The sequence below is a fragment of the Stenotrophomonas sp. CFBP8994 genome (assembly GCF_034044835.1).
GTDB lineage: Bacteria > Pseudomonadota > Gammaproteobacteria > Xanthomonadales > Xanthomonadaceae > Stenotrophomonas > Stenotrophomonas rhizophila_A.
Map to the genome: position 1 here is coordinate 114,555 of NZ_JAXCWT010000003.1, position 56,418 is coordinate 170,972.

51 protein-coding genes, 1 pseudogene and 1 riboswitch (2 of these 53 running past the window's edge) are annotated in these 56,418 nt (G+C 67.6%); of the genes and pseudogenes, 22 read left to right on the forward strand and 30 right to left on the reverse strand.

Annotated features, from left to right (window positions below):
- Positions 1-1,755, reverse strand: the 5' portion of a protein-coding gene (locus tag SOM39_RS08990; RefSeq protein WP_320458141.1) for a M14 family zinc carboxypeptidase. 810 nt of this gene lie to the left of the window's left edge; the window shows 1,755 of its 2,565 coding nt (coding positions 1-1,755); it begins with the start codon at positions 1,753-1,755; its stop codon lies beyond the left edge, outside the window.
- 30 nt (positions 1,756-1,785) lie between these two features.
- Positions 1,786-4,452, reverse strand: a complete 2,667-nt coding sequence (locus SOM39_RS08995; RefSeq protein WP_320458142.1) for a TonB-dependent receptor — start codon at positions 4,450-4,452, stop codon at positions 1,786-1,788.
- A 152-nt stretch (positions 4,453-4,604) separates the two neighbouring features.
- On the opposite strand from SOM39_RS08995, the gene queD reads away from it, so the two are divergent.
- Positions 4,605-4,958 (forward strand): 6-carboxytetrahydropterin synthase QueD, encoded by a 354-nt coding sequence (gene queD / locus SOM39_RS09000; RefSeq protein WP_068849013.1) that lies wholly within the window; start codon positions 4,605-4,607, stop codon positions 4,956-4,958.
- Positions 4,959-5,415: 457 nt separating this feature from the next.
- Here queD and SOM39_RS09005 read toward each other — a convergent pair whose 3' ends face one another.
- From SOM39_RS09005 to SOM39_RS09015, 3 genes are all read right to left on the reverse strand, one after another.
- Positions 5,416-6,504 (reverse strand): alpha/beta hydrolase, encoded by a 1,089-nt coding sequence (locus SOM39_RS09005; RefSeq protein ID WP_320458143.1) that lies wholly within the window; start codon positions 6,502-6,504, stop codon positions 5,416-5,418.
- 392 nt (positions 6,505-6,896) lie between these two features.
- The gene (locus SOM39_RS09010; protein WP_306989896.1) at positions 6,897-8,396 is read right to left on the reverse strand and encodes a sensor histidine kinase; all 1,500 of its coding nucleotides are present in this window, start codon (positions 8,394-8,396) and stop codon (positions 6,897-6,899) included.
- Entirely contained in the window at positions 8,393-9,115 is a 723-nt protein-coding gene (locus SOM39_RS09015; RefSeq protein WP_184124568.1) for a response regulator transcription factor, read from the reverse strand. Before SOM39_RS09015 ends, SOM39_RS09010 begins: the two co-directional genes overlap by 4 nt.
- A gap of 145 nt (positions 9,116-9,260) precedes the next feature.
- On the opposite strand from SOM39_RS09015, the gene msrB (SOM39_RS09020) reads away from it, so the two are divergent.
- From msrB (SOM39_RS09020) to SOM39_RS09035, 4 genes and pseudogenes are all read left to right on the forward strand, one after another.
- The gene (gene msrB, locus SOM39_RS09020) at positions 9,261-9,800 is read left to right on the forward strand and encodes a peptide-methionine (R)-S-oxide reductase MsrB (protein ID WP_068849006.1); all 540 of its coding nucleotides are present in this window, start codon (positions 9,261-9,263) and stop codon (positions 9,798-9,800) included.
- A 53-nt stretch (positions 9,801-9,853) separates the two neighbouring features.
- Positions 9,854-11,632 (forward strand): cytochrome c biogenesis protein DipZ, encoded by a 1,779-nt coding sequence (locus SOM39_RS09025; protein ID WP_320458144.1) that lies wholly within the window; start codon positions 9,854-9,856, stop codon positions 11,630-11,632.
- A 14-nt stretch (positions 11,633-11,646) separates the two neighbouring features.
- A complete protein-coding gene (msrA, locus tag SOM39_RS09030; protein ID WP_320458145.1) occupies positions 11,647-12,384 on the forward strand; it encodes a peptide-methionine (S)-S-oxide reductase MsrA in 738 nt (245 codons plus the stop codon).
- Positions 12,385-12,485: 101 nt separating this feature from the next.
- Positions 12,486-13,933, forward strand: a pseudogene (locus SOM39_RS09035) (PLP-dependent aminotransferase family protein).
- A 3-nt stretch (positions 13,934-13,936) separates the two neighbouring features.
- Here SOM39_RS09035 and bioD read toward each other — a convergent pair.
- Positions 13,937-14,620, reverse strand: coding sequence for a dethiobiotin synthase (gene bioD, locus SOM39_RS09040; RefSeq protein ID WP_320458146.1), 684 nt, complete (start codon positions 14,618-14,620; stop codon positions 13,937-13,939).
- Positions 14,621-14,706: 86 nt separating this feature from the next.
- Here bioD and SOM39_RS09045 point away from each other — a divergent pair, with 86 nt between their 5' ends.
- Positions 14,707-15,189: a GAF domain-containing protein gene (locus SOM39_RS09045; protein WP_093532903.1), complete on the forward strand. Its 483-nt coding sequence runs from the start codon at positions 14,707-14,709 to the stop codon at positions 15,187-15,189.
- A complete protein-coding gene (locus SOM39_RS09050) occupies positions 15,186-15,557 on the forward strand; it encodes a TfoX/Sxy family protein (protein WP_320458147.1) in 372 nt (123 codons plus the stop codon). Before SOM39_RS09045 ends, SOM39_RS09050 begins: the two co-directional genes overlap by 4 nt.
- On the opposite strand, the gene SOM39_RS09055 is transcribed toward SOM39_RS09050, so the two are convergent.
- Entirely contained in the window at positions 15,554-16,138 is a 585-nt protein-coding gene (locus tag SOM39_RS09055) for a histidine phosphatase family protein (protein WP_184124560.1), read from the reverse strand. The genes SOM39_RS09050 and SOM39_RS09055 overlap by 4 nt on opposite strands.
- A 94-nt stretch (positions 16,139-16,232) precedes the next feature.
- Positions 16,233-16,456: riboswitch (cobalamin riboswitch) on the forward strand.
- Positions 16,457-16,577: 121 nt separating this feature from the next.
- On the opposite strand from SOM39_RS09055, the gene btuB reads away from it, so the two are divergent.
- On the forward strand, positions 16,578-18,419 hold the full coding sequence (gene btuB, locus SOM39_RS09060) for a TonB-dependent vitamin B12 receptor (RefSeq protein ID WP_320458148.1): 1,842 nt from the start codon (positions 16,578-16,580) through the stop codon (positions 18,417-18,419).
- Positions 18,420-18,673: 254 nt separating this feature from the next.
- Here the strand turns inward: btuB and gph are convergent, their stop codons facing one another.
- On the reverse strand, positions 18,674-19,324 hold the full coding sequence (gene gph / locus SOM39_RS09065) for a phosphoglycolate phosphatase (RefSeq protein WP_320458149.1): 651 nt from the start codon (positions 19,322-19,324) through the stop codon (positions 18,674-18,676).
- 124 nt (positions 19,325-19,448) lie between these two features.
- Positions 19,449-20,351 (reverse strand): LysR family transcriptional regulator, encoded by a 903-nt coding sequence (locus SOM39_RS09070; RefSeq protein WP_320458150.1) that lies wholly within the window; start codon positions 20,349-20,351, stop codon positions 19,449-19,451.
- A gap of 97 nt (positions 20,352-20,448) precedes the next feature.
- Between SOM39_RS09070 and SOM39_RS09075 the strand changes: the two genes are divergently transcribed.
- The gene (locus tag SOM39_RS09075; RefSeq protein ID WP_320458151.1) at positions 20,449-21,087 is read left to right on the forward strand and encodes an NAD(P)-dependent oxidoreductase; all 639 of its coding nucleotides are present in this window, start codon (positions 20,449-20,451) and stop codon (positions 21,085-21,087) included.
- Between the two features lie 419 nt (positions 21,088-21,506).
- Here the strand turns inward: SOM39_RS09075 and dinB are convergent, their stop codons facing one another.
- A complete protein-coding gene (gene dinB / locus SOM39_RS09080) occupies positions 21,507-22,574 on the reverse strand; it encodes a DNA polymerase IV (protein ID WP_320458152.1) in 1,068 nt (355 codons plus the stop codon).
- A gap of 219 nt (positions 22,575-22,793) precedes the next feature.
- On the opposite strand from dinB, the gene fabA reads away from it, so the two are divergent.
- Together fabA and fabB are read left to right on the forward strand one after the other, a co-directional pair.
- Positions 22,794-23,309 (forward strand): 3-hydroxyacyl-[acyl-carrier-protein] dehydratase FabA, encoded by a 516-nt coding sequence (gene fabA / locus SOM39_RS09085; protein WP_068854535.1) that lies wholly within the window; start codon positions 22,794-22,796, stop codon positions 23,307-23,309.
- Positions 23,309-24,517: a beta-ketoacyl-ACP synthase I gene (gene fabB / locus SOM39_RS09090; RefSeq protein WP_068848982.1), complete on the forward strand. Its 1,209-nt coding sequence runs from the start codon at positions 23,309-23,311 to the stop codon at positions 24,515-24,517. Before fabA ends, fabB begins: the two co-directional genes overlap by 1 nt.
- Before the next feature lie 282 nt (positions 24,518-24,799).
- On the opposite strand, the gene SOM39_RS09095 is transcribed toward fabB, so the two are convergent.
- From SOM39_RS09095 to SOM39_RS09105, 3 genes are read right to left on the reverse strand one after another with little or no spacing between them, the layout of a single operon-like run.
- Complete coding sequence (locus tag SOM39_RS09095) at positions 24,800-25,537, reverse strand: HAD family phosphatase (RefSeq protein ID WP_320458153.1); 738 nt, start codon at positions 25,535-25,537, stop codon at positions 24,800-24,802.
- Positions 25,534-26,253 carry a pseudouridine synthase gene (locus SOM39_RS09100; protein WP_068854534.1) on the reverse strand — a complete coding sequence of 240 codons (720 nt, stop codon included), beginning with the start codon at positions 26,251-26,253 and terminating at the stop codon, positions 25,534-25,536. The genes SOM39_RS09095 and SOM39_RS09100 overlap by 4 nt, the downstream gene beginning before the upstream one ends.
- Positions 26,250-27,368, reverse strand: a complete 1,119-nt coding sequence (locus tag SOM39_RS09105; protein ID WP_320458154.1) for a class I SAM-dependent methyltransferase — start codon at positions 27,366-27,368, stop codon at positions 26,250-26,252. The genes SOM39_RS09100 and SOM39_RS09105 overlap by 4 nt, the downstream gene beginning before the upstream one ends.
- A gap of 150 nt (positions 27,369-27,518) precedes the next feature.
- Here SOM39_RS09105 and SOM39_RS09110 point away from each other — a divergent pair, with 150 nt between their 5' ends.
- Positions 27,519-27,782 (forward strand): hypothetical protein, encoded by a 264-nt coding sequence (locus SOM39_RS09110; RefSeq protein WP_068848976.1) that lies wholly within the window; start codon positions 27,519-27,521, stop codon positions 27,780-27,782.
- Positions 27,783-27,824: 42 nt separating this feature from the next.
- Here the strand turns inward: SOM39_RS09110 and SOM39_RS09115 are convergent, their stop codons facing one another.
- Positions 27,825-28,115: a DUF3247 family protein gene (locus tag SOM39_RS09115; protein ID WP_320458155.1), complete on the reverse strand. Its 291-nt coding sequence runs from the start codon at positions 28,113-28,115 to the stop codon at positions 27,825-27,827.
- 14 nt (positions 28,116-28,129) lie between these two features.
- A complete protein-coding gene (locus tag SOM39_RS09120) occupies positions 28,130-30,139 on the reverse strand; it encodes an ATP-binding protein (protein WP_414715872.1) in 2,010 nt (669 codons plus the stop codon).
- Between the two features lie 209 nt (positions 30,140-30,348).
- Between SOM39_RS09120 and SOM39_RS09125 the strand changes: the two genes are divergently transcribed.
- A complete protein-coding gene (locus SOM39_RS09125) occupies positions 30,349-30,909 on the forward strand; it encodes a DUF3016 domain-containing protein (RefSeq protein ID WP_217537925.1) in 561 nt (186 codons plus the stop codon).
- Here SOM39_RS09125 and alr read toward each other — a convergent pair.
- Positions 30,896-31,972 carry an alanine racemase gene (gene alr, locus SOM39_RS09130; protein ID WP_320458156.1) on the reverse strand — a complete coding sequence of 359 codons (1,077 nt, stop codon included), beginning with the start codon at positions 31,970-31,972 and terminating at the stop codon, positions 30,896-30,898. The genes SOM39_RS09125 and alr overlap by 14 nt on opposite strands.
- A complete protein-coding gene (locus SOM39_RS09135) occupies positions 31,951-33,264 on the reverse strand; it encodes a D-amino acid dehydrogenase (RefSeq protein ID WP_217537926.1) in 1,314 nt (437 codons plus the stop codon). Before SOM39_RS09135 ends, alr begins: the two co-directional genes overlap by 22 nt.
- A 148-nt stretch (positions 33,265-33,412) precedes the next feature.
- Between SOM39_RS09135 and SOM39_RS09140 the strand changes: the two genes are divergently transcribed.
- Complete coding sequence (locus SOM39_RS09140; RefSeq protein WP_070208992.1) at positions 33,413-33,892, forward strand: AsnC family transcriptional regulator; 480 nt, start codon at positions 33,413-33,415, stop codon at positions 33,890-33,892.
- Between the two features lie 79 nt (positions 33,893-33,971).
- On the opposite strand, the gene SOM39_RS09145 is transcribed toward SOM39_RS09140, so the two are convergent.
- Positions 33,972-34,136 carry a lana protein gene (locus SOM39_RS09145; protein WP_068848964.1) on the reverse strand — a complete coding sequence of 55 codons (165 nt, stop codon included), beginning with the start codon at positions 34,134-34,136 and terminating at the stop codon, positions 33,972-33,974.
- A gap of 144 nt (positions 34,137-34,280) precedes the next feature.
- Positions 34,281-34,688: a classical arabinogalactan protein 4 gene (locus SOM39_RS09150; protein ID WP_320458157.1), complete on the reverse strand. Its 408-nt coding sequence runs from the start codon at positions 34,686-34,688 to the stop codon at positions 34,281-34,283.
- 105 nt (positions 34,689-34,793) lie between these two features.
- Between SOM39_RS09150 and msrB (SOM39_RS09155) the strand changes: the two genes are divergently transcribed.
- From msrB (SOM39_RS09155) to SOM39_RS09175, 5 genes are all read left to right on the forward strand, one after another.
- Entirely contained in the window at positions 34,794-35,261 is a 468-nt protein-coding gene (msrB, locus tag SOM39_RS09155; protein ID WP_320458158.1) for a peptide-methionine (R)-S-oxide reductase MsrB, read from the forward strand.
- A 256-nt stretch (positions 35,262-35,517) separates the two neighbouring features.
- The gene (gene motA / locus SOM39_RS09160) at positions 35,518-36,372 is read left to right on the forward strand and encodes a flagellar motor stator protein MotA (protein WP_068848960.1); all 855 of its coding nucleotides are present in this window, start codon (positions 35,518-35,520) and stop codon (positions 36,370-36,372) included.
- Positions 36,373-36,381: 9 nt separating this feature from the next.
- Positions 36,382-37,359 (forward strand): flagellar motor protein MotB, encoded by a 978-nt coding sequence (gene motB / locus SOM39_RS09165; RefSeq protein WP_320458159.1) that lies wholly within the window; start codon positions 36,382-36,384, stop codon positions 37,357-37,359.
- Between the two features lie 130 nt (positions 37,360-37,489).
- On the forward strand, positions 37,490-37,996 hold the full coding sequence (locus tag SOM39_RS09170; RefSeq protein WP_093533052.1) for a hypothetical protein: 507 nt from the start codon (positions 37,490-37,492) through the stop codon (positions 37,994-37,996).
- A 14-nt stretch (positions 37,997-38,010) separates the two neighbouring features.
- Positions 38,011-38,286 carry a DUF4031 domain-containing protein gene (locus tag SOM39_RS09175; RefSeq protein WP_068848955.1) on the forward strand — a complete coding sequence of 92 codons (276 nt, stop codon included), beginning with the start codon at positions 38,011-38,013 and terminating at the stop codon, positions 38,284-38,286.
- 37 nt (positions 38,287-38,323) lie between these two features.
- On the opposite strand, the gene SOM39_RS09180 is transcribed toward SOM39_RS09175, so the two are convergent.
- On the reverse strand, positions 38,324-38,866 hold the full coding sequence (locus SOM39_RS09180) for a DUF6630 family protein (RefSeq protein WP_093533051.1): 543 nt from the start codon (positions 38,864-38,866) through the stop codon (positions 38,324-38,326).
- A 101-nt stretch (positions 38,867-38,967) separates the two neighbouring features.
- Here SOM39_RS09180 and SOM39_RS09185 point away from each other — a divergent pair, with 101 nt between their 5' ends.
- Complete coding sequence (locus tag SOM39_RS09185; protein WP_068854531.1) at positions 38,968-39,216, forward strand: DUF3297 family protein; 249 nt, start codon at positions 38,968-38,970, stop codon at positions 39,214-39,216.
- A gap of 51 nt (positions 39,217-39,267) precedes the next feature.
- Here SOM39_RS09185 and SOM39_RS09190 read toward each other — a convergent pair whose 3' ends face one another.
- The 3 genes from SOM39_RS09190 to SOM39_RS09200 all read right to left on the reverse strand — a co-directional run bounded on the left by SOM39_RS09190 (position 39,268) and on the right by SOM39_RS09200 (position 45,023).
- Entirely contained in the window at positions 39,268-40,911 is a 1,644-nt protein-coding gene (locus SOM39_RS09190) for a Na+/H+ antiporter (protein WP_068848952.1), read from the reverse strand.
- Positions 40,912-40,978: 67 nt separating this feature from the next.
- Positions 40,979-41,773: a class III extradiol ring-cleavage dioxygenase gene (locus SOM39_RS09195; protein ID WP_320458160.1), complete on the reverse strand. Its 795-nt coding sequence runs from the start codon at positions 41,771-41,773 to the stop codon at positions 40,979-40,981.
- Between the two features lie 301 nt (positions 41,774-42,074).
- Entirely contained in the window at positions 42,075-45,023 is a 2,949-nt protein-coding gene (locus SOM39_RS09200) for a bifunctional diguanylate cyclase/phosphodiesterase (RefSeq protein WP_320458161.1), read from the reverse strand.
- A gap of 294 nt (positions 45,024-45,317) precedes the next feature.
- Between SOM39_RS09200 and SOM39_RS09205 the strand changes: the two genes are divergently transcribed.
- A complete protein-coding gene (locus tag SOM39_RS09205; RefSeq protein WP_320458162.1) occupies positions 45,318-47,438 on the forward strand; it encodes a M13 family metallopeptidase in 2,121 nt (706 codons plus the stop codon).
- Between the two features lie 207 nt (positions 47,439-47,645).
- Here the strand turns inward: SOM39_RS09205 and SOM39_RS09210 are convergent, their stop codons facing one another.
- Positions 47,646-48,560, reverse strand: coding sequence for an oxygenase MpaB family protein (locus SOM39_RS09210; RefSeq protein WP_320458163.1), 915 nt, complete (start codon positions 48,558-48,560; stop codon positions 47,646-47,648).
- 322 nt (positions 48,561-48,882) lie between these two features.
- Here SOM39_RS09210 and SOM39_RS09215 point away from each other — a divergent pair, with 322 nt between their 5' ends.
- Positions 48,883-49,497, forward strand: a complete 615-nt coding sequence (locus tag SOM39_RS09215; protein ID WP_068854530.1) for a hypothetical protein — start codon at positions 48,883-48,885, stop codon at positions 49,495-49,497.
- Positions 49,498-49,557: 60 nt separating this feature from the next.
- On the opposite strand, the gene SOM39_RS09220 is transcribed toward SOM39_RS09215, so the two are convergent.
- From SOM39_RS09220 to SOM39_RS09245, 6 genes are all read right to left on the reverse strand, one after another.
- Positions 49,558-50,331: a LytR/AlgR family response regulator transcription factor gene (locus SOM39_RS09220; RefSeq protein WP_068848943.1), complete on the reverse strand. Its 774-nt coding sequence runs from the start codon at positions 50,329-50,331 to the stop codon at positions 49,558-49,560.
- Positions 50,321-51,580, reverse strand: a complete 1,260-nt coding sequence (locus SOM39_RS09225; RefSeq protein ID WP_306989915.1) for a sensor histidine kinase — start codon at positions 51,578-51,580, stop codon at positions 50,321-50,323. The genes SOM39_RS09220 and SOM39_RS09225 overlap by 11 nt, the downstream gene beginning before the upstream one ends.
- Before the next feature lie 234 nt (positions 51,581-51,814).
- Positions 51,815-53,464, reverse strand: a complete 1,650-nt coding sequence (locus tag SOM39_RS09230; protein WP_320458164.1) for a M28 family metallopeptidase — start codon at positions 53,462-53,464, stop codon at positions 51,815-51,817.
- Between the two features lie 152 nt (positions 53,465-53,616).
- Complete coding sequence (locus SOM39_RS09235; RefSeq protein WP_320458165.1) at positions 53,617-55,254, reverse strand: CsgG/HfaB family protein; 1,638 nt, start codon at positions 55,252-55,254, stop codon at positions 53,617-53,619.
- A gap of 18 nt (positions 55,255-55,272) precedes the next feature.
- The gene (locus tag SOM39_RS09240; protein WP_068848935.1) at positions 55,273-55,938 is read right to left on the reverse strand and encodes a hypothetical protein; all 666 of its coding nucleotides are present in this window, start codon (positions 55,936-55,938) and stop codon (positions 55,273-55,275) included.
- Positions 55,939-56,003: 65 nt separating this feature from the next.
- On the reverse strand, positions 56,004-56,418 hold the 3' end of the coding sequence (locus tag SOM39_RS09245) for a hypothetical protein (RefSeq protein WP_320458166.1). The gene runs 686 nt beyond the window's last position; only the last 415 of its 1,101 coding nucleotides appear in the window; its start codon lies off the right edge, out of view — the gene reads right to left on this strand; the stop codon is at positions 56,004-56,006.

Genomic DNA, 56,418 nt, shown 5'->3' on the forward strand with positions numbered 1-56,418 from the left:
GCCGCTGCTGCGCGCCGCTTCATCCACGGCAGCGAGCAGCGCGTCGCCCGCCAGCGTCTGCCCGGCCACCGGCACCACCACGCTGCCGCGCGCGAACGCCTGCTCACCCGACGCGGTGGCGGCGGTGAACGGCTGGAACGCGGCGCGGGTCAGCACGCCCTTGGCCTGCAGTGCGTACAGCGCGCGGCTGGCGTTGTAATCGCGCCAGTCGAACACGTAGGCATAGCCGGCCTGGCCACCACTCACCCCACCACGGGCGGCCTGCAGGCTAGTGATGCGCTCGCCGCCATCGACACGGCTGCGGCTGCCGGCGAACGCCACGCCGTAGGCCGGTGCGATGGCATAGGAGGTGCTGCCGTAGAACACGTCCCCCTTGATCGGCGGAGTCTCGGCGAAGATCGAATGCACCAGGCGGAACTGCGGCTGCGCGGTGGGCACCACGTAGGCACTGCCCGGCTCGAAGCGCTGGCCGTCCACGGTGACTTCCTTGCTCAACGCCTGCACGGTGATCTGGTGCTGCAGCAGCAGGTCAAGCAGGCGCCGGGTCAGGCCCGGGTCGTTGGCGTCGCCGAATACGAACGCCTTGACCGGCTGCTGGTTGGCCTGCTTCACGGCGGACTGGAAGAATTCCTTCTGCAGCTTCAGCAGCCCGTCGCGCTCGGTCACCGCGCCGCGTACGGTGCCCAGGCCGGTGGCGACCTGGTTGCGGATGGTGAACGGGAAAGTCAGCAGGCCATTGACCGATTCCTGCACGCGGCCACGCGAGCTGGCCTGTTCCACCGTGACGCCGACCGCACCATGGAAGTCCGGATAGGTCGAGCCGTACACCGGCGAGAAGTTGTCGAAATTCTCGCCGGTGTAGTACAGCGAGCCGAGCGCATCCAGTGCCTGCGCGTGGTACTTGGCCAAGGTCTTGTTGAACGCGTACGACGACGCCGGCAACAGCGGGCTGTGCATGCTCGCCGGCGACGGTTCGAAGTAGTAGGTGCTGTCCTTGCCCATTTCGTGGAAGTCGATCTGGACGTTGGGGTACCACTGGTGGAAGTAGGCGATCTTTGGCCGCGTGTCCTGCTGGGTCAGTGCGAGCCAGTCGCGATTGAGGTCGGTGAAGTAGTGGTTGGTGCGTCCCTGCGGGAAGGGCTCCACGTGCTCCTTGTCGGCCGGATCGGCCGATGCCGGCGACGAGGCATAGGCGTTGTGCCAGCTGGCCGCGCGGTCCCGGCCGTCCGGGTTCTGCGCCGGATCGAACAGCACTACCGCCTGCTGCAGCCACCTGGCCGTATCGGCACTGCGGTTGGCCACCAGGTAGTACGCGGTGAGCAGCGCGGCTTCGCCACTGGAGGTTTCATTGCCGTGCACGCTGTAGCCCAGCCACACCACCACCGGGCTGTTGCCGGCCGCCGACAGCGGCTGCGCCGGGTCGGCCAGGGTCACGTGCTGGCGGCGCAGGGTTTCCAGCTGTTGCTGGTTCTGCGCCGAGGTGACGGTGGCGATCAGCAACGGGCGGCCTTCATAGCTGCTGCCGATCTGCTCGACCTTGATCTTGTCCGAGTGTCTGGCCAGCTCGTTGAAGTAGGCCACCAGCTGGTCGTGCCGGGTGTAGCGGCTGCCGATCTCGTAGCCCAGGAACTGCTGCGGGGTGGGAATGGCCGGATCGAAATCGCCGCCCTGCGGGAAGAAATAGGCGCTCTGTGCGAACGCCGGCGCGGCCAGCAGCCACAGCGCTCCCACCACCCAGGTGATGGGACGCGACAAACCATGGAACAAGGACACAGCGAACCCCTCTTAGAAGCGGTAATCGAAGCCGACGGTGAAGTAGCGGCCGCGCAGGTCGTACTGGCTGAAGTCGTACGGCGCGCGGATGCCCGGGAACGAGGCGTCGTACGGCGGTTCCTCATCGGCCAGGTTCTGGATCTTCGCGTACAGGGTCAGCTTCTCCAGCCCGGTGTAGGCCAGGTACAGATCGAACTGGCTGTATGAATCCACCCGGTCCTGCACGGCCGTGGCCGCGGCACTGGCCTTCTGGTCGTAGCCGCTGGTGTAGTACCAGGTCAGCGCGGTGCGGAAATCGGCGTAGCTCCAGTCCAGCGTGGTGGTGGCCTTGTTCTTGGGCAGGGTGGCGCCGAGGTTGCTGCCGGCGTAATCCACCAGCGGGCCGCCGACCACGGTGGGGCGGCTGTAGTCGCGCACGTGGGTGAACGCGGTGGACAGCGAGAAGTCACCGGCCGCTTCGGTCGGGAAGCGCTGGCGCAGTTCCACGTCGAAGCCGGAGGTCTTGAGCTCGCTCAGGTTCTGGTAGCGATTGAACACCGCCAGCAGCTTGCCGCGCTCATCGCGGGTGACCGCGCCGGGCACATCGTTGGTGACCAGGGTCTGGGTGTTGTTGGTGCCGACCAGGTTTTCCAGTTCGATGCGGTAGTAGTCCACGCTCAGGCTGGTGTTGGACCACGGCGACAGCACCAGGCCCAGGTTGTAGCTCTTGGTCCGCTCCGGCTTCAGGTCGCTGTTGCCGACGGTGAAGAAGGTCGGGTTCTGTCGCGAGCCGGGCACGTCCGGGTCGCGCGGATCGATCACGCTGCCGTAGGCGATGCTGGTGCTGTTGGAGTTCTCCGACAGCGACGGCGCGCGGAAGCCCTTGGAGGCCGCGGCACGCACCAGCAGGATGTCGAACGGCTGCCAGCGCAGGCTCAGCTTGGGCGAGAATGCATCGCCGAAATCGCTGTAGTGGTCGGCACGCGCCGCGGCCTGAAGCTCCAGGCGCTCGGCCAGCGGCACATTCACTTCTGCGTAGGCGGCGGTGACCTTGCGCTCGCCGTGCACTTCGGCGATGGCCGGGCGGATCTGCAGGCCCGCATCGATCTGCCACGGGTTTTCGGAATCCAGCTTTTCGCGGCGCCATTCCAGGCCGGCGGCGAAGCCGATCGGGCCGGCCCAGGTGCTGCCCAGGCCGCCGGAGATCTTGGCGTCCACGCCCTGCAGCACGGACTCGGCCGGGCGCAGGGTGCTCAGGTTGATGCCATCGATCACCGACTGCGGGGTGGACGACGGATCGAGCAGGTTGTAGCTACCGGTGGCCAGTGCATCGGCCAGGGTCCAGCGGTTGGCAAAGCCGCCGGAGACGGTTTCGCGCTCGCTGCTGCGTGCGCCGAACGCGCCCACTTCCCAGTCCCAGTCCTGCAGGCTGCCGCGCAGGCCGAACACGCCGCGGTAAGCGGTGGAGCGGTTGGTCTTGATGGTCGGGCCGAGGTTGAAGAAGGTGTACTCGATCGGAATCGCGCGGCCGTACGGGTTGAACGGGCTGCTGGCCGGCAGGTTGGACGACACCGGCTCGGCCAGGCCGGTATCGGCGTTGAGCGCGAAGCGGCCGCTTTCCAGGGTGAAGAACGGGCTGCTGCCGAACCACGACACGCCCTTGATCTCGCTGTAGATCACTTCGCCGAACGCTTCCACGTTGTCGTTCACCTTGAAGGTGCCGTTGACGTAGGCCTGGTAGCGCTTGGTCGAGGGAATCAGCGTGGTGTACGGGGCGAGGTTGTAGCCGCAGGTGTTGCCGGGCAGGCCGTCGATCGGCGCGCTGGGCACCAGCGTGGTGTTGTCCGGGCACTGCCCGTCGGCGTCGAGCATGGGCACCGAGGTGCCGTTGACCAGGAAGCGCGCCCCCTTGGCCGACCAGCCGTTCCAGCGGCCACCGGGCTTGTCGGTGTAGATGCCGGACTTGGTGAGGTCGCGCTGGTCCTGGTCCAGGCGCTCGCGGTTATAGCCTTCCAGGCTGACCAGGATGTTGTAGCCATCGGCGTCGAGGTCACCGATGCCACCGATGAACTTCAGGTTCTGCTCGTCCAGCCCGCCCTGGTCGGCGGTGCCGACGCTGCCGCCCAGTTCGGCACCCTGGAAGTTCTGCCGGGTGATGATGTTGACCACGCCGGCCACGGCGTCGGAGCCGTATACGGCCGAGGCGCCGTCTTTCAGCACTTCGATGCGCTCCACCGCGACCATCGGCAGCGCGTTGAGGTTGACGAAGGTGTCGGAGAGGCCGCCGGCGGGGAAGCCGTAGTTGGCCAGGCGGCGGCCGTTGAGCAGCACCAGCGTGTTCTTCTGCGACAGGCCGCGCAGGCCGATGCCGGCCGAACCCGAGGCCCAGCCGTTGTTGGTGGTTTCGTTGTTGGCGTTGCCGGTGTTGGCCGAGATCGAGCGCAGCAGGTCGGCAACGGTGGCCTTGCCGGTGGCTTCGATTTCCTGGCGGCCGATCACCTGCACCGGGTTGGCGGTCTCGGTGTCGGTGCGCTTGATGTTGGAGCCGGTGACGCGCACCGCGGCCAGGGTGGTGCTTTCGCCGCTGGCGGAGGCGTCGGGGCTGGCATCGGGGCCAGCGGCGGCGTCGAGGGCAAACGCGGACAAAGGCGTAGCCAGGGCGGCGGAAAGGGCCGCCACAAGAAGGGTGTGCTTGGGCATGAACTCTATGGGGGTGGTGGACGACAAGTTCCGCAGTAGTCCATGCCAAGGGCTTAACGGGCCAATAACATCGCTTCATGCGGATATAACGAAAAGTAACATCTCTTCATCCGGATGGATATGTTTTTGTCGGATGGCCGTACAATGGGTCCATGGAAATCTTCAAAGTCTTTACCCTCGAAGCGGCCCACCACCTGCCCAACGTGCCGGCGGGCCACAAGTGCGCGCGCCTGCACGGCCACTCGTTCCGGGTGGAGCTGAAGGTCGAGGGCGAGCCGGGCGAACACACCGGCTGGATCATGGATTTCGGCGACGTCAAAGCGGCCTTCCAGCCGATCTACGACCGCCTGGACCACCATTACCTCAATGACATCCCCGGCCTGGAAAACCCGACCAGCGAACGCCTGGCGATCTGGATCTGGAACGAGCTCAAGCCCGCCCTGCCGGCGCTGAGCGAGGTGACGGTGCATGAGACCTGCACCTCCGGCTGCCGCTACCGGGGCTGAGCCCCAGTCCCAACCGGTTGTTTCTGAACGGATTCAACCTAATCCGGACCACTTCGGCAATGTATTGTTGCAATGCACCACGATCGGTGTATGCTGCATTGCATCAAACGGAATTTGCGTGGGTCCCTCCCCCCACGCAATCCCAAGACCCGACAGAACCCTCCCTCTGTCGGGTCTTTTTTTTTGGTTGGTTGATCCGGATCTACGGACGTCACGTAACAACCCGTAGCCCCGGCCGTTGGCCGGACACCGCGCGCAGCGCGGCCCAACCGTCCGAACTCCGTTACCCACCGATCCCATCCAACGCTCCGGCGTTTACACGTTCCGGAGCCGCGCGTCAGGCGTTCATGACCCCGGAACGAAGAGCAGCCGGCCAACGGCCGGGGCTACGAATTTTTACGGGCCCATTGGGATTGGGATCAATCGACCAGCGCATCCGGATGCATGATCGCGGTGGTTACCGCGCGAGCGGGCGCACGATCTGCACCAGGCTCAACAGCGTCTTGCCCGGCTCTTCCCACGGGACCATGTGCGCCGAATGTTCGAACCACACGCCCTGCTTGTACGGCGCCTGCAAGGTGTTCAACCAACGCTCGGTCGGCGCGGTGGGCGTGGTGTAGTCGTGGCGGCCCATGAACATCACCACCGGGATCGGGAAGCGGGTGATCGGGTTGAAATCCACCTTCAGCATCTGCGGCAGCAACGGCCCCAGCGACAGCACGCTGCCCTTGTCGATGTTGCAGCGGTCGGCGTCCGTGTAGTCGGGCGAGAGCCTGGCCGCGCCGAAGTAATACTTCGAGTCATCGCGGTAGGCCGTCAGCCCCCCGTAGTACTGCGGCCACGTGCGCGCGGTGATGATCCGCTCGCGCGTGATCGGCGTGTTGCCCGGGTACGGCGCGATCGCCTCCAGTTCGGCCACCGCCTTGGCGTTGCCGTGTGCCTTCGCCTGCGCCAGCCCGTAATCGAAACTGATCTTCTCGTTCTCCACCTGGTTGATGATCTGCCCGATCCCCACGTACGCGTGGAACAGGTCCGGCCGCTTCAACGCCGCCTGCATCGCCACGATCGTGCCCCAGCTGTGCGCCATCAAAATCACCTTGCGCTGGCCCAGGTGCGTGCGCAGGTGCTCGGCCACCTCGATGGCATCATCCACGTAACGTTCAATGGTCAGCGTCGGCGCGATCGCGTCCGGCGACGCCTCCGCGTAGGTCTTGCCTGCACCGCGCTGGTCCCAGTCCACCACCGTGAAGTACTCCTCCAGCGGTCGCTGGAACTGCCACACGCTCGGCGTCACCGGGCTGGCCGGGCCACCGTGCACGAACAGGATCACCGGGTTGGCCCGGTCCTCGCCGCGGATGGTGAGCCACTGTTTCACCCCGCCGATCGGCGTGGCGTACTGTTCCTGGATCCCGTTCGGCGTGGTGATCCGCTGCAGGTCGCGTACCACCGCGCGCGCCGGTTCCAGCGCCGAGGTGTCCGGGCAGGATTGGGCGAATGCAGACGGGGTGACGGACAGCAGCAGGGTCAAGCAGACGAGTGCGCGCATGAAACCTCCGGATGTGCGGGGCCTGTGGTGGGTTGATCCCAATCTACGGACGTTACGTAACAATTCGTAGCCCCGGCCGTTGGCCGGACACCGCGCGCAGCGCGGCCCAAGCATCCGGAGCACGGTATGCCGTCGCCGCGGCCCTGCATCCGGGTGTCAACCCAGAACGAAACCGTGTATCAGGCGCCATGAACGCCTGACGGCTTCTTCGGAACGTGTAAACGTCGGGATGATGGCCACGAGCAGTACGCAACCGGCTTCGGACGCTTGGGCCGCGCTGCGCGCGGTGTCCGGCCAACGGCCGGGGCTACGAATTGTTGCGTGCCCATTGGGATCGGGATTAACCAACCATGGGCCCGGAACCGTTACGGGCCCATTGGGATCTGGATCAATCAACCTTGGGCTCCGGATACATTGCCGGCAGACCCCCATGCACTGGGCAGCGAGAACACGAACAACGCCCCCTCGCGGCTGTCCAGCAGCTGGATCTCACGCTGGTGCAGCTGCAGGATGCGGTGCACGATCAGCAGGCCCAGCCCGCCGCTGTCCGGCCGCTGGCTGCCGAATGCCGGGGGCGTGTGGAACAGGTCCTCGCGCCGCGCCGCCGGAATGCCGGGGCCGGTGTCGGCCACGCTGACCTGCACCTCGCCCTGCGCCGCCTGCAGCGTCACCGTGATCCGGCCGCCTTCGGGCGTGTGCCGGATCGCATTGTCCAGCAGGTTGGTCAGCACCCGCTCGATCAGCGCCAGGTCCGCGTCCACCGCCGGCAGGCCAGGCGGAATGTCCGCCGCCAGCGTCTGCCGGCGCGCCTGCGCGGCCAGCTCGAATTTCTGGAAGACGTCCTGCACCAGGTCCGGCAGCGAGAACGCCTGGCGGTCCAGCACCACCCCGCCGTGTTCCAGCCGCGCCAGCTCGAACAGCGCCTGGGCCAGCCGGCCCACCTTGTGGCTCTGCGACAGCGCGATGCCCAGGTAGCGCTGGCGCTCTTCGGCGCTGAGCGTGGCGTCCTTCAGCGCCAGTGTTTCCAGGTAGCCGTGCAGCGACGACAACGGCGTGCGCAGGTCGTGCGAGATGTTGGCTACCAGCTCGCGCCGCTGCAGGTCCTGCTGGCGCAGCTGCTGCCACTGCTCGCCCAGGCGCTGGCCCATGTGCCCGAAGCTGTGCTGCAGGATCGCCAGCTCATCGCGCTCACCCGCGCGCAGCGGCGTGGGCGGCAACGCCTGCGCCGGCGCCGCCGCATCCACGTCGAACGACTGCACGCGCCGGGTCAGCTGGCGCAGCGGCCGGGTCACCCAGCGGAACGCCACCGCACCGGCCAGCAGCCCGATGCCGGCCACGATCGCCAGCGACCACAGCGTGGTGCGCAGCGTGGCATTGGCCGCGATGTTGGCCGCCAGCGCCTCGCGCTGTTCGCCCACCAGCACCACGTAGATGTAGCCGGCCTGGCGCCCCTGCACGAACAGCGGGGCGGCGTTGAACACCTTGCGCCCGCGCGCGCTGCGCGGGTCATCGCCGAGGATCGGCAGCGGCTCGTCGCGCAGCAGCGCCTGCACCGGCGCCAGGTCCACGCGGTCGCGCTTGAGGTGGCCGGTCGGTGCATCGTGGCCGAGGATGCGGCCCTGGTCGTCCAGCAGGTACACCTCCACGCTGGGGTTGACCGCCATCAGCTTGCCGAACAGCGCGCGCACCTCGCCGGTGCGCATGCCGCCACCGTCCATCAGCTCGCCGCTGCGCGCGATGTGCTCGGCCAGCCCGCGCGACAGCCGCTGTACGGTTTCCTGCTCGTGCAGGCTGGTGCTGCGCATCTGGATCGCCATCAGCGCGCCGCAGCACACCAGCAGCAGCGCGAAGAACGCCACCGACAACCGCTGCGACAACGACAACCGGATCATGCCGCTGCACCCTCGCTGCCATCGACCAGCTTGTAGCCCCGGCCCCACACCGTCTGGATGCGCTGCGGCGACGCCGGGTCGCGTTCGATCTTGTTGCGCAGCCGGTTGATGTGCGTGTTGACGGTGTGCTCGTAGCCATCGTGCTGGTAGCCCCACACCTGGTTGAGCAGGTCCATGCGCGAATACACCTGGCCGGGGTGGCGGGCAAAGAAGTACAGCAGGTCGAACTCGCGCGGGGTCAGCTCCAGCGCGCGCCCTTCCACCTGCGCGGTGCGCGCCACCGGGTCGATGCGCAGCCCGGCCACGGCCAGTTCACCGGCATCGATGCGCGCGTTCTGCGCCATCGCTTCCACCCGGCGCAGCAGCGCCTTGACCCGCGCCACCAGTTCCAGCATCGAAAATGGCTTGGCCAGGTAATCGTCCGCGCCCAGTTCCAGGCCCAGGATGCGGTGCACTTCGCTGGCGCGTGCGCTGGTGATGATGATCGGGGTGTAGCGCGCCATGCCGCGCGCGCGCCGGCAGATTTCCAGGCCATCCACGCCGGGCAGCATCAGGTCCAGGACCAGCGCCGACCACGGCTGCGCCTCCAGCAGGGCCAGGCCCTCGTCGCCGGTAGCGGCATGGGTGACCTCATAGCCCTCGTCGCGCAGGTGCATGCGCAGCAGGTTGGCGATGTGGACATCGTCTTCGACGATCAGGACGCGCTTGGCACTGCTCATTGGCACGGTAGCGGCAGCAGGAAGGTGAACGCATTGTGGCCAGATCCGGACCTGAATGTGTCACGGAAAATTTAACCCTGCGTGAGGATTCGTTGACCGGCCCGGGCGCAGCATGGCCCCATCGTTTCCAGACCGGGAGATCGCCATGCGTTGTACCCGTCGCAGACTGCTCGGCATGGGCGCCATCGGCGCCGCGGCCGGCCTGTTCGGTTTGACCGCCTGCAGTGGCTCGGCCCCCGCCGCACCCGCACCCACGCGCCGCTTCGAGGTGATGCGCACCGATGCGCAGTGGCGCGAACAGCTCAGCCCGGCGCAGTACGCCGTACTGCGCCGGCAAAGCACCGAGCGCCCCTTCAGCAGCCCACTCAACAAGGAACACCGGCGCGGCACCTTCACCTGTGCCGGGTGCGCGCTGCCGTTGTTCTCCTCGTCCACCAAGTTCGACAGCGGCACCGGCTGGCCCAGCTTCTGGGCGCCGCTGCACGATGCCGTCGGCGAGGACCGCGACACCACCTTGGGCATGCTGCGCGTGGAAGCGCATTGCCGGCGCTGTGGTGGCCACCTGGGCCATGTGTTCGATGACGGCCCACGCCCGACCGGGCTGCGTTACTGCATGAACGGCGTGGCGATGAACTTCGTCGCCGCTGACGAAGAGACACGCGTGCGGATACCCAACCGCACGTAATGCCGATGAAGCAGCCGGGCAGGACCCGGCGCTACCCCGATAAGGAACGTTCGATGATTCTGCTTGTACTTGCCTACCTGGGCGGTGTGTTGACCATTCTCAGCCCGTGCATCCTGCCGGTGCTGCCGTTCGTGTTTGCGCGTTCGGACCGCCCGTTCCTGCGCAGTGGCCTGCCGCTGCTGATCGGCATGGCGCTGATGTTCGCGGTGGTGGCCAGCCTGGCGGCGGTGGGCAGCCAGTGGGTGGCGCAGGCCAACCAGATCGGGCGCTGGATCGCGTTGGTGGTGATGGCGCTGTTCGCGCTCGCGCTGCTGTGGCCGGCGCTGGCCGACCGCCTGCTGTCGCCGTTCCAGCGGCTGGGCGCACGGCTCAGTGCGTCAGCAGACAAGGCCACCGACGCCGGGCGCGGCGGGGTGGGCACCTCGCTGCTGATCGGCGTGGCCACCGGCCTGCTGTGGGCACCGTGCGCCGGCCCGATTCTTGGGCTGATCCTCACCGGCGCTGCCCTGCAGGGTGCCAGCGTGGGCACCAGCGGGCTGCTGCTGGCGTATGCACTGGGCGCGGCCACCTCGCTGGCACTGGCGATCTGGATTGGCGGGCGTGTGTTCACCGCGCTCAAGCGGCGGCTGGGCGCGGGCGAGTGGATCCGCCGCGCGCTGGGCGTGGCCGCGCTGCTGGCGGTGGTGGCCATTGCGATGGGCTGGGACACCGGCGTGCTCACCCGGTTGTCGTCGGTCAGCACCGCGCGGCTGGAACAGGGCCTGCTCGATACCCTGCCCGGCCAGACGCCTGACGCCGGCCCGGCGATGATGATGCGCGCCGCCGATGCACCGGCCGGTGCCGAGCTGCCGGTGGAAGGCACCCTGCCTTCGCTGGACGGTGCCACCGGCTGGCTCAACAGCCCGCCACTGACCGCCGAAGGCCTGCGCGGCAAGGTGGTGCTGGTCGATTTCTGGACCTATTCCTGCATCAACTGCCTGCGCGCCCTGCCCTACGTGCGGGAGTGGGAACAGCGTTACCGCGACCAGGGCCTGGTGGTGATCGGCGTGCATGCCCCGGAGTTCGCCTTCGAGCGCAACCTGGGCAACGTGCAGCGTGCGGTGAAGGAACTGAGGATCGACTACCCGGTGGCGATCGACAATGAGTTCGCGATCTGGCGCGGCTTCAACAACCGCTATTGGCCGGCGCATTACTTCATCGACGCGCAGGGCCGCATCCGTGCGCACCACTTCGGCGAAGGCAACTACGCGCAGTCCGAACGGATCATCCGCCAGCTGCTGCGCGAAGCCGGTGCCACGCTGCCCGAGGAGCCCGCACAGGCCATGGCGATGGCCGCCAGTGCGCCGCGCGCGGGCGTGGAACTGCAGGCCGACATGTCCAACCTCAAGTCGCCGGAGACGTACCTCGGGTACTCGCGCGCGGAAAACTTCGCCTCGCCGGACGGCCAGCGCCGCGACGCACCCGCCGATTACACGCTGCCGTCGACGTTCGCGTTGAACCAGTGGGCCCTGTCCGGGCGCTGGACGGTGGGTAACGAAGACGCGCAACTGCAACGCGCCGGCGGTCGCATCGCGTTCCGCTTCCACGCCCGCGACCTGCACCTGGTGCTGGCACCGGGTGCGGACGGCAAGCCGGTGCGGTTCCGGGTGCGCATCGACGGCCAACCGCCCGGCGCCTCGGCCGGTGGCGATGCCAGCGCCGATGGCAGCGGCACGGTCACCGAGCACCGCCTGTACCAGCTGGTCCGCCAGTCCGGCGACGTTGGCGAACGCACGTTCGAGATCGAGTTCCTCGATCCGGGGGTGCACGCCTATGCCTTCACCTTCGGTTGAACCAGGAGAACCCCATGCGCGTTTCCTTCGACAAACTGGTGGCCGGCGGCATTGCCGCCGCCGTTGCTGCGCTGACCATCAGTGCGGTGGTCAGCCTGGACCGCCCCGCACATGCCGCGCCGGCCGAAGCGGTGGTGGCGGTGCCGGCACCGGCGGGTGCGGCCGATCCGAAGCTGCCCGGCAAGCGCGCGCAGGTGGTGTTCGCCGGCGGCTGCTTCTGGGGCGTGCAGGGCGTGTTCCAGCACATCAAGGGCGTGGACAACGCGGTCTCCGGCTACATCGGTGGGCGCCCGGCCGACGCAAACTATTCGCGCGTCAGTAGCGGTGGCACCGGCCATGCCGAAGCCGTGCAGGTCACCTACGACCCCAGCCAGGTGAGCTACGGCCAGTTGATGCAGGTGTTCTTCTCGGTGGCGCACGATCCCACCCAGCTCAACCGCCAGGGGCCGGACCGCGGCACGCAGTACCGTTCGGCGGTGTTCGCCGACGATGCCGCGCAGCGCGATGCCACCCGCGCTTACATCGCGCAGCTGCAGAAGGCACGCGCGTATGCGGCGCCGGTGGTGACCACCGTGGACGGCGGCAAGCCGTTCGTTGCGGCCGAGGGCTACCACCAGAACTACCTGACGCTGCACCCGGAGTCGCTCTACATCCGCATCAACGACCAGCCCAAGGTGGCGGCGCTGCAGCGGATGTACCCGCAGCTGTACCGCGAGAAGCCGAGGCTGGTGTCGACCTTGTCGGCGAGGTAGCGGATGGGACGGCGGTAGAGGCCGACCGTTGGACGGTCTTCGCCGTGGGGACGCCAGGTTGCAAGGCGTCCAGGGTACAGCGCACCATGCTGGCGACCCTCATGGTTACAGATTCCATGGCCGCCAACCTCTACCAATCCCTGGCCGACGAACTGGCCGACGCCATCCACGGCGGCCGCCTGCAGCCGGTGCGCGCCTGCCGTCCCTGCGCGGCCTGGCCGCGCAGCGCCAGCTCAGCTTGAACACGGTCATCGCCGCCTACCGGCAGTTGGAGGATGCGGGGCTGGTGATGCCGCGGCCCAAGGCCGGGTTCGTGGTCAGCGCGCGCCTGCCCGAACCCACCCGCTCGCTGCGCCAGGCCCCGGCGCTGGCCACCACCCAGGCCCAGCAGCTGATGATGGCGCGCGTGCTGGAGGCGCAGCGGCAACCGGGCATCGTCGACCTGGCTTTCGCCGGTCCACGCGGCGAACGTTTCTACCCTGCCGCACGGCTGGCCCGTGCCACCGCACAGGTACTGCGGCGCACCCCGGCGATGGTGCGCACCTACGCACGCCCCAACGGGGCCAGGCGGCTGTTGGAGCAGATCGTGCGGCGCGGCCCGCGGCTGGGCCTGCACACCACGATGGAGCGGCTGGTGCTCACCCATGGCGCGATGGAAGCGCTGCAGCTGGCCCTGCGTGCGGTGACCCGGCCGGGCGATGCGGTCGGCATCGAAGCCCCCTCCTATTTCAACCTGTACCCATTGCTGGCCAACCTGGGCCTGAAGGCGATCGAGCTGCCCACCGACCCGCGCGAGGGGCTCGACGTGGATGCGGTGGAAGCGCAGCTGCAGGCAGGCGCACTCGCCGCCATTGTCGCCATGCCCAGCGTGCACAATCCGCTCGGCTGCACCCTGCCGGTAGCGGCCAAGCAGCGCCTGGCGGCACTGGTGAACCAGTACCAGGTACCGCTGATCGAAGATGCGGTCTATGCCGAACTGCAGTACCAGGAGCCGCTGGCGCCGTTGTTGAAGGCGTTCGACGAGGACGGTTGGGTGATGGTGGTCAACGGTTTTTCCAAGACGCTCGCACCGGATTACCGGATCGGCTGGCTCGATGGCGGGCGCTTCGCCGCCGACATCCAGCTGCTGAAGTTCCAGTCCACCGGCGCCGAATCGCAGCTGCTGGGCGAGGCGGTTGCCGCGTTCCTGGAAGCGGGCAGCTACGAACACCACCTGCGGGGGCTGCGCCGGCTGTACCGTGAGCAGGTCGGGCGCGTGCGTGCGCTGGTGGCCCAGCACTTCCCGCCCGGTACCCTGGCCACCCAGCCCAGCGGCGGTTTCCTGCTGTGGATCGAACTGCCGGCTGGCGTGGACAGCAGCGTGCTGTTCGAACAGGCGCTGGCCGAGGGCGTGGTGTTCATGCCCGGCCAGGTGTATTCGCGCGGCGCCCGCTACCGGCACTGCCTGCGGCTGTCGTGCTGCCAGGACCTGGACGCGCGCTACGTGGACGCCATTGCCAGCGTCGGCCGGCTGGCCACTGCCCTGCTGGCCCGCCACCTGCGCGGCTGACCCTCAGCCGAGCAGGTGGCGGGCCAGCTGCGCCGGATCGGCGCCCGGTGCGTACGGCAGCCGGCCCCAGAACGGCATCGGCAGGCGCGCGCGCAGCAGCGCCACGTTGTCGTCGATGCGCTCCATCTGCGGGTCCACCTCGTTGGCGATCCAGCCGATGCAGGTTGCACCGCTGGCGCTGATCGCCTGCGCGGTCAGCCGCGCGTGGTTGAGACAGCCCAGCCGCAGGCCCACCACCATCACCACCGGCAGCTGCAGCGCCTGCACCAGGTGCGACTGGTCCAGCGTGGCCGACAGCGGTGCCAGCCAGCCGCCCACGCCTTCCACCACCACGGTGTCGGCCTGCGCGCGCAGGCGGGCGAACGCCGCCTCGATCGGATCCAGTGACAGCGTCACCCCCGCCGCCTCGGCGGCCAGTTCCGGGGCCAGCGGCAGCGGCAGTGCGTAGGGGTTGAGGTCGGCATAGGCCGGGGCCGGGTCGCTGGCGGCCAGCAGCGCCGTGGCATCCTCGTTGCGCAGGCCGTCGGCGGTCTGCTCGCAGCCGCTGGCCACCGGCTTCATGCCCACCGCGTGGTACCCGCGTTGGCGCAGCGCGTGCAGCAGGGCGCAGCTGCTGAAGGTCTTGCCGATGCCGGTATCGGTACCGGTGACGTAGAACGCGGCAGGCGGGGCGGAAAGCGATGACATGGCCGGACCGATGAACAGGGGGGCCCATTATCAGCGTTCCGCTGCCGGTGGGTCCGGCCGCCGGCCGCGCTTGCTAGACTGCGGCCATGTTCGATACTTCCACGCTCACCGGCAGCAAGCCGGAACAGTACGGCCAGCTGCTGGCCCAGGCCCGTGCCCTGGTGCACGGTGAACGCGACCGCATTGCCAATGCCGCCAACCTGTCAGCGCTGGTCTACCACGCACTGCCGCAGCTGAACTGGGTGGGTTTCTACCTGTTTGATGGCACTGAACTGGTGGTCGGCCCGTTCCAGGGCCTGCCGGCCTGCGTGCGCATTCCGCTGGACAAGGGTGTGTGCGGCGCGGCCGCCTCGCAGCGGGTAACCCAACGCATCGAGGACGTGGACGCCTTCCCCGGCCACATCGCCTGTGATTCGGCCTCGCGCTCGGAACTGGTGGTGCCGCTGGTCCAGGGCGACACCCTGATCGGGGTGTTCGACCTGGACAGCCCGGTGCTGGCCCGTTTCGATGCCGACGACCAGGCCGGGCTGGAAGCCATCGCCGCGGTGTTCGTCGAGGCCCTGGGATGAGCACCAAGCTGCGCAACATCGGCCCCAAGAGCGCGGCCTGGCTGCGCCAGGTCGGTCTGCGCACTGCCGAAGACCTGGCCGCGGCCGGGTCGGTGGGCGCGTTCGTGAAAGTACGCCGCGCCGGCTTCAAACCGAGCCTCAACCTGCTCTACTCGCTCGAAGGCGCGCTGCAGGACTGCCACTGGCAGGAACTGCCCGAAGCGCGCCGCGCCGAGCTGGTGGCCGAATACGACGCGATCATCGCCGACAAGCCGCTGAAGAAGGCACCGCCGGCCTCGGGCCCGGTGTATGACCGCACCGTGGCCAACGATGACGATGACGATGCCGACGGCGGCGACGCCCCGTTCGACACCGACGACGACCGCTAGGGCGACGCCTGCTGCAACTCCAGTAGCTCCCCCCAAAGCTCCCCATCGTCCCGCTCCACCCGCAGCTGCAGCCGCGTACCGTGGTCGATGCGCAGCGCCCAGCACATCGCCATCGGCAGCCCGCACACCTGCGACAGCACCATCCGCAACGGGCCGCCATGGCTGACCACCAGCGTTGGCACCGGCTCGGGCTCATCCAGCAGCCGATGCAATGCGCGCGCGATGCGGCGCTCGAAATGCCCCCAGCTTTCACCATGCGGCGGCGGGTTCGCATGCGGGTCGAGGTGGAACGCCTGCAGCGCCTGCATCGGCAGCGCCTGCAGCGGCTGGCCGTCCCAGTCGCCGAAATCCAGCTCCTCCCACTCCTCGTCCGCGATCACCTCCAACCCGCGCGGCAGCGCCAACGCAGCGGCGGTGTCCAGCGCACGCCGGCGCGGTGAACTCAGCACGCGCTGCCAGTGCAGGTCGGCATGGCGTGCGCAGATCAGATCGATGCCCTGCACGTCCAGCGGCGGATCGGTACGCCCATCCAGGTGGTCGTCGCGGCCAGTGGCCGCGTGCCGGATCAGGTCCAGGATCATAGGGACTGCAACCACGTCAAAAAGCGAGGCGCATTCTAACCGCTGGCGTCGCACCGCCCCTGCCGGCAGTGCGCCGGCGGCCGGGCTTTGCTCTACACTGCGCCCACTTTCAGGTGACCTGCGGCGCAAGCCGGCAGGTTGAAACGGGAAGCCGGTGACGCAACAGGTCCTGCCTGCTGCCATTCCGGCGCTGCCCCCGCAACGGTAAGCGTGGAAGCCAGGCAACATGCCACTGTGCGCAAGCATGGGAAGGCGCCTGGCGCGATGGTCCGCCATCGGCCCGCGAGCCCGGAGACCGGCCTGGAAGACGACTGGTTGCGATGCGGCGGGCATGGCGGCGGCAAGCGGCGCCGTACCTGCGCCCGCCCACCGTCCCTGCCCCCGTTGACCGCCTCCCACAACCTTGCCGCGCGGGCGTGCGCGGTGTTTGGAGTCAACGATGAAGCTGCAGATCCGCCTTCTTTCCCTGGCCGTACTCTCGGCGCTGCCCGGTATGGCCGCCGCACAGGACGATGCCACCGCACTGGACCAGGTGCTGGTGACCGCCACGCGCACCCCGATTGCCCTGCAGGACAGCATCTCGCCGGCGCAGGTGATCGACCGCGCCGAAATCGAGCGCAGCCAGGCGCCGTCGCTGCAGGACCTGCTGCGCGGCCGCGCCGGCATCAACCTCAACAACAGCGGCGGCCTGGGCAAGCAGAGCTCGCTGTTCCTGCGCGGCACCAATTCGGCCCACACCCTGGTGCTGGTCGATGGCGTGCGCATCAACACCGGCGACCTTGGCCTGGCCATGCTGCAGGACCTGCCGCTGGCGCAGATCGAACGCGTGGAAATCGTGCGCGGCCCGCAGTCCAGCCTGTACGGCGCGGATGCGATCGGCGGCGTGATCCAGATCTTCACCCGCCGCAATGCCGGCGCCTTCGCCCCCCACCTGCAACTGGGCGGCGGCAGCAACGGCCTGCGCGAAGCCAGCGGCGGCTTCGGTGGCACCGGCGCGCGCGGCTGGTTCGGCACGGACATCGCCTACCAGCACACCGACGGGATCAATTCCTGCAACGGTGATCCGGTCACCTTCGCCGGCTGCGGCGCCAACGAACCCGACCGCGACGGGTACCGCAACCTGTCGATGAGCCTGCGCGGCGGCTACACGCTGACCGACAGCCTGAGCGTGGAAGGCACCGCGCTGCGCGCCGAAGGCGAGAACCACTACGACGGCTACTACAACTACTCCGAAACCCTGCAGCAGGTGCTGGGCGGCAAGGTCCGCTACACGCCGAGCGAGCGCTTCACCCTGACCGCCAACGTCGGCCGTGCCGACAACGAGTCGGACAACTACAACGACGATACCTGGCTGGGCGCCGCGCAGACCCACCGCGACAGCGCCTCGGTGCAGGCCGACGTGGGCATCGCCGACGGCCAGCTGCTCAGCGCCGGCGTGGACTGGAGCCAGGACAACCTGGACGGCAGCAGCGCGGGCTATCTGGTCGACAGCCGCGACAACACCGGCGTGTTCGTGCAGTACCAGGGCCGCTTCGGCGCGCACCACCTGCAGGCCAGCGTGCGCAACGACGACAACGAACAGTTCGGCAACCACACCACCGGCAGCCTGGGCTGGGGCATGGAACTGGGCAGTGGCTTCCGCCTCAATGCCAGCTACGGCACCGCGTTCAAGGCACCGACCTTCAGTGACCTGTATGACCCGTGGAGCGGCGTGCCCGGGCTGGATCCCGAGAAATCCAAGAGCGCCAACCTCGGCATCGCCCAGCAGGGCGACAGCTGGCGCTGGGGCCTGGATGTGTATGAAACCCGCATCGATGACCTGATCACCTACGACGCCACCACCTTCATGATGTCGCAGGTGGAAAAGGCGCGGATCCGTGGCGCCGAGCTGACCGGCTCAATGACCGTGGCCGGCTTTGACCTCAGCGCACAGCTCAGCCACACCGACCCGCGCAACCGCACCGACGGCAGCGCCCAATTCGACAACTGGCTGGCCCGCCGCGCGCAGGACACCGCACGCCTGGATATCGACCGCCGCTTCGGAAACTTCCGCGCAGGCGTCACCGCCTTCGGTGCCGGCAAGCGCTACGACAACGCCGACAACAGCGTGCGCCTGGCCGGGTATGGCACCGTGGACCTGCGCCTGGAATACGCGATCAGCCGCGACTGGTCGGTGCTGGGCCGGGTCAGCAACGTGTTCGACCGCGATTACGAAACGGTGGCCTGGTACAACCAGCCGGGCCGCGAGTACCGCCTGAGCGTGCGTTACCAGCCGAAGTAAACCGGCGTTGGCCGGCATCGCAAGGTGCCGGCCAACGGCCGGCGCTACCGGGTGCACGAGCACGGCTCGGCGTCACCGCCGCACTACGAGCACGGTACGGCGTCACGACCGCTCCACGAGCACGGTACGGCGTCACGGCCGCTCCACGAGCACGGTACGGCGTCACGGCCGCTCCACGAGCACGGTACGGCGTCACGGCCGCTCCACGAGCACGGTAGGTGCCGACCGTTGGTCGGCACGACGCCACGACCGCGCTACAACCCGGGCAACGCCCGCAGGTCGTCCACCACCGCCACCGCGTCCACCGTCGCCAGGTCCAACCCGCGCGGATACCCGTAACGCACCAGCGCTACCGGCATGCCCGCATCCACCGCGGCGCGATAGTCGGTGATCGAATCCCCCACCATCAAGGCGGCCGTGGGGGCCACCCCGAACGCAGCGGCGATATGCCGCAGCGGCACGCCGCTGGGCTTGCGCTCAGGCAACGAATCGCCGCCCAGTACCATTGCGAAGAAGTCCTGCACGCCCAGGTGGGCGAGCAGCGGCGCGACCATGGCCGACGGCTTGTTGGTGCAGATGGCAAGGGTCACATTACGCGAGCGCAACGCTTCCAGCGCCGGTACCACGCCGTCGTACAGCCGCGGGCTGCGCAGCAGGCACGCTTCGTAGTGCCGCATGAAACCGGGCATCACCCGATCCAGATCGATGTCGCTGCGGTCCGCGGTGAAGGCCTGCTCGACAAGGCGGCGCACGCCATCACCGATCCAGGTCAGCACGGTAGCTTCGGGCACGCGCGACAGCTGCCAGCCTTCCAGCGTGCGGTTGAGCGCCTCGGCGATATCGGCCGCGCTGTCGACCAGCGTGCCGTCCAGATCAAAAATCACCAGCGGGTAAGGATAGGACAAGGCAAGGATCGCTTCTGAACATGGGGGACCACCGATTGTAGAGCCACGCCCTGCGACGCTGCGTGCAGCCCGGCACCGCGAAGACACGCATGGCGTGTCCCACGCGAAGCCAGATCGAGGCGCGTCAGATCCGCGCCAGGAACTCCTCCCCCGCAAACCGTTCCACCAGGAAATCCAGAAAGCTGCGCATCACCGCCGGCAACTGCCGCCGCGACGCATAGACCGCATGGATGCCCATCTCCTCCACCTGGTACTCCGGCAACACCTCCACCAGCGCACCCGAACGCAGCAGCGGCGCGATCTGGTACGTCGGCAACATCGCAATCCCCGCCCCCGCCCGCACCGCCTCCAGCAACAGCGACGCCTCGTTGGCACTGATGTTGCCGCCCACCGCCACCGAAATCGCACGCCCCTGCCGCTGCAACTGCCACACGCTTTTACCCACGTAGTGATGGGTAAGGCAGTTATGCCCCGCCAACCCGTCGGCACTTACCGGCGTGCCCCGCTCGGCCAGATACGAAGGCGCCGCGCACAACACCGACCGGCACGGCGCCAGCCACCGCGCGATCAGGCTCGGATCAATCGCCCGCGAAATCCGCACCGCCACATCCACCCGCTCCTCCACCAGGTTCACCACCCGGTCCACCAGCAACAGCTCCACCCGCGTCAACGGATGCCGCCGCACGAACTCCGCCACCGCCGCCGCCAGGTGCAGCTGCCCGAACGACACACTCGCCGTCACCCGCAACACCCCATGCGGCTCCGGGTTGTCGCTGGCCACCTCGCCCTGCAGCTCATCGCCGATGGCCAGCATCTGCCGGAACCGCAGCAGCGCCGCCTCCCCCGGCCCGGTCAGGCTGATCCGCCGCGTGGTCCGGTGCAGCAGCCGCGCCCCCAGCCACGTTTCCACCTCCGCCAGGTACCGCGTCACCATCGCCCGCGACATATCCAGCGCATCCGCCGCCGCCGTCAGGCTGCCGCGCTCGGCCACCTCCACGAACACCTGCATTGCCGTAAGCCGGTCCATTTGATCGATCCGCGCAACAAATTAGGCCGTTATACGCGGTTTTTCGTCCGCTTTCAGGCGCATATGCTGGCCTTCCTCCCACAACGGACCCTGCCCCATGAAGATCGCCCTCGTCGGTGCCACCGGCAACATCGGCCGTGAAATCACCCGCCAGGCCCTGGCCCGTGGCCATCAGGTCACCGCCATCGTCCGTCGCGACAGCGGCCTGCCCGCCGAACTCGACGGCGCCCAGCTCGCCGTCGCCGCCCTCGACGACACCGACGCCCTGGCCGCCGTCATCGCCGGCCACGACGTCCTCGCCAGCGCCTTCGGCCCGCGTCCCGGCGATGACCCGTCCACCGTCACCACCGTCACCGCCGAACTGGTCAAGGCCGCCCGCCAGGCCGGCGTCCCGCGCTTCCTGATGGTCGGCGGCGCCGGCACCCTCGAAGTCGCCCCGGGCGTGCAGCTGGTCGACACCGAAGGCTTCCCCGATGCGTACAAGCCCGTTGCACTCGCCGCGCGCCAGGCGTTCAACCTTCTGCAGAAGGTGGATGACCTCGACTGGACGTTCTATTCGCCGGCGGCTGAAATCGGCCCGGGGCCGCAGAAGGGTGGTTTCCGCACCCAGGCCAAGCAGTTCCTGGTCGGCGCCGACGGGCACAGCCGGATCAGTTACGCCGATTACGCCGATGCGTTCGTGAGCGAGATCGAGAAGCCGCAGTACGTGCGGACGATTGCGACCGTGGCGTATTGATCGAGAGTGGTGATGCGCGGCGTGTGGTGATTTTCATGCCCCACCGCGCGTTGCATTGCCATCGGCGGTCGATTGGGATGCGACCCTACCGTCGTCCCACCGACCTGAGGACAGTGCCTTCAAGTTCCCGCGGTCGGTTGCCATGCGCAGTTGCTCCCGCTGTTCATTGAGTGCCAGCCCAGCTTGGGCGGGCCGGCGGGGGCGGGTTGGCGGGACTGTAGAAAACATGGATGTTTTCTACAAGCCCCCATGGGTGAAGGCGCACTGCTTGCGAGGCACTGCCTCGCGTGCGACTGAACGCACAACCGCTGGCGGTTGGGCCGGGGCCCGGAGGGCGGTTCACGGCGTGTCCCGCCAACCCGCACCCGCCGGCCCGCTACCCGGAGCAGTGAAGCGTCGCAGTTGCTGTTGCTGTTGCTTCATTCAAACAACCCCATCTGGCTCACTGGTTCGCGTTCGCGGAACCCGCCCAAGCCAACCCCCACCAACCGATACCGCGTCTCCGCCGGCAGATCCACGCGCGCGCGCAACGCAAGCGCGATATCGCGCAGCTCCTCCAGCGTTTCCGGCGGCGATTCCGGCGTGAAACTGCGCGTGATGATCCGGAACTGCGACGTCTTCAACTTCAGCACCACCGTGTGCCCCACCCGGTCCGTCTTCCGCGTTGCGTTCCACGTCTTGCCCGCAAGCTCCACGATCGCCGGCTCCAGCGCCTCCAGCGGCAGATCCTCCGCGAACGTATCCTCCGACGAAATCGACTGCACCGGCTGGTCCGGCTCCACCGGACGCTCATCGATACCACGCGCACGCCGGTACAGACTCGCCCCGAAACTGCCGAAGCGCCCTTCCAGCTCCTCCAGCCGCAACCCACGCAGATCGCCTACCGTCACGATCCCAAGCTCCGACAGCTTGCCCTCCATCACCTTGCCCACCCCCGGCACCCGCTTCACCGGCAGCGGCATCAGGAACTGATCGATCCGGTGCGGCGGCACCACGAACTGCCCGTCCGGCTTGCGCCAATCCGACGCGATTTTCGCCAGGAACTTGTTCGGCGCGATCCCCGCCGACGCCGTCAACTGCGTCTCCTCCCGGATCTGCGCGCGGATCAGCGCCGCGATCTCCGTCGCCACCGTCATCCCGCCCTTGTGCACCGTCACATCCAGGTACGCCTCATCCAGCGACAACGGCTCCACCAGATCCGTATGCCGCAGGAAAATCTCCCGCACCTGGCGCGACACCGCCTTGTAGCGCACGAAATCCGGCGGCACGAACACCGCATCCGGACACAGCCGCTCCGCCCGCATCGCCGGCATCGCCGAACGGATCCCGAACACCCGCGCCTCGTACGACGCCGCGCACACCACCGAACGCGCCCCCTTCCACGCCACCACCACCGGCAGCCCCCGCAGCGACGGATTGTCGCGCTGCTCCACCGACGCGTAAAACGCGTCCATGTCGACGTGGATGATCTTGCGTTGTGCGGACACGGCGGAAGCTCAAGGGCCCAAGCGGCGGGAATAGATGAACAAGATTACAGCCACACGCCTGAGTATGGTCTTTTCATAACAACAACATGCGTTTTTCAAGCTGAAAACACTACGCCGGCGTACGGTTAAAACGTTTGATTGAATGGAAATTACTCTGCACTCTTGGGTGCTTTCAACGGCAACAAACCGCCGCCCTCCATCTTCAGGATTGCGTTTTCCATGACTCGTCTCAACGCGTTCTCGCGCGAACAGCTGCTGGCCAGTGCCCGTGGCGAACTGTTCGGGCCGGGCAGCGGTCGCCTGCCCAATGACCCGATGCTGATGTTCGATCGCATCACCGACATCCGCGATGACGGCGGTCCACACGGCAAAGGCTACGTGCGCGCGGAACTGGATATCCGCCCCGACCTGTGGTTCTTCGGCTGCCATTTCATCGGCGACCCGGTGATGCCCGGTTGCCTCGGCCTGGACGCAATGTGGCAGCTCACCGGCTTCTACCTCACCTGGCTGGGCGCGCCCGGCCGTGGCCGCGCACTCGGCTGCGGTGAAGTGAAGTTCACCGGCCAGGTGCTGCCCGACGCAAAGCGTGTCACCTACGAAATCGACATCACCCGCGTCATCAACCGCAAGCTGGTCATGGCGCAGTCCGATGCCCGCATGCTGGTCGACGGTCGCGAAATCTATACCGCCAAAGACCTCCGCGTAGGTCTGTTCACTTCCACCGAGAACTTCTGATGCGTCGCGTCGTCATTACCGGAATGGGCATCACCTCGTGCCTGGGCAACGATCTGGACACCGTCTCCACCGCACTGCGTGAAGGCCGCGCCGGCATCCGCAACCTTCCCGACCACGCCGACGCCGGCCTGCGCAGCCACGTGGGCGGCAACATCGAACTGGACCTGGACGCGCAGATCGACCGCAAGCTCAAGCGCTTCATGAGCGATGCCTCGGCCTACGCCTACATCGCCATGCGCGACGCCATCGCCGATGCCGGCCTGGACGAAGCGCAGGTGGTCAACCCGCGCACCGGCCTGATTGCAGGCTCCGGCGGTGGCTCCAGCCAGTGGCAGGTCGAATCGGCCGACATCCTGCGCGCGCGTGGCGTGCGCAAGGTCGGCCCGTACATGGTGCCGCGCACGATGTGCTCCACCGTCTCGGCCTGCCTGGCCACCGCCTTCCAGATCAAGGGCCTGAGCTACTCGCTGTCCGCTGCCTGCGCAACCTCCGCGCACTGCATCGGCGCCGCCGCCGACCTGATCCGGCATGGCGCGCAGGACGTGATGTTCGCCGGTGGCGGTGAAGACCTGCACTGGTCGATGAGCGTCATGTTCGATGCGATGGGCGCGCTGTCCACCCGCTTCAACGACACCCCGGCCACCGCATCGCGCCCGTACGACAAGGACCGCGACGGCTTCGTCATCGCCGGTGGCGGCGGCATGCTGGTGCTGGAAGACTACGACCACGCCGTGGCACGCGGTGCACGCATCTATGCCGAACTGGTGGGCTACGGCGTCACCTCCGACGGTGCCGACATGGTCGCCCCGTCCGGTGAAGGCGCGGTGCGCTGCATGAACATGGCCATGCAGAACCTCAGCGGCCCGATCGACTACCTCAACACGCACGGCACCTCGACTCCCCTGGGCGATGTCACCGAGTTGAAGGCGGTGCGCGAAGTGTTCGGCGAATCGATTCCGCCGCTGTCGTCGACCAAGGCGCTGTCGGGCCATTCGCTGGGTGCGGCCAGCGTGCACGAAGCGATCTACTGCCTGCTGATGATGCGCGATGGTTTCATTGCCGGTTCGGCCAACATCGGCGAACTGGACCCGGCCGTGGAAGGTTTCCCGATCGTGCGCGAGAGCCAGGACAAGCAGTTGAACACGGTGATGTCCAACAGCTTCGGCTTCGGCGGCACCAACGCAGCGCTGGTGTTCGGGCGGGTGTGATTCCGCGCGGCATCGACATGAAAAACCCGGCCACGTGCCGGGTTTTTTTGTTGGTTTACGGGCGGAATAATGCGGAAATCCGCATGGAATGCTGGGTGAAATTCCGCGTGGAATGCCACATGGAATTCCGCGTGGTATGACGGGTGGAATGCCGGATGGAATGACGGGCGGAATTCCCGGTAGAGCCGACTGTTAGTCGGCTGCCTTTGGCGGGGTCTATGATCGCGCTTCGCGCTTAGCCGACTAACAGTCGGCTCTACCCTTCGGCTCTACCCTTCGGCTCTACCCTTCGGCTCTACCCTTCGGTTTTACCCTTCGGTTCCACCCTTCGGCTTTACCGTCGCTTTGCAGCAGCGGCAGCAGCAGTGCGTGGGCGTCGGTGAGCGATTCCACGATGCGATGGCCGAGCGCGCGCAGGTCGGCATCCGGATGTACCAGGTCCGGCACCTGGATCGCGGTCATGCCGGCGCCTACCGCCGCGCGGATGCCGGCCGGCGAGTCTTCCAGCGCCAGGCAGCGCGCGGGATCCTTGCCCAGTTTCCGCGCCGCCAGCAGGTAGATGTCCGGCGCCGGCTTCGGGTGGGCCACGTCGCTGCTGGTGACCACGTGGTCGAAGTAACCCAGCAAACCCGCCGCCGCCAGTTTGCGCGACGCGCGCGGCTCGCGCGTGGACGTCGCCACCGCTCGCGGCAGGGCGTGTGCCTGCAGCAGCTGCAGCAGCGCCAGTATGCCGGGACGCAGCGGCAGCCCCTGCTGGGTGCGCGCTTCATACAGGTCGTGGCAGCGCGCATACAGCGCGGCCACCTGCCCGGCATCGATGTGGCGCAGCAGCCGCTGTTCGCAGTCACGGTCGCCCAATCCGACCATGCCCAGCCAGAAGTCATCGGCGAACGGCAGCTGCAGTTCCCGTGCGGCCTGCGACCAGCACGCAATGGACACCCGCTCGCTGTCGATCATCAGGCCATCCATGTCGAAGATGACCGCTTCGGGCAGGAACGGCAGTGCGGCGATGGCGGTCATGACGCGTCGGTGAGATGCCCGGTGAACAGCGTTTCCAGGTCCGCCGCATCGAGCATGCGCCACTCGCCCTCGGGCAGGTCGCCCAGCGACAGCCCGCCGATGCGGCTGCGGTGCAGTGCCTGCACGTGGTTGCCCACCGCCGCGAACATGCGCCGGGCCTGGTGGTAGCGGCCCTCGTGCAGCACCAGTTCGGCCTCGCGCGCCGAGCGCACGTGCAGTTCGGCCGGCAGCAGCGGCTTGTCGTCCGCTTCCAGCATCAGCGCGCCGCTGGCGAAACGTGCCACCTCGTCACCGCGCAGGTCTTCGGCCACGGTGACCTGGTAGGCCTTGTCCAGCCGCGACTTGGGCGACACGATCCGGTGCAGCAGGGCGCCGTCGTCGGTCATCAGCAGCAGGCCACTGGTGTCGCGGTCCAGCCGGCCCACCGACGAGAGCACCGGCGAACGCTCGCGGAAGCGCGGCGGCAACAGGTCGTAGATCAGCCGGCCTTTGTCCTTGGTCGAACAGGTGTAGTCACGCGGCTTGTGCAGCATCAGGGTCAGCCCCTGCGGCGGATCCAGCGGCTCCCCCTCGACCCGGATCGCTTCGTGGGCGACCTGGTCATCGGCGTACAGCACCTCGCCGTCCGCATCGGTGATGAGCCCCTCGCGGAACATGCCCTGCACCTGCTTGCGGCTGCCGTAACCCAGGTTGGCCAGCAGTTTCACCAGCTTCATGCGCGGCCCCCGCGGCCCCACTTCGGCTCGTCGCTGCGCGGGGCCCTGGCGGGGGTGGGGCTCTTGCTGGCCTTGGTCGCCTCGATCAGCTTGAAGCCGTCGCGTTCTGCAGCCACGCGCACCTGGCCGAAGCTTTCGTTGAGGATCTGCTCGTACGGCAGGTGGCGGTTGGCCACCAGCCACATCCGCCCGCCCGGGCGCAGCGCCTGCGCGGCCACGGCGATGAAGCGCTGGCCGATGTCCGGGCGGTCGGCACGCGAGGGAGTGTGGAACGGCGGGTTGGTGACGATGAAGTCGTACTGCGCCTCGATGCCGGCGGTGACGTCCTGCCAGTGGAAGCCCAGCTTGGCCGGCTTGCCCAGTGCCTCCAGATTGACCCTGGCCAGCGCCAGCGCGCGGCCTTCGGCCTCGAACAGGTCCAGCGCGCTCACCTGCGGGCAGCGCTGCAGCACTTCGCTGGACAGGTAGCCGAAGCCGGCCCCCAGGTCCGCGCCGCGGCCGGCCAGGTCGGCCGGCAGCTGTTCCACCAGCAGCGCCGAGGCCGGGTCGATGCGGTCCCAGGCGAAGATGCCCGGGCGGCTCTGGAAGCGCCCGCCCAGGATCGCGCGCGGCGCGTCCAGCGCAGCCCAGCGCTGGGCCAGGGCCGCGTCATGCTGGCCATCCAACGGCGCGGTCCAGTACACCCGGCAGTGGTTCTTGGTCATCTTGCCGCCCAGCCCGGCCAGCTGCTGCAGGTCGCCTTCGCCGGAGCGGGCGCCTTCGTTGTTGTGCTGGCAGGCCACCACGATGCCGCCCGGGGCGGCCAGCGCCAGTGCGCGGGCAAACAGCGCGCGGGCTTCTTCACGCTGGCGCGGCGGCAGCACCAGCACCAGCGCGTAGCGGGTGGTGTCATCGGCCAGCTGCTGCTCGTCGCGCACGGTCCAGCCGCTGGCTTCCAGCGCATCGGCGAACGGGCGGAAGCTCTGCTCGCAGACCAGCTGGCCCGGCTGGGCGTGCTCGCGCAGCGGCCAGCCATCGCGGGCACGCAGGAACAGCACCGGCCCGGACGGCCAGGTCAGCGCGCCGCCGAACGGCAGGAACAGGGTTTCCAGGGGGGCGTCGTGCTGGGCAGCCATGGGGGCACATCTTGAAAAGAGACCGCCATTCTACCGTTTCGGCCGATCGGCCCCGTTCGGCGGCCGATTTGCGTTTATTCAACGCTGCCTTGATGCCATGGCAACATGCCGTCGGTCAGGGTGAAGGCTCATTCGCAACGGAGGTAGCTCATGCGCGCATTGTTCGTCGGTGGCGTGGTCGACAACAGCGAAATGGATCTGGAGGGCGCACAGCCGCCGGTGCACTACCCCGAGGACACCGGTGGTGGGCATTCGAGGTACCGGTTGCACCAGGTGGGCAAGCAGGCCGATGGCGCCGTGGCCTATGCGGTGTACGGCGCGCCCGACATGGCCGATGACGAAGTCGCCCGGATTGCGGATGAGCGCGCCTATGCGCGCCGCTTCGAAGCTGAGCCGGAAGTCTTCACGCATTGAGGAAAGGCGCGTGCCGGGCAGGGCCCGGCACGGCCCGGAGGGTCATTCCACCGGGGGCAGGTGGCGGATCGCGCTGATCTCATCCAGCCACAGCACATGCTGCTGCACCGGGGCATCCAGATCATCCAGGCGCAGTTGGCCGTTGCTGCCTTCGTTCTCTTCCGCATCGCGGTACTGCTGCACCGTGGGCTGTACCGCCACAGTGCCGAGCAGGCGGCGGCCGTCTTTCAGCGTGACTTCGACCTGGGTCTGGCCTTTGAGCTGGGGCAGCAACGCCTCGAGCTGGGCGATGTCGGCCGGGTTCGTGTGGATGCGGGGGGCGATGCGGGACATGCGGTTCCTTTGATTCAATTCCGTCCGGCCAGGACGCTGCGTACTGCGGTGACCAGCTGGGCGACCGAATAGGGTTTGGCCACGTGTTCCTGGAAGCCCGATGCCAGCGCGCGCTTGCGGTCGTCGGCACGGGCCAGCGCGGTCACCGCCACGATCGGCAACGCGTTGGCATCAAGCCCGAAGTCCTGGCGCAGCGCACTCACCAGCCCATACCCGTCCATGCCCGGCATGCCGATGTCGGTCAGCAGCACATCCACCGCCTCATGCCCGCCAGCATCCAGCAGTGCCAATGCTTCGCCGGCCGAAGCCGCCGCGGTGACCTGCGCGCCCTGCTCTTCCAGCAGCCGGCGCAGGTATTCCAGCACTTCGGGTTGGTCTTCCACCGCCAGCAGGCGCAGGCCCTTGAGCGGGTACGGCTCGATCAGCTGTTCGCGGATCGGGCCACTGAACACTTCGCGCAGCGGCCGGCCATCGGCCTGGGGCTGGTAGCGCGGCAGCTGCACGGTGAATTCCGCACCCTGCCCCTGGCCTTCGCTGTTGGCCGTGACCGTGCCGCCGTGCAGTTCCACCAGCTGCTGCACGATCGCCAGGCCCAGGCCCAGCCCGCCATGGCGGCGGGTGGTGGTGCCATCGGCCTGGCGGAAGCGGCTGAACAGATGGCGCAGGAACTCCGGCGCAATGCCGTCGCCCGAATCGGCCACAGTCACTGTCCAGTGATCACCGTCGGTGGCCAGGGTGACCGTGACCGAGCCGGCGGCGGGGGTGAACTTGATGGCGTTGCTGAGCAGGTTCCACAGCACCTGCTGCAGGCGCGTGGCATCGCCCAGCACCAGCGCCGGTTCGTCAGGCATGACCAGCCGGGTTTCCAGCGCCTTGCCTTCGGCTACCAGTTCCTGGGCGCGCATGGCCTCGGTGAGCTGGACGCGCAGATCCAGTACTTCCACCTCCAGCTGCACCTTGCCCAGCAGCATGCTGCTCAGGTCCAGCATGTCCGAGATCAGCCGCTTCTGCGCCATGGCGCTGTTGGCGATCACGCCCAGCCCCTTGAACAGCGGGCTGGTGCTGTCCACGCGCTGCAGCAGCAGCTCGCTCCAACCCAGGATGGTGGTCAGCGGCGTGCGCAGCTCGTGCGAGAGCGTGGCCAGGAATTCGTCCTTCAGCCGCGCCATGCTTTCAGCGGCATTGCGCGCGGCGCGCTCGGACTGCAGCAGCTCTTCGCGCGCCATTTCGATTTCGCGGCGGTCGGTAACGTCGGTGCTGCTGCCGGCCAGGCCGATGAACCGGCCCATGCGCGAGAAGCGTGGCTGGGCGCTCATTTCCAGCCAACGCCACTGGCCATCGGCGCGCAGCCCGCGCACGAGCACCTGCATGGAGCGCTGCGCCTTGATCGCGGCCTGCAGCTCGTAATCGAACACGGACACATCGTCGGGGTGGACCAGGCCGCGCCAGACATCTTCCGGCACGCGCTGTTCGTCACCACCGAAGAATTCGCTGAAGGCGCTGTTGACGAAGCGCGCATGCGCGCGTTCGTCCAGCACCCACACGGGCATGGGCAGGCCATCGGCCAGCGCGCTGAAACGCGCCTCGCTTTCGGCCAGCTCCACTTCGATCTGCTTGCGGTTGGTGATGTCGAAGAAGAGCACAGCGACGCGATGTTCGTGCGGCTCGCCTACCCGCATCGCCTCGACCGCATACCAGCGGCCCAGCGCGCGTGCTTCCAGCTCGAACTGCTGGGAGCGCCCGGTCAGGGCGATCTGGCCGTACACCCGGTACCACTCCGGCTCGTGGGTCGGCTGCAGTTCGCTCATCAGCCGGCCGGAGGCCTGGTTCAAGCCGGTGTTGCGCTCGAAGGCATCGTTGACTTCCAGGAAACGGTAGTCGACCCCCACGCCGTCTTCGATCATCACCTCGATGATGCAGAAGCCAGCGCTGAGGCCTTCCAGCACGCTGCGGTGCAAGGAAGGATCGGACGCCGAAGGCACGTACGGGGCGCGTTCCAGGGTTGAGGCGGGCAGGCTGGGCAAGGGCGTCAAGAGGGGCAACTGGTGGAACGGAGGGAGACAGCATCTTCCAGAGCGCGTATTCGTAGCGTCAAGCGCCCCCTGCCGGTTTGACGTAAGTGAATTGCCGGCTACCGGTAATCCTGCCTGCCGTTTCTGGCAATTGTCCCGCTGGCGGATCAGGATCACACTCAGTACCGACCTTCTTCCGCCGCTCCGACCGAGGCAACGCCATGAACCGCAAACCCTTGCTGGCTGGTGCTCTGGGCTGTCTGCTGCTGCTTGTCGGCAGCGCGTCGGCCGCCCCGCGCACCGTCACCGACCCCAAGGCGCCCCGTGCGCTCACCGGCGAAAGCCCGGTCCAGGTGAAGTGGACGGACCCGGCCCAGTTCACTGAAATCCGCAGCAGCACCAACCGGTTCGAGGCCCAAAGCGGCAACTGGGTGCAGCAGCTTGCCGATTACCTGCGCAGCAGCGCCAGCAAGCGCCTGCCCCCGGGCCAGACCCTGGACGTGGAGATCACCGACATCAAGCGGGCCGGCGAGTTCGAGCCGCAGAACGGCCCGCGCGGCAATGACGTGCGGATCATGCGCAACATCTATCCGCCGCGGATGACCCTGACCTTCACCCTGCGCGACGCCACCGGTGGGGTGGTCCGCCAAGGCGAGGAGAAGCTGATCGACATGAACTACCTGGGCAACACTGGCCTGCTCAGCAACAACGACCCGCTGCGCTATGAGAAGCGGATGATCGACGACTGGCTGCGGCGCCTGCTGCCGCCTACGCGCCGCTGAGCACCCGCGCCACGCGTTTGACCGCACACGGCAGCTGGTAGGCGCTGACCTTGCACAGCGGGGCCAGCACGTGCAGGCGCGGGGCATCGCCCCACAGCGTCACGGTGCTGCCCACCCCGGCCTGCGGCAGGTCGGTCAGGTCCACGGTGAGCATGTCCATCGAGACCCGGCCGATCAGGTGGCCGGGCTGGCCATCGATCTGGACCGGGGTGCCGTTCGGCGCGAACTGCGGGTAGCCATCGGCATACCCCAGCGCCACCACGCCCACGCGGGTGGGGCGTTCGGCCACGAAGCGGGCGCCGTAGCCGACCGGTTCGCCCGAAGCGATCTCACGGACCGCGAAGATCTTCGACTGCATGGTCATCACCGGGCGCAGGCGCTCGGTGAAGGCATTGTGCTTCTGCAACGGATTGGCCCCGTACAGCATCAGGCCCGGGCGCACCCAATCGCTGCGCACGTCCGGCCAGCCCAGCAGCGCCGGTGAATTGCACAGGCTGGTTTCGCCGGCCAGGCCGTCGATGGTGGCGGCGAACAGGTCCGCCTGCTCACGCGTACGCGGGCTGTCCAGTTCGTCGGCGCGGGCCATGTGGCTCATCAGCACCATCGGTGCCACCTGCGGAAGCGCCGACAGCCGCGCGTGCGCGGCGCGGAAATCTTCGGGCGACAGGCCCAGGCGGTGCATGCCGCTGTCCAGCTTCAACCAGATCTGCAGCGTGGCGTCGGTCTGGAACGCTTCCACCGCGTCCACCTGCCACGGCGCGGCCACCGCGAACCACAGGCTGTGCTGCACGATCAGCGGCAGCTCGTCGGCGTCGAAGAACCCTTCCAGCAGCAGGATCGGCGAGGTGATGCCGGCCGCGCGCAGTTCCAGCGCCTCTTCAATGCAGGCTACCCCGAACGCATCGGCTTCGCCGTCCAGCGCGCGCGCGCAGGCCACCGCGCCGTGGCCATAGGCATCGGCTTTTACCGCGGCCAGAGTCTTGCGGCCGCCGCCCAGTTCACGGGCCAGGCGGAAGTTGGAGCGCAACGCCTCCAGGTCAATCAACGCGCGGGCTGGGCGCATGCATTCGGTTCACTGTGTTGGACGGACGCGGCGTGGTGGCCGCCATAACGGAAGATATCCAGGCCTTCGGTGCTGATCTGCGGCTGGCGCGCGCTCATCAGGTCGGCCAGATAGCGGCCCGAGCCGCAGGCCATGGTCCAGCCCAGCGTGCCGTGGCCGGTGTTGAGGAACAGGTTGCGGTACGGGGTGGCGCCGATCACCGGCGTGCCATCCGGGGTGGCCGGGCGCAGCCCGGTCCAGAATTCGGCGCGCGACAGGTCGCCGCCATCCGGGTACAGGTCGCCCACCACCTTTTCCAGGGTGGCGCGGCGGCGCGGCGACAGCGACAGGTCGAACCCGCCCACTTCGGCCATGCCGCCCACGCGGATGCGGTCGTCGAAACGGGTCACCGCCACCTTGTAGCTCTCGTCCAGGATGGTCGAGGTCGGCGCCATCGCCGCGTTGGTGATCGGCAGGGTCAGCGAGTAGCCCTTCAGCGGGTACACCGGCAGGTGCATGCCCAGCGGGGCCACCAGCGACGGCGAATAGCTGCCCAGCGCCACCACGTAGCGGTCGGCGGTTTCGACCTTGCCGTCGATGCGCACGCCGGTGATGCGGTCGCCGTCGGTTTCCAGCCCGGCGATGTCCTGGTCGAAGCGGAATTCCACCCCCGCATCCATCGCCATCTGCGCCAGGCGGCGGGTGAACAGCTGGCAGTCGCCGGTCTGGTCGCGCGGCAGCCACAGCGCGCCCACCAGCTTGTCGGCCACGCTGGCCAGCGCCGGTTCGTGGGCGATGATGCCGGCGCGGTCCAGCACTTCATACGGCACGCCGTACTGGGCCAGCACTTCGATGTCCTGCGCCGAGGCATCCAGCTGCTGCTGGGTGCGGAACAGCTGGGTGGTGCCCAGGTCGCGGCCTTCAAACGCAATGCCGGTCTGCGCACGCAGCTCGTTGAGGCAGTCGCGGCTGTATTCGGACATGCGCACCATGCGCGCCTTGTTGATGGCGTAGCGCTCGTGCGTGCAGTTGCGCAGCATCTGCGCCAGCCACCGGTACTGGTTCAGGTCCAGCCCGGGGCGGATCGCCAGCGGTGCGTGTTCGGAGAACAGCCACTTCACCGCCTTCAGCGGCACGCCCGGGGCGGCCCACGGCGAGGTATAGCCGAACGACAGCTGGCCGGCATTGGCGAAGCTGGTTTCCAGCGCCGGGCCGGGCTGGCGGTCCACCACCGTGACTTCAAACCCGGCCTGCCGCAGGTACCAGGCACTGGTCGTGCCGATTACCCCACTGCCTAGGACTAGAACGCGCATGAGACCTCTCCAACCCGATCATTCCCTGCACTGGAGCGTGCCGGGACCATAATTGAGGAAGTATATTCCGGCCAAACCAAGCAATTTTGCTGTTTTTGGCGCCTCAGGCAGGATATTGTCCCGCCAACACCACTGAGAGGCTGACGCCATGGCCGCCCGTTCCCGCGAGCTGGACAAGATCGACCGCAAGATCCTGCGCATCCTGCAGGAGGAGGGGCGCATTTCCTTCACCGAACTGGGCGAGCGCGTCGGGCTGTCCACCACCCCCTGCACCGAGCGGGTGCGCCGGCTGGAGCGCGATGGCGCCATCACCGGCTATTACGCACGGCTGGACCCGCAGTACCTCAAGGCCAGCCTGCTGGTGTTCGTGGAGATCAGCCTGGCCTACAAATCCGGCGACATCTTCGAGGAGTTCCGCCGCGCGGCGCTGAAGCTGCCCAACGTACTGGAATGCCACCTGGTCTCGGGCGATTTCGATTACCTGCTCAAGGCGCGCATCAGCGAAATGGCTTCCTACCGCAAGCTGCTGGGCAGCACCCTGTTGACCCTGCCGCACGTGCGCGAATCCAAGAGCTACATCGTGATGGAAGAGGTCAAGGAAACGCTGACCCTCCCGATTCCGGACTGAGCCGCCCAGGACCGCCCCTCGCAAACGCAAAAGGCGGCGCGCTTGCGCGCACCGCCTGTGTAGCTGCCGACCAGAGGCATCAACGCTGCTGTTTCTGGTCCTGGTGGCGCTGGTCCTGCTGTTTGCCACCCTTCTGGTTCTGCTGATCCCATTGCTGCTGGTTCTGCTGGCCGGATTTCTGGTTCTGCTGGCCCTGCTGTTCCTGCGGCATCTTGCCGGGATTGCCCTTCTGCTGATTAGCCATAACTGCACCTTCTGAGCTTGGGGATGCGCGTTGTTGCGGCGCACGTACAGACTCGGCGACGGGCGGTTAATCGCAGGCGAAATTGCAGTGAGCTGCGGCGTTGACACCGATGACTGCGGGCATTGGTTGTGAAACGTTCATGCATCAGGGCTTGATGCGTTGGCCATCACCGGTGGGCACCGCGTCGTAATAGCGGCCGGTGCGCGTATCCAGTACGCGGTTGGGGCCAGCCTGCTTCATGCCCGGCACGATGCGGCCGTGTCGGTCATACACCTTGGGTGGCGCGGTGGTGGCCGGCGGCGGAGGCGGCACCACCTGGGCCGGCCCCTGGCTCTGGATGGGGTGGGTGCGCAGCTGCTGCGTCGTCTGCGCCGGGGTGTTCACCGGCGCGGGCAACGGCGCCTGCGCAGGTACCACGGGGGTGGGCGGGCGGGTATCGGTGGGTTTGCGTGGCGCGGCCATCTGCGCCACCGCGACCAGCGGCAGCAGCACGGCCAGCGACACGACACCCCGGAAGAAGCGTTTCATGGCGGCGGACTCACGACGGGACATGCATTCACCCTGCGCCAGCGCGCGTGTCAGCACCATGAATGCCATCGGCGCTTGCCCCCGGGCGCCGCCGCCCCCATTTTCCTGCCATCCCCACGAGGACCACCCATGACCGCATTCGATCTCTCCCCGCCCAGCGACGCCCAGCGCGACACGCTGGTGGCCGGGCTCAGCGCCGACGAGCGCCGCGTCCTGCTCCAGCACGGCACCGAAGCCCCGTTCTGTGGGGTGTTCCTGGACAACAAGCAGGACGGCGTCTACGGCTGCCGCCTGTGCGGCCTGCCGCTGTTCCGTTCCAGCACCAAGTTCGACTCCGGCACCGGCTGGCCGAGCTTCTTCGCCCCGTTCGACCCGGACCATGTGCGCGAAATCCGTGACGTCAGTCATGGCATGGTGCGAACTGAAATCGTTTGCGCCCGCTGTGACAGCCATCTCGGTCACGTGTTCCCGGATGGACCGGCGCCGACGTTCGAGCGGCATTGCCTGAATTCGGTTTCGCTGCAGTTCACCGCCAACGGTCAGCCCTACCCGGATCCGCTGCAACGCGGTGGAGCCGAGGCCCAGCCAGCCGGCTGAGCGCCCCGGCAATGCGTGCCCACCAACGGTGGGCACCTACCAAGGGGCGGCACCCGCCGGACGAGGCGGGTCGGCACCCTCCGGGCGACGTACCCGGTAGGTACCCACCGTTGGTGGGTACTGGGCGATGCACCGGTAGGTACCCACCGTTGGTGGGTATGACGTGCCGGCCAAAACTGTGACGTCCGACCACGCCCCCCTTCAGAATGCGCGCGCCAGGCCGACATGGTGATATCCCCACCGCCGCGCCCGCCCCATGCTCATCATTGTTGGCTTCCTCATCGTCATCCTCAGCGTGCTCGGCGGCTATGTCGGCGCGCACGGCAAGCTCGGCGCGCTGTGGCAGCCCTATGAGCTGGTCATCATCGGTGGCGCGGCGCTGGGCGCGTTCCTGGTCGGCACCCCGCTCAAGACCGTCAAGCAGACCCTGCAGGCCACGGTGGGCGTGTTCAAGGGCCCGCGCTACAAGCAGCAGGACTACATCGATGTCCTGAGCCTGCTCTACGAACTGCTCAACAAGGCCCGCCGCGAAGGCTTCATGGCGCTGGAAGACCATGTCGAGCGCCCGGCCGACAGCGCCATCTTCGCCAACTATCCGAAGGTGCAGGCCGACCACCACCTGGTCGACTTCATGACCGACTGCCTGCGCCTGATGATCGGCAGCAACATCGAACCGCACGAGCTGGAACCGCTGCTGGAAATGGAGCTGGAAAAGCACCACGCCGAAGCCATGCAGCCCTCGGCCGTGCTCAACAAGGTCTCCGACGGCCTGCCCGGCTTCGGCATCGTGGCGGCGGTGCTGGGCATCGTGATCACCATGGGCTCGATCGGTGGCGAAATCACCGAAGTGGGCGCGCACGTGGCCGGCGCGCTCGTGGGTACCTTCCTGGGCATCCTGCTGGCCTACGGCTTCGTCAGCCCGCTGGCGGCGGCCGTGGAAGCACGCGCCGAGCAGGACAGCCGCATCTATGAGTCGGTCAAGACCGCCCTGCTGGCCTGCCTGCGCGGCTACAACCCGAAGATCGCGCTGGAGTTCGCGCGCAAGACCCTGCCGTCCAACGTGCGTCCGGGCTTCAGCGAATTCGAACAGCACCTCAAGACGGTCAAGTAAGGCACCGCCATGGCCGAGAACAAACCCACCGTCATCGTCCGCCGGGTCAAGAAAGGCGGCCACGCCGCGCACCATGGCGGCGCCTGGAAGGTGGCCTACGCCGACTTCGTCACGGCCATGATGGCGTTCTTCCTGGTGCTGTGGCTGATGGCGGCCACCACCAAGCCCGAACGCGCGTCCATTTCCGAATACTTCCGCAACCCCAGCCCGCTCACCGGGCAGAGCCCCACGCCCGCCCCGGGCATGGCCGGCCCGGGCGGCGCCAGCACGTCGATGATCAAGCTGGGCGGCGCCACCGATGTGTCGCGCGGCAACAGCAACGACCCCTTCCAGAACCAGCAGGCCGAGCGCCCGGTGCCGCAGGAAGACGAGCGCGAGCGTGAGAAGAAGCAGCTGGAAGTGCTCAAGCAGGAACTGGAAGAAGCGATCAGCAAGAGCCAGGCGCTGGAGCCGTTCAAGGACCAGCTGCTGCTGGACCTGACCCCGGAAGGCCTGCGCATCCAGATCGTGGACAAGCAGAACCGGCCGATGTTCGACATGGGCAGTGCCGCGCTGAAGACCTACACGCGCGACATCCTTCGCGAGCTCTCGCAGTTCATCAACCACGTGCCGAACCGGATCAGCATCACCGGCCATACCGACATCACCGCGTACAACGCCGCCCACGGCTACAGCAACTGGGAGCTCAGCGCCGACCGCGCCAATGCCGCCCGACGTGCGCTGCTCGATGGCGGCATGGCCGACGACAAGGTCACCCGCGTGGTCGGCCTGTCCTCCTCGGTGCTGTTCGACAAGACCCAGCCGGACAACCCGATCAACCGCCGCATCAGCATCGTGGTGATGACCAAGGCCGCCGAAGCCGCCGCGCTGGCCGGTTCGGGCCAGGAAGTGGCGCTGTCGCCGACCGTCCAGGACGCTGACATCCAGGCGGCCCAGGGCGCGCCGGCACCGGCCCCGGCCGCTGCCCCCGTCTCCGCTTCGCCCTGAGCCCTTCGGGCGTAACGACCAACGGTCGTTACCTACCGGGGGGTGTGCATGGCCATGAGCCGCTCGTCCCAGCATCCCCGCGCAACCCCCACTACAATGGCGGTCTTTCCCGTACCGATAGACCGATTCCATGTCCAAGCAGTCCAAGGCCAAGCGCGACAAGCGCAAGAAGCTCCAGCCCAAGCGCCCGATCAACCGCCTCAACGCCCAGCAGCCGGTCCAGAACCATGCCGTGCTGACCAATGAAGAAGGCCAGGTGGTCGCTGCGATCGGCCTGCAGGGCACCGAATGGCTGCTGGCCATCGGCGGCCAGACCATGGGCAACGCCGACAACCCGGTGCCGATGCTGGCCATGCTCAAGCACCTCTCCAATGTCCAGGAGAAGGAAGGCCGCAAGGTCACCCTGGAGTACTCGACCCAGCTGCAGCAGCTGATCGACGACCTGGCCGCCGATGAAGGCAAGACCGCCGACGAGTACCTGAGCCAGCTGGTTTCCGAGTTCGAAGGCGTGGAAGGCGAAGAAGGCGAAGAAGGTGACGACGCTGACACCGCTGCCGAAGACGCCCCGGCCGCCGAACCGGCTGCCGAGGACGCCGAAGCCACCCCGGCCGCCAGCGACGACAAGCCGCAGGCCTGAGCCACGGCCACCCGGTGACGGTCTATATCGACGATGCGGTACACCCCTGGCGCGGCGAGCGCTGGGCGCATCTGATGGCCGACACCCTGCCCGAGCTGCACGCCATGGCGGCGCAGCTCGGGATTCCCCGGCGGGCCTTCCAGAACCGCCGCAGCGGCGCCCATTACGACGTCCCCGCGCCCCTGCGCCTGCAGGCCATCGCGCTGGGTGCGACCGCCATTTCCCGGCACACCGACCGGGCGCTGGTCAAAGCCGTCATCGCCAACGCCAGATCGCAATACACGGCCTGATCCGCCGGTAGCCCCCGACCGTGGGTCGGGTGACCTGTCAGAACGGATCCGAGCCCGGCCGCACTTCCACCCCCAGCAGCGAACACAGCGCCAGCATGGCGTCATCATCGCGCTGCAGTGCCATCCAGCCGGCCAGGCCGCCGTTGCCGGTATCCACGCTCCACAGCGAGTAATTGTGCTCGCGCAGGCGGTCGTAGGCGGTGCCCATCAGCCGCGGCGCGTCGATGTGGGCGGCAAAATCCTCGTCATCCAGGTCGCCACCCCAGTCCAGCTGCAGGTTCCAGCGCGCGGACAGCTCGTTCACCGCCGACACCAGCGCATCGGTGTCTTCACGCTCCACCTCGAAGCCGGACTGCCAGGCAATGGCGGCCATCAGCGGCGGCAGCCAGTCGGCCTCCTCGTCGATCTCCTCACCGTTCTCCAGCAGCGCCTCGCGCCAGCGGTTGAACTGCTGCAGGCCCAGTTCCTCGTCGCCCGGGTTGATCAGCACGAACAGGTTCCAGATCCGGGCCTCGAAATCGTCTTCGTCGAAATCGCGTTCGTCTTCTTCGAAGTCGAAATAGTCGCTGTTGTCGGGCATGGCCGGTATTCCTGGAGACAGGCAGGCATTCTGCCACGGCCACCCTACGGTTATCCTGTGCGCCTGAAGATGGCCGTGGTGGCTGTCAGCATCCAATGACCATGAGCGATACCCCTCCCGATCACCTGGCGATCAACCCCACCAGCCCCTTCCACGATGCCGCAGCGCTGGAGCGCGGCGTGGGCATCCGCTTCAACGATGTCGAGCGCGACAACGTCGAGGAATACTCGGTCAGCGAAGGCTGGATCCGGGTGCAGGCCGGCAAGGCCCGCGACCGCCGGGGCAACCCGATGACCATCAAGGTCAAGGGCACCGTGGTGGCGTATTACCTGGATCAGAAGCCGGAATAATCGGTCGCCCGACCCACGGTCGGTTGCTGCCCGGGATTGACGGCTGCGCCGTCAATCCTTTTGCCGGGTTTCCAGCAGGTCCAGGTTGCGGATCAGCTTGCGCGAAATCTCGTCGGAAATCCGCCCGCGCCGGGTCAACCGGAACAGTTCTTCGCGTTCGGCGGTCAACCCGGCACTGCGCAGCTGCCGGTAGCCCTGCTCCATGCGCCGCACCTTTTCCGGGTCCGCATCCGGGCCCTGGTCTTTTTCCAGGTTGCGCTGGTACAGCAGGCTCACCCGTGAGGCCGCATCGTTGTACAGCTGCACGTTGTCGGTGGTCTGGTTCTGCACCAGTTGCTGGCGCATGCGCTCGACCCCGGCCAGCGCGGCCTTCGAGGCCAGCCGCCGCGCCAGGTCTTCCTCCTTGCGCTCGCCCGAGTCCGCCGGCAGTTCCAGCCCCTTGAGCAGGCGCGGCAGCGCCACGCTGGCACCGACCAGCGACACCAGGATCACCGCCGCGGCCAGGAAGATCACCAGGTCGCGTGCCGGGAAGGCGCTGCCATCGGGCAGGAACAGCGGCAGGGTCAACACGCCGGCCAGCGTGATCGCACCGCGTACGCCAGCCACCGAGGTGGCCACCACGATCCGCCACGAGGTGCCTGGCCGCGCTTCACCGCGATGCTTCGCACGCAGCACGCTCCAGCGCAACGACAGCCACACCCAGGCCAGGCGCAGCAGCACCAGGGCCAGGTTGATCACCACCACGTAGACCAGCAGCCACCACGCACTCTGGTGCCCGCTTTCGCTCACCGTGGTCATGGCGCGGTCCACGATGCCCGGCAGCTGCTCGCCCAGCAGCACGAACATGATGCCGTTGAAGGAGAACTGCAGCATGTTCCACACCGCCATGCGCTGCACGCGCATGCTGCCGGACACGCGGCCGGTAAGCTCCACGTAGCTCATGGTGATACCGGCGGCCACCGCCGAGAGAATGCCCGAGGCGTTGGCCTCTTCGGCCAGCAGGTAGGCCGCGAACGGAATCAGCAGGTTGACCAGCAGCGCCGCGCCCGGCTCTTCGCCGAAGCGCCGCCACAGCCAGCGCTGGAAGGTGGACACGCCGAGCGTCACCGCCACGCCGATCGCCAGGCCGGCCACCGCCACCCACAGGAAGGTCACCGAGGCCGTTGCCAGCGAGAAGGTACCGGTCATCACCGCGGCCACCGCGAAGCGGAAGCAGACCAGGCCGGAGGCATCGTTCAACAGCGATTCGCCCTCGAGGATGTGCATCAGCCGCTTGGGAATCGGCGCGCGCGACGCGATCGAACTGACCGCCACCGGGTCGGTCGGCGAAATGATCGCCGCCAGTGCGAACGCCACCGCCAACGGCATCACCGGAATCATCCAGTGGATCAGCAGGCCCGCGCCGATCACGGTGAACACCACCAGCCCGAAGGCCAGCTCCAGGATCACGCCCTTGTCGCGGAACAGGCCCTGTTTGGGAATGCGCCAGCCGTCCAGGAACAGCAGCGGCGGCAGGAACAACAGGAAGAACATCTCCGGTTCCAGCGCGTGGCCGCGGTTGAACACCCCCGCAATCACCGCACCCAGGCCGATCTGCACCAGCGGCAGCGGCAGCGACAACGGCAGTACGCGGACCAGGTAGCCGCTGGCGACCACCGCCACCAGCATCGCCAGGACGACTTCAATCGTATGCATGCATTTTCCAGAGAGCCTGGAAAAAAATTACCACACCCACCCCGAACCGCGTCCTACAACGGCGAACTCAGGCCGCCTGCCCGTCGAAGCGGTAGATGTCCATCGCCAGCATGCCCGCATCGATGCCGGCATCGATGCGCTGCGCGCCCAGCACCTCACCGCCGGCGGTACCAAGCGCGAAATGCAGCGGTTGGAAGTGCTCGTCGGTGGGGTGCGCGCGTTCGGCATACGGCGCCTGACGGCGGTAATCGAGCAGCGCGGCGCTGTCGTTGGCCTGCAGGCGCTGCTCCACCCATTCGATGAAGGGGCGCACATAGGGCGCTTCGCCGCCGCGCTGGTAGTCGCGGAAGTCGTGCAGGTTGTGGGTGATGCTGCCCGAGCCGACCAGCAGCACGCCCTGTTCGCGCAGTGGCGCCAGCGCGCGGCCCAGCGCGAACTGGTGGGCCGGGCCCTGCAGCGGCTGCAGCGCCAGCGGCACCACCGGAATGTCAGCCTGCGGGTAGAGCAGGCGCAGCGGCACCCAGGCGCCGTGGTCCAGCCCACGGCTCGGGTCCACGCCGGTGGGCAGCCCGGCGGCCACCAGCCGCTGCGCGACCTCCTCGGCCAGGGCCGGGTCGCCCGGCGCCGGGTACTGCAGGTCGAACAACGCCTGCGGGAAGCCGCCGAAATCATGGATGGTCGGTGGCTGCGGGTGCGCGCCCACCACCGGCTGGCGGGTCAGCCAGTGCGCCGAGGCCATCACGATCGCGCGCGGGCGCGGCAGCTGCGCGGCCAGCTCGGCCAGGCGCACGCCCACCAGCCCCGGCTGCAACGCGGTCATCGGCGAACCATGGGAAATGTACAGCGAGGGCAGGCGGGTCATGGGGGCTCCAGCAGGCGAATGCACCGAGAACGATGCCGACCCAGCTTATTGCTTTCACCGGTGATGATAAACGCCAAATCCAGTGCGCATTGTTCCACTGGCGGCGCACCATGGGTGCCATCTACTGGGTGCCATCTACTGGGTGCCATCTACTGGGTGGCATCTACTGGGTGACATCTGCTGGTAGCGCCGACTGTTAGTCGGCTGCTCTTCGCCACAGCATATGGCTGCCCGTAGCCCTGCGCCTAGTGATGCAGCCGACTAACAGTCGGCGCTACCGTTCGGCATGCCGGCCGCCGTTTTACGCGGCGGCGGTTTCCAGCCGTCCTATCACGTCGGCCAGCGGCGCCGGCCGGCCCAGCAGGAAGCCCTGCACCTGGTCGCAGCCGTGCGCGGCCAGCCATTCGTGCTGCCCCGGGGTTTCCACGCCTTCAGCGATCACCGTCAGGCCCATGCTGTGGCCCAGCGACAACAGCGCGCGGCAGATCGAGGCGTTGCGCGGGTTGGTTTCCACATCGGCCACGAAGCTGCGGTCGATCTTCAGGATGTCCAGCGGCAGGTGCTGCAGGTAGGACATGTTCGAATAGCCAGTACCGAAGTCGTCCAGCGAAATATGGATGCCCTGCTCGTGCATGCGCTGCATGGTCTGCTTGGCCTGGCCCGGCTTGCGCATCAGGCTGCTCTCGGTCAACTCCACGTGCAGTGCGCCGCGCGCCAGCCCGAATTCCTGGCTGGCACGGCTGAACTCGGCCACCAGGTCGCTGTTGAAGAACTGCACCGCCGAGACGTTCACCGCAATCGGCAGGTCCCAGCCGGCATCCACCAGCTGGCGCTGCGCACGCGCTGCTTCACGGATCACCCAGCGGCCCAGCGCCAGGATCAACCCGGTGTCTTCGCACAGCTGGATGAACTCGCCCGGCGGAATGAAGCTGCCATCGGCCTGCGGCCAGCGCAGCAGCGCCTCCAGCGCCGCCGGGCTGCCATCGCTGGCGTGGCAGATCGGCTGGAAGTACAGCGCGAATTCGGCATCGATCGCGCTGTGGATGCGCCCGGCCAGCCGCAGCCGGTCGGCCAGCCGCGAACTCACCGCGCTGTCGAACCAGGCAATCACGCTGCCTTCGTCGCGCGCGGCATGCGCGGCCTGCGCGGCCATGCCGATCACCTGTTCGGCGCTGACCACATCGCCGTCGAACTTCACTGCCACGCCAATGCGCGGTTCGAACTGGTGCAGCCAGTCCTGTCCGCGCACGGGTTCGGAGACGGTCTGCACCAGCGTATCCAGCGCGGTCTGGCGCTCGTGGTCGTCGCGGATGGCGAAGATGAAATCCTCGGCCGGCTGGAACGCCAGCAACCCATAGCGCACGCCCAGCCCACCCAGGCGCTTGGCCATGGCCTGCAGCACCACGTCACCCACTTCGCGGCCCAGCGTATCGGCCACCAGCTGCAGGCCACGGAACTGCACGTAGGCGATGGTGTAGCTGCCGCCTTCCTCATCCAGCTGCGCGGCCAGCGCGCGCGTGTTGAGCAGCCCGGTGGCCGGGTTGTGGGTGGCGTGGTAGGCCAGGTCACGCTCATAGGCCATGCGGTCGCTGATGTCCTCGGCCAGCACCAGGCAGGCCTCGCGCCCGTCGAAGTCCAACCGCGCCAGGTGCGCGCGCACTTCGAATACGGTGCCGTCCTTGCGCCGGTGCAGGCGCACCTTGGCATCCTGCAGGTCGCCGCTGGCGGCGTTGGCAATCGCGCCGCGGATTTCCTCCCAGCCTTCGCGTGGGCGGATGTCCAGGATGCTCATCGCCAGGAATTCATCGCGGCTGTAGCCGTACTGTCGCACCGCCGCTTCGTTCACTTCCAGGAACCGCAGCGTGTCCGGATCGAACACCCAGAACGGTGCCGGGTTGCGGTCGAACAGCAGGCGGAACTGGCGCTCGGCCTGCTGCGCGCGTGCCAGCGCCTGGACCCGCTCGCTCACGTCGGTGAGCGCGCCGATCATGCGCCGCTCGCGGTCGCTGCCACCCACCTGCTGGCCACGCGCCGATACCCAGTGCGTGGCACCGCCCGGCAGCACGATTCGGAACATCTCATCCAGCACGCCATTGCCGGCAAACGCATCGTCGAACGCCGCCTGCAACCGCTGTGCATCCTCGTGGTGCACACGGTTGAAGAAATCGGCCACCGGCAGGGAATCGAGCGGGATGCCGAATATTTCCCGCGCCAGCGGCGACCAGCGCAGCACCGAGGCGTCCTCGTCCACCGTCCAGGTGCAGATCTTGCCGACCTGGTGGGCCATGCGCAGCTCGGCATGGCCGGTGCGCAGCTCCTCGCTCATCGCATCCTGGCGGCGGGTGGCACGGCGCAGGCTGGTGTAGACCAGCGCGAACGCCCCCCAGTACAGCAGGTACAGGCCGATCGAGGCCTGCACGTAGGGCCACCACGGCGCCAGCACATCCTGCCGGCCCAGCCCGGCGTACACCGCCAACGGATACTCGGCCAGCGTGGTGAGGGTGGTGATGCGCTCGACCTTGTCGATGGGACTGTGTTCGACGCCCAGCGGCAGCACCGTATCGCTGCCCAGCAGGTCGCGCCGCTGCAGTTTGAACTGCTGTCCGGTCAAGCCGTCGTTGTCGGGGCTGCGCGCCAGCAGATGGCCGGTGACATCACTGATGGAGAGCACGCCGTGGAGGCCGATATCCAGCCCGCTGATGATCGACTGCAGCTCGCTGGTATGCAGCCGGCTGAGCAGCCACCGGTCCTCGCCCATGCGCAGCGCCAGCGGCAGCACCCAGCGGCGCATGCCCAGGTCCTGCGGCGGGCCCAGATACAGCTGGCTGTCCTGGCCACGATGGGCCTCCACCGCCCACAGCGGCAGGGTCAGGTCACCGCCGCCGCTGGTCAGTGCACGGCCGAACTGGTCCACCACCACGATGCTTTCCAGCTCCGCATGCCGCTGCAGCACCCCATCGATGGCCTCGTCCAGCAGGTCCGGTGCCTGCGCCGGCACGTGCTCGAACAGCTGCGCGCCGTCGGCGGCGATGCCGCGCATGGCGCGTTCCAGGTTGCGCAGTTCCAGTCGCAGCAGGCGCTGCGAACCGGTGGCCAGCGCCGTGCTCTGCCGCTGGGCGGCCTCCAGCCGGCGTTGGTAATCATTGGCCAGCATCACCACCAGGCCCGCACCAAGCAGCAGGCCCAGGCCGATGCCCAGCCACACGATGGTGCGCAGCGGCCGCGCCATGGGCTGGCTCAGCGCGGGCATCGCGTACCTCTACCTCGGTGACGGCCTGACTTCATGTAAACGCTTCCTGGTTTCCCCAAACCTGAGCGGCCGACGTCGCAATTTCTTGACGTCTCTCTTGCCCGTTCCCAACGGGCAAGGCCTTGGCCCAGCGCCTTGCCCCCAGCATGCACCAGCCCGCCCGGCTCGGGAAGGGGTGCGACAGCCGTCACACCTTGACGCAGCCCAATGCGGCCACAACTCCCGCCAGATCCCGCCGGTTCCCGGGCCGGGCGGCGGATTAGACTTGGGGTTTCCCCGTTGCCTGAGAAGTCCATGTCCAAGCTGCGCCGCCCCACCCTGATGCTTGCCATTGCCGCCAGCCTGTCGCTGGGCCTGGCCGCCTGCGACCGCGATGCGGCCGCGCCGACCGCTGCCCCGCCGGCCGATACCGCCGCCCCGCCCGCCGCGCCCAAGCCGCAGCTGGGCAGCTTCGGCTTCGATGCCGCCGGCATGGACCGCAGCGTCGCCGCCGGCGATGACTTCTTCGGCTTCGCCAACGGCAGCTGGGTGAAGAACACCGAAATTCCGGCCGACCGCTCCAGCTACGGCAGCTTCAACGTCATTTCCGAGAAGACCCTGGCCGACACCCGCGCCATCCTCGAAGGCGCCGCCGCTGATACCAAGGCCAGCGGCGAAACCAAGCTGATCGGCGATTACTACGCCGCCTTCATGGACGAGGCCGGGATCGAATCGCGCGGCATGGGCGCGATCAAGCCCGAGCTGGATGCCATCGGCGGCATCGGCGACAAGGCCGCGCTGGCCACCGCCCTGGGCGGCACCCTGCGCGCCGACGTGGACCTGCTCAACGCCACCAACTTCTACACCGACCGCCTGTTCGGCACCTGGGTGTCGGTGGACCTGCTGCAGCCGGACCGCAATGCGCCCTACCTGGTGCAGGGTGGCCTGGGCCTGCCTGACCGCGACTTCTACCTGCAGGGCGGCCGCATGGCCGATATCCGCAAGCAGTACCAGGCCTATATCGCCCAGGTGCTGCAGCTGGCCGGCGTGGCCGACCCGGCCGCCAAGGCGCAGCGCATCCTGGCGCTGGAAACCCGCATCGCGCAGGCGCACGCCACCCAGGAAGAAACCAACGACGTGACCAAGGGTGCCAACGCGTGGAAGCAGGCCGACCTGAGCGCGAAGGCGCCGGGCATGGACTGGGCCGCGTTCCTGGCCGCCGCCGGCCTGGACAAGCAGGACGACTTCATCGTGTGGCAGCCCAAGGCCGTGGCCGGCATCTCGCGCCTGGTCGCCACCGAACCGCTGGATGTGTGGAAGGACTACCTGACCTTCCACGCCCTGGACCGCGCCGCGCCGTACCTGCCCAAGGCACTGGCCGATGCGCGCTTCGCCTTCCACGGCACCACCCTCAACGGCACCCCGCAGCAGAGCGAGCGCTGGAAGCGTGCGGTGGATGAGAGCAACAACGCCGTGGGCGAAGCGATCGGCAAGCTGTATGTCGAAAAGCACTTCGACCCGGCCACCAAGGCGCGCGCCGATGAAATGGCAAAGAACATCATCGCCGCCTTCGCCAAGCGCATCGACGCGCTGGAATGGATGTCGCCGGAAACCAAGGCGCACGCCAAGGCCAAGGTTGAAGGCCTCACCGTGGGCATGGGCTACCCGGACAAGTGGCGCGATTACACCGGCCTTGAAGTGAAGCGCGACGATGCGCTGGGCAACGCCGAGCGCGCCAGCCAGTTCGAGTACCGCCGCAACCTGGCCAAGCTGGGCCAGCCGGTGGACCACAGCGAATGGGCGATGCTGCCGCAGACCATCAACGCCATGAACGTGCCGCTGGAGAACCGCCTGGTGTTCCCGGCCGCGATCCTGCAGCCGCCGTTCTTCGACGGTGCCGCCGACGATGCGGTGAACTACGGCGCGATCGGCGCGGTGATCGGCCATGAGATCAGCCATGGCTTCGACAACGCCGGTGCGCTGTTCGATGAAACCGGCAAGCTGCACAACTGGTGGACGGCCGAGGACCTGAAGAAGTTCAATGCCGCCGGCGATGCGCTGGCTGCGCAGTTCAGCAGCTACCAGCCGTTCCCGGGCGTGTCGGTCAATGGCCGCCTCACCCTGGGCGAGAACATCGCCGACGTTGCTGGCCTGGCCACGGCCTACGACGCCTACCAGCTGTCGCTGCAGGGCAAGCCGGGCCAGACCCTGGAAGGCTTCACGCCTGACCAGCGCTTCTTCCTGGGCTTCGCCCAGGCGTGGCGCAGCAAGGCCCGCGAACAGGCCCTGCGCAATTCGCTGCTGACCAACGTGCACGCCCCCGGCCAGTTCCGCGCGCTCACCGTGCGCAACCTGGACGCGTGGTACCCCGCCTTCGAGGTGAAGGACGGCCAGAAGCTGTACCTGGCCCCGGAAAAGCGGGTCAAGGTGTGGTGACAAAAACGGGCGCTTCGGCGCCCGTTTTTTTGGGGGGCATGGGCCCGCTGGTAGAGTCGGTTCCCAAACGACTGCCGATAGCGATGATCGGCACGGGGACGCATGACGTTGAAGGAGAGACGCCTTCGTTTCAGGTCATGCGTAAATGAAATCGCACACGTTATCGGCAGTCGTTTGGGAACCGACCCTACCGATCCGTCATCCGGTTCACCAATGGGCGAGCGCGCTTGTTGGCACGCCTACACGCGCGCAGGCGCGCGCCGCTACGCCGTCCTGCAGCGCGCGGCGGAACAAGGGCGACATGCCCTGCAGCAACCGCGCGGAAGCCCGTGCCTGGGTGCGCTGCAACGGCGTTCGTTCGAGCATCGTCGTGGCCCACTCTGGAAGCAGCGCAGCACCGGCGCCGAGGAACAGTTCGCGCGAAAGCCCCGCCATCGGTACCGGCAGCCGGATGCTGGACAACACCGCCAGCACTTCACGTGAGCGCGCATCGAACCGCAGCAGCGTCTGCTGCCGCGCGAAATACGCTTCCACCTCCGCTTCCGAAGCCGGCACATCGGTGGCACCCAACGCTTCGGCCACGCGCCGGTACTCGTCGTAGTACCGGTCGGCGATGGGCTCCGGCACCTCGCGGCAGTAACGCCGGTAGCCCTGCAGGAAGCCGTATGCCTCGGTGACATGCACCCAGGTCAGCAACGCCGGATCATCGGCCGAATACGCCTGCCCATCCTGCGTCTGCCCGCGCACGTGTGCGTGGATGCGCTTCACCTTCCCGACCAACGCTTCCACTTCGCCCGACGCCGCGTAGCTGGTACATGCCACGAACGCCGTGGTGCGGCGCAGCCGCCCCACCAGGTCGTCGCGGAAGTTGGAGTGGTCATACACCCCGGCCAGTGCCAGCGGGTGCAGGGTCTGCAGCATCAGCGCGCACAGCCCGCCGGCCAGCATCCCCGGAAACTCGGCATGCACCCGCCAGGTCACGCTATCGGGCCCGAACCAGCCCGGGTCGCCGAGCGGGTGGTCGTAATCGATGCCGCTCTGCCCGCGCGGGAACGCACCCAGCACCCAGCGCCGGATCGGTACGGTGGCGGGGCGGGTGAGGCGGTGCAGCAGTGACGACATCGGGGGTGCTTCCATGGGTGAAGAGGCCGGCGATCCTGCGCGGTTGCGTCAATTCTGCGTGATCCACGTCGCCCCGACCACGTCCGGCACGGCACCGGCCTACACATTGTGCGGTCGCAGCAGAAAACGGCGGGAATTTTTCGCTTCACCGGCAGTTTTACATGATGCACCGCGCAAAAATTTCGGCGCCCTGCGCATTCAGTTAAGTCCCCTGCGGCGTTTTGTCGCACTGCCCATTGCCAAGCGAAATGAAAGTGCTAGAACTGAACCCGCCTCACCGTCCGTCCAAATGCGCCGCTGCACGTTCCCGAAGGAGCCCGTGATGATCGCTTTGTTCAAAGGTTTAGGTTTACTGCTCCAGGACAACGAGCTCTACGGCAGCCCGTTCGAAAAGCAGGTCGCGCATTGGCGCAACAAGAGTGAGCAGCAGATCCGCGAAGAAGTGGCCACCCTGGCCAAGGCCAAGGGCCAGTGGCTGATGGCGTCCATCGTTGGGTGGCAGGCGGCCTCGCTGCTGATCCTCGGGCTGATCGCCAACTACCTGTGGAAGGACGACTTCCATATCACCTTCACCCGCGTGGTGATCGTGTTCGGCTCGTGGGTCTCGATCCTGTTCGTGATCTGGTTCATGGCCAATATGTTCGACCACACCGCCGGCTTCGAGCGCTGGATGAAGGCATTCAACAGCCGGGCGCGGATCACCTCCGATGCCGATACCGTGGAATGCGTGGCCGAAGCGCTGGACATGGCCCAGCTCTACCCGGAAGTACTCGATTACAAGCAGGCGGTCACTGCCAGGCGTGAGCTGCGCCACGAAGACATCCGCATCATGCGGGAGATCGGGCGCATGAAGCAGCATTCGGAACTGGTCGGCCAGCTCAACCACGTCGGCGAACCCGACCCCGGCCAGAACCTGCACCTGCAACCGGCCTTCTGACCCCACCAGATCCAGGGGGATCCCAATGCCACCGTGCGCGAACACGGTGGCATTGTTTTTCTACATGCCGCGGAACAGGCTCATGAACGGCTGGCTCACGTTGAGCACTTCCGGCCGCTGCTTCAGGCGCAGCTGGCCACGGCCGGTGTCATCGCGGCTCACCGCCGCCACCGCTTTCATGTTGACGATGGTGGAGCGGTGGATCTGGCGGAAGCGCTGCGGGTCCAGCACTTCCAGCAGCTCGCGCAGCGGCGTGCGCAGCAGGCTTTCGCCCGCCTCGGTCACCACCGTGGTGTACTTGCTGTCGGCGCGGAAGTAGACCACGTCTTCGAGCATGATCAGCTGCGTATCGCGGCCATTGCTGGCGGTGATCCACGCCAGCGGCGGCGCGTTCGAGTGCGCCCCGGGCTGCTGGCCCAGGCGCTGCAGCAGCTGCTCCAGCATCGCGTTGTCCGGCCGGCCCATCTGCATGCGCGCCAGGATGCGCTCGCGCGTGGCCAGCAGCCGCTCGTCGCTGACCGGCTTGAGCAGGTAATCCATCGCGCCCTGCTCGAAGGCATCGATCGCATATTGGTCGTAGGCGGTCACGAACACCACCTGGGTGCGCGGGCTGATCTCCGGCAGCGCGCGCGCTACCTCGATGCCGCTGATGCCAGGCATGCGGATGTCGAGCAGGGCCAGGTCCGGTTTCAGTTCGGCCAACCGCTCCAGCGCGCTTGCGCCGTCTTCGCATTCGGCCACCAGCCGCAGTTCCGGCCACAACCGCTGCAGCTGGGCCACCAGCGACTGGCGCAGCAGGTCTTCGTCTTCGGCAATGAGGGCATCAAGCAGCATGGATCGCCTCGCGTGCGTCGCGCGGCAAGGTGATCGTTGCCGCCACGCCGCTGGGGAAGTTGGACACGATGGCCACGCCGGCGCGTTCACCGCAGGTCAGGCGCAGCCGTTCGCGCAGGTTTTTCAGGCCGATGCCGGTGCCGCTGCTGCCCTGCCCGAAGCCCAGGCCGTCATCGGCCACGGTCAGGGTGACGTGGTCATCGAAGGCGCGCGCGATGATCCACACCGTGCCGCCACCGGGCTTGGGCTCCAGCCCGTGCTTGATCGCGTTCTCGACCAGCGTCTGCAGCGCCATCGACGGCAGCGGTACGGTTTCCAGCGCCGGCGGCACATCCACCTGCAGTGCCAGCCGCGCGCCCATGCGGATCTTGAGGATTTCCAGATAGGCCTTGGTGCGCTCCAGCTCCACGCCCAGGGTGGACATCGATTCGTCCACGCTCGGCAGCGAACTGCGCAGGTACTGGATCAGGTGCCCCAGCATCTGGTCGGCGCGCGGCGGATCGGTGCGGGTCAGTACCTGCGCGTTGGCCAGTGTGTTGTACAGGAAGTGCGGTTCCACCTGTGCGTGCAGCAGGTTCAGCCGCGCCACCGACAGTTCCTTTTCCGTGGCGGTCTGTTCGGCCGCCGCCTGCTCGTCGCGGCGTTGTTCGGACACGCGGCGGGTGATGGCGCGGCTGACCGCTTCGGCGTTCTCGTAGTTGCTGCCTTCGTCCACCGCCAGCAGGTCGGCCCACACCCCGGCATCGGGCTCGAAGACCAGGGTCACGCTGCTGGTACCCTGCCCCGGGGCGACCGTGGCCAGCACGCTGTTGCGCTTGATCGCCCAGCGCGCCGGCAGGTTCCAGCGCGACGGCGGGCGGCCGTTGTAGGGGTCCACGCGGCGCACATAGGCGCGCACCTGCAGGCTGCCGGCGGCGCTTTCGATGTCTTCCACGCGCGGCAGTTCCTTGATCGCCTGTTCGACCAGGCTGAAGGCCTCGCCGGCGTCCATCGGCAGTTCGATCTGGCGCCGCTGGCGGCTGGACAGGGTGGCCGCATCCAGGCGCCCGGCCAGGGTCGAGACCCGGCGCAGGTGGGTGATGCAGCTGCCCAGCGCGGTGATCATCAGGAACAGCGCCAGCAGTCCGAACACCCAGCCCGGGCCTTCATCCATGCCGTGGAAGAAGCCACTCCACACGAACCCGGCCACGACGATCGCCGCGGCCCAGGCCACCAGAATACGGAGAATCAGGGAAAGGCTGGCAAACACGGCGGCGTCTTCACGATGGGATGGTGTGAGGATAGCCCTGCCCGTGGAGGGCACAAGCGGGATGCGACGAAACCGCTGAAAACGGTGGTGAAGGGGGCTTCTTGAACGCCTGACGGAAGTCTTCGGTCTTCCATTCAACCCGGTTGCGACCACGGATCAGCGGATGTCCCGTTCCACGCCGTCACCATCGCGGGACCGCGTTCCCCGCCGGCGGTGCCGGCGGGGTGGGTTCGATCACTTCCGATCGGCAGCCGATGCATCCCGCGGTGCGCGGAACTGGGAATCATCGCTCCAGTTCGGCCAGCTGCGGGAGTTGGCCAGCTGGTTGCCCAGCGTGTACAGCACTTCCAGATCGCGGGCGGCGCCGGCGAACTTCCAGTCCGGCTGCCACTCGTCGCCCTGCTGGTGGTAGCGCTTGGCGGTGTAATCGTCCGAGGCCGCCTTGCCTGCGGCCACGCCGCCGTCCACCCAGTCCTGGCCGGCCGAGTAGGAAACCGCCGGCACGCCACGCTTGGCGAACGGGAAGTGATCGGAACGGAAGAACAGGCCCGCTTCCGGCTTCGGATCCGGGGTGTAGCGGATATCCCAGCCTTGGGCCACGTCCTTCAGCTGGTCCAGCAGTTCCAGCTTGGCCGAGCCATAGATGCCGAAATCACGCGACGGGCCGAACGGCGCCATGCCATCCATGTTGATCACCGCCACGGTCTTGGCCAGCGGGTACAGCGGGTGGCTGGCGTAGAACTCCGAACCCAGCAGGCCCTTCTCTTCGGCGGTCACGGCCAGGAACAGCACCGAACGCTCCGGGCGCTTGCCCTTGGCGAAGCCACGGGCCAGTTCCACCAGCGAGGCGGTGCCGCTGGCGTTGTCCAGCGCACCGTTGAAGATGGTGTCGCCGTTCGCATCCGGCTTGCCCACGCCGATATGGTCCCAGTGCGCGCTGTACACCACGGTTTCATCCGGGTGCTTGCTGCCTTCCAGGCGCGCGGCCACGTTGTGCGAGGTGATCACCTCGGTCTTCACCGCGTACTTGGCCGACAGGGTTTCGCCCTTCAGCTCCACCGGCTTGAAATCACGTCGCTGGGCCTGCTTCTTCAGCGCCTCGAAGTCCTGCCCGGCACGCTTGAACAGGTCCACTGCCAGGTCGCGCTGGATCCAGCCTTCCAGCAGCGGGTGTGCTTCGGCCGGGTTGTCGCGGACCACGTCGAACATGGTGTTGGTGTTGGAACCGGCCACCGTGGCCCAGCCGTAGGAGGCCGGCGCGGTTTCGTGGACGATCAGCACGCCCAGCGCACCCTGGCGGGCGGCCTCTTCGTACTTGTAGGTCCAGCGGCCGTAATAGGTCATGCCCTTGCCGTCGAAGTCGCCTTCGCCGGTTTCAAAATCCGGGTCGTTGATCAGCACGACGGCGATCTTGCCCTTCAGGTCCACGTTCTTGAAGTCGTTCCAGTTGCGCTCCGGCGCGTTCACGCCGTAGCCCAGGAACACCAGCGGGGCGTTCTGGATATCCACTTCGGACGCGCCGTTCATGGCCGCGCGCACCGCGATTTCCTGGCCCTGGGTAAGCGACTGCGGCTTGCCCTTGCTGGACAGCGCCAGGCTCGGCGTGCCAACGATATCGCCCTTGAGCAGCGGCACGGCCTGGGTCCACAGGCGCTTGCCATCTTTCAGGTCGCCGCCCGGCTGCAGGCCGGCGTCCGCGAACTGCTTGCTGAGGAAAGCGATGGTTTTCGCTTCGCCGGCCGTGGCGGGCGAGCGGCCCTCATAGGCGTCGGAGGCCAGTTCCTTGACGTCGGCGGAGATCCGCGCGCCATCGAATTTCGGCGTCGCCGCCATCAGGGCGCTGGACACCGACAGTGCCAGCACGCTCAAAACCACTCGCTTCATCGTTTTCTCCGGGACAGGGGCATCATCCTCTGATCATACCCATTCCCGGCGTTTCCGCCTTCCGCGCGGAACCGCCCGGCGCTGCGCGCCGCCGCACGACCAACGGTCGTGCGCTACCCCGGTAGGTACCGACCGTTGGTCGGTACGCTGTTTCACCAGTTCGGATCTTCCGCCGGTGCCGCCGCCTTCGGTGCCGCCGCGCGCGTCGGCTTCGGCTTCGCGCTGCCGCTGGATGCCGTCGCCGCCGACGCGGCCGGCTTCACCGCACCGGCCTGCGAACGCAGCTCGATCGAACCGGGCTTGAAGTTCGCGCCGCCCAGGTCCGCCCCACCTTCGATGGTGCCGTAGGAGGTCTGCGATGCCACGCGGTCCACCCGGATCGTGCAGCACGGGGTTTCATTGCGGCCCAGCGAACGCCCGGTCTGCGGGTCCTTCAGTTCCTCGCCCAGCATCACCGCCTGCCAGCGCTGGCCGGCCTGGAGCGATTCACCGCCCTGGCTCAGCACCACCTGGTCGCCGGTCATGGCCACCACCGACACCGGGAAGATCTCGGTGATGATCGCCGTGCCGATCTGCCCGGACAGCGAATCCATCATCGCCGCCGCCATGCCCTTGCCATCCACCACGCGCGGCAGGGTGCTCGGGCCGGTCGAGGCCAGCTGATGGTCGAAGCTGTCGGACATCACCACCTCACCGGTGGTCGCGTTGATCAGGCGCAGGGTGATGCGCCCGCCGCCAGAATACGAGGTCACCTGGCGGTCGGACATGCGCAGGTTGCGCACGCTGCGCGGGTACTCGAAGCGTTCGATGGTCGGAATCAGGATCAGGTCGGTGGCCAGCTGCTGGCCCAGCCGCGCGGTGTCCTGCAGGCGCACGTTGCCGCTGTTGATGTGGTCGATCTCGGCCTGCATCTCCTCGCCGAACTCACGGTCCAGCACGATGAAGCGCTTGGTCTGGGTCAGCGTGTCGTTCAGGCGCGCGCGGATCGCCGCGGCCACTTCGTCACTGGCCACCCGGCCATCGCCGACGGCATAGGTGCCGCTGCGCACGTGCGGCTGCGCCACCACGATCTTCGGCCGGCCCTGTTCGTCCGGGGCGCGGTACTTGGCGATGTCGGCACGCACGCGCACCTTCCAGTAGCTGCGCATGGTGCGGCGGCTGACATCGGACTCGAACGACTGCGCGCCGCGCTTGGCGTCCACGCTGGCCTGTTCCTTGTAGCTTTCCTTGATGCTGGCCGATGCGGAACTCCCGCCACCGGCAGCCTCTGCCTGCGCCTGCGCCGAGCCACTGGCCGAGGCAGACGCCGAATAACTGTAGCCGGCGTCGCTGGCGCGCACGCGGGCAATCACTTCTTCATCGAGCTGGCTGACTTCTTCCTGCGAGAGGATCTCGTAGCCCAGCACCGCCCCCTGCGAGGCGGCAATCATCTGCTGGGAAAACGCGTCGGCGCGGATATCGCCGACGTGTTCCCCATCCACGTCCACATGCAGGCCCGCACGCAGGCTCTGCATCTGGCTGGCGACACGCACGCCATTGACCTGCGCCACCGCCGACTGCAGCGCGGCCAGCACCGCCAGCTCCGGGGTGCTGCCGATGCCCTCGGCTTCGCGCGCCACCCGGGTGGTGCCGCCGAAGTCCGGGGACCCGCGCAGCGGCTTCTCGGCCGGGGCTTCCAGCTTCGATTCCGCCTTCGGTGCGGGCGCCTCCACCGGTGCCTCCTGCTTGCCGCAGGCGGCAAGCAGGGCAGCGGTGAGGGCCAGGCTCAACAGTCGGTATGAGGTCTGCATGCGTGGCGTTCCTTTCGATTACAGGCTGTCGAGCATCGACTCGGCGTTGCCCGGCACCTTGATCTTGGCGGCGCGGGCGAAGGTCAGTGCGGCCTTCGACGAGGAGTACAGGCCCTTCAGGTAGCCCGGCGATTCCTTGGCCACCCACGCACCGGCGGCCAGCTTGCGGCCCACGGTGACCAGCTGGGTGCCGCTCAGGCTCTTCATGCCGTTGGCGAAGTTGCTGGCTTCACCGCTCAGCTTCTGGCCTTCGGCAGCCGACGCGACCAGGGCGACCAGGCCGGTGGTGTAGTGCTGCTTGGATTCGGCGCTCAGCTCCGGCTGCGCGGCCACGCGCTCATCGATCGCAGCCTGGGCTGCTTCGCTGACCGACACCGACTTCTTCATCTGGTCCACATTGACCGAACCGGACGACAGCGCCATGCGCTCGGCTTCCAGCAGCTTGACCTGCTCGGCAAGGCCGAAGGCCTTGGCGAAGGAGGTCTGGGCGTCGATCGAGTGCGACTGCGAGGACACGAAACGACGCACCAGCGCTTCCTGCGCGGCTTCGTCCGGGGCGCCGGCCGAAGCGGCCGCGGCGCTGTTGCCGCCGCCAGCCAGGTCCTTCAGCTTGCCGAACTGCGCATGCGCCGGAGCGGCGAAGGTGGTGGCGATGGCCAGGGCGATGAGGGTCTTGCGGATCATTGGGTAATTCCTTGTTGGAAAATGTTGGCGCGAACCGGTGGGTACCGACCGTTGGTCGGTACGCCTTAACGCACGGCCTTGACGTTCAATTCGTTGATCATCTGCTGCGCACCCTTCTCGGCGGCGATCTGCAGCGCATTGGTGCGGGCCACGGTCTCGTTCGGACCGGTGCCGGAGAACTGCACCGGACCCACCGACGACACGGTCTTCGGGAAGCGGCCGCTCACGTCCAGCACCTTACCGGTGACGGTGACGAACACGCGGGTGTTGCCGCTGACCGGATCGCGGTCACGCATGCCCACGTCCAGCGTGCCGACCGCCAGGTACGGGATGTTGGCCGCCTTGATGCCATTGGCGGTATCGCGCAGGGTGGCGGCCGACAGGTCGTTGCCGGTGCTGAAGTCCTTGCGGATGCGCTCAATGCTCAGCAGGCCACGCGATTCGCCTTCCACGTATTCCGCTTCCACCACTTCATAGCCG

Coding starts and splice junctions, on each gene's coding strand:
- SOM39_RS08995 (WP_320458142.1), bottom strand. CDS start 4,452: ATGCCCAAGCACACCCTTCTTGTGGCGGCCCTTTCCGCCGCCCTGGCT.
- queD (WP_068849013.1), top strand. CDS start 4,605: ATGGAAATCTTCAAAGTCTTTACCCTCGAAGCGGCCCACCACCTGCCC.
- SOM39_RS09005 (WP_320458143.1), bottom strand. CDS start 6,504: ATGCGCGCACTCGTCTGCTTGACCCTGCTGCTGTCCGTCACCCCGTCT.
- SOM39_RS09010 (WP_306989896.1), bottom strand. CDS start 8,396: ATGATCCGGTTGTCGTTGTCGCAGCGGTTGTCGGTGGCGTTCTTCGCG.
- SOM39_RS09015 (WP_184124568.1), bottom strand. CDS start 9,115: ATGAGCAGTGCCAAGCGCGTCCTGATCGTCGAAGACGATGTCCACATC.
- msrB (WP_068849006.1), top strand. CDS start 9,261: ATGCGTTGTACCCGTCGCAGACTGCTCGGCATGGGCGCCATCGGCGCC.
- SOM39_RS09025 (WP_320458144.1), top strand. CDS start 9,854: ATGATTCTGCTTGTACTTGCCTACCTGGGCGGTGTGTTGACCATTCTC.
- msrA (WP_320458145.1), top strand. CDS start 11,647: ATGCGCGTTTCCTTCGACAAACTGGTGGCCGGCGGCATTGCCGCCGCC.
- bioD (WP_320458146.1), bottom strand. CDS start 14,620: ATGTCATCGCTTTCCGCCCCGCCTGCCGCGTTCTACGTCACCGGTACC.
- SOM39_RS09045 (WP_093532903.1), top strand. CDS start 14,707: ATGTTCGATACTTCCACGCTCACCGGCAGCAAGCCGGAACAGTACGGC.
- SOM39_RS09050 (WP_320458147.1), top strand. CDS start 15,186: ATGAGCACCAAGCTGCGCAACATCGGCCCCAAGAGCGCGGCCTGGCTG.
- SOM39_RS09055 (WP_184124560.1), bottom strand. CDS start 16,138: ATGATCCTGGACCTGATCCGGCACGCGGCCACTGGCCGCGACGACCAC.
- btuB (WP_320458148.1), top strand. CDS start 16,578: ATGAAGCTGCAGATCCGCCTTCTTTCCCTGGCCGTACTCTCGGCGCTG.
- SOM39_RS09070 (WP_320458150.1), bottom strand. CDS start 20,351: ATGGACCGGCTTACGGCAATGCAGGTGTTCGTGGAGGTGGCCGAGCGC.
- SOM39_RS09075 (WP_320458151.1), top strand. CDS start 20,449: ATGAAGATCGCCCTCGTCGGTGCCACCGGCAACATCGGCCGTGAAATC.
- fabA (WP_068854535.1), top strand. CDS start 22,794: ATGACTCGTCTCAACGCGTTCTCGCGCGAACAGCTGCTGGCCAGTGCC.
- fabB (WP_068848982.1), top strand. CDS start 23,309: ATGCGTCGCGTCGTCATTACCGGAATGGGCATCACCTCGTGCCTGGGC.
- SOM39_RS09095 (WP_320458153.1), bottom strand. CDS start 25,537: ATGACCGCCATCGCCGCACTGCCGTTCCTGCCCGAAGCGGTCATCTTC.
- SOM39_RS09100 (WP_068854534.1), bottom strand. CDS start 26,253: ATGAAGCTGGTGAAACTGCTGGCCAACCTGGGTTACGGCAGCCGCAAG.
- SOM39_RS09105 (WP_320458154.1), bottom strand. CDS start 27,368: ATGGCTGCCCAGCACGACGCCCCCCTGGAAACCCTGTTCCTGCCGTTC.
- SOM39_RS09110 (WP_068848976.1), top strand. CDS start 27,519: ATGCGCGCATTGTTCGTCGGTGGCGTGGTCGACAACAGCGAAATGGAT.
- SOM39_RS09115 (WP_320458155.1), bottom strand. CDS start 28,115: ATGTCCCGCATCGCCCCCCGCATCCACACGAACCCGGCCGACATCGCC.
- SOM39_RS09125 (WP_217537925.1), top strand. CDS start 30,349: ATGAACCGCAAACCCTTGCTGGCTGGTGCTCTGGGCTGTCTGCTGCTG.
- alr (WP_320458156.1), bottom strand. CDS start 31,972: ATGCGCCCAGCCCGCGCGTTGATTGACCTGGAGGCGTTGCGCTCCAAC.
- SOM39_RS09135 (WP_217537926.1), bottom strand. CDS start 33,264: ATGCGCGTTCTAGTCCTAGGCAGTGGGGTAATCGGCACGACCAGTGCC.
- SOM39_RS09140 (WP_070208992.1), top strand. CDS start 33,413: ATGGCCGCCCGTTCCCGCGAGCTGGACAAGATCGACCGCAAGATCCTG.
- SOM39_RS09145 (WP_068848964.1), bottom strand. CDS start 34,136: ATGGCTAATCAGCAGAAGGGCAATCCCGGCAAGATGCCGCAGGAACAG.
- SOM39_RS09150 (WP_320458157.1), bottom strand. CDS start 34,688: ATGTCCCGTCGTGAGTCCGCCGCCATGAAACGCTTCTTCCGGGGTGTC.
- msrB (WP_320458158.1), top strand. CDS start 34,794: ATGACCGCATTCGATCTCTCCCCGCCCAGCGACGCCCAGCGCGACACG.
- motA (WP_068848960.1), top strand. CDS start 35,518: ATGCTCATCATTGTTGGCTTCCTCATCGTCATCCTCAGCGTGCTCGGC.
- motB (WP_320458159.1), top strand. CDS start 36,382: ATGGCCGAGAACAAACCCACCGTCATCGTCCGCCGGGTCAAGAAAGGC.
- SOM39_RS09170 (WP_093533052.1), top strand. CDS start 37,490: ATGTCCAAGCAGTCCAAGGCCAAGCGCGACAAGCGCAAGAAGCTCCAG.
- SOM39_RS09180 (WP_093533051.1), bottom strand. CDS start 38,866: ATGCCCGACAACAGCGACTATTTCGACTTCGAAGAAGACGAACGCGAT.
- SOM39_RS09185 (WP_068854531.1), top strand. CDS start 38,968: ATGAGCGATACCCCTCCCGATCACCTGGCGATCAACCCCACCAGCCCC.
- SOM39_RS09190 (WP_068848952.1), bottom strand. CDS start 40,911: ATGCATACGATTGAAGTCGTCCTGGCGATGCTGGTGGCGGTGGTCGCC.
- SOM39_RS09195 (WP_320458160.1), bottom strand. CDS start 41,773: ATGACCCGCCTGCCCTCGCTGTACATTTCCCATGGTTCGCCGATGACC.
- SOM39_RS09200 (WP_320458161.1), bottom strand. CDS start 45,023: ATGCCCGCGCTGAGCCAGCCCATGGCGCGGCCGCTGCGCACCATCGTG.
- SOM39_RS09205 (WP_320458162.1), top strand. CDS start 45,318: ATGTCCAAGCTGCGCCGCCCCACCCTGATGCTTGCCATTGCCGCCAGC.
- SOM39_RS09210 (WP_320458163.1), bottom strand. CDS start 48,560: ATGTCGTCACTGCTGCACCGCCTCACCCGCCCCGCCACCGTACCGATC.
- SOM39_RS09215 (WP_068854530.1), top strand. CDS start 48,883: ATGATCGCTTTGTTCAAAGGTTTAGGTTTACTGCTCCAGGACAACGAG.
- SOM39_RS09220 (WP_068848943.1), bottom strand. CDS start 50,331: ATGCTGCTTGATGCCCTCATTGCCGAAGACGAAGACCTGCTGCGCCAG.
- SOM39_RS09230 (WP_320458164.1), bottom strand. CDS start 53,464: ATGAAGCGAGTGGTTTTGAGCGTGCTGGCACTGTCGGTGTCCAGCGCC.
- SOM39_RS09235 (WP_320458165.1), bottom strand. CDS start 55,254: ATGCAGACCTCATACCGACTGTTGAGCCTGGCCCTCACCGCTGCCCTG.
- SOM39_RS09240 (WP_068848935.1), bottom strand. CDS start 55,938: ATGATCCGCAAGACCCTCATCGCCCTGGCCATCGCCACCACCTTCGCC.